This window comes from Trinickia mobilis (genome assembly GCF_017315705.1).
Classification (GTDB): domain Bacteria; phylum Pseudomonadota; class Gammaproteobacteria; order Burkholderiales; family Burkholderiaceae; genus Trinickia_A; species Trinickia_A mobilis.
Genome location: NZ_JAFLRF010000003.1, coordinates 163,142 through 220,812 on the forward strand (window position 1 = coordinate 163,142; position 57,671 = coordinate 220,812).

Here is a 57,671-nt window from a genome sequence, read left to right on the forward strand (position 1 = left end):
ATCCACGTGCTCGGCATGCCGCGCCGCGAAGCCGAGGAGCGCGCGCGCCAGTATCTGGAGAAGGTGGGTCTCGCGCCGCGCGTCGAGAAGCAGTATCCGTCGCATTTGTCGGGCGGCCAGCAGCAGCGCGTCGCGATTGCGCGCGCGCTCGCGATGAACCCCGACGTGATGCTGTTCGACGAGCCGACTTCGGCACTCGATCCGGAGCTCGTCGGCGAAGTGCTCAAGGTGATGCAGAAGCTCGCCGAGGAGGGCCGCACGATGATCGTCGTGACGCACGAGATGGGCTTCGCGCGCAATGTGTCGAACCACGTGATGTTCCTGCACCAAGGGCGCACCGAGGAACAGGGCGATCCGAAGATCGTGCTCACGCAGCCTACCAGCGAGCGCCTGAAGCAGTTCCTCTCGGGCAGCCTGAAGTAGGCGGCGTGCCCGTTCGCACGGCCGCAGCCGTTCTTCTGCCGTCCAACTGATGGTTCGGCCCGCCAGCCCCGCACACGCGACGCAAGTGGCGATCGTCGCGTTGCCGCCTGTGTCGATGTCGGGTGTGGGGCCGATCGTCGATGCGCTCACGCTCGCCAACGAGATCGACGGGCGCCTCTTGTACCGCTGGCAAGTCTGTTCGTGGGACGGGCGGCCCGTGTCGCTCTCGGGCGGCGCGCAATGGCCCGCCGACACCGCGTTCAACGACGGCATCGCCTGCGACTGGCTGATCCTCGTCTCCGAGCGCTTCCAGCAGTTCGCCGACTACCGCCTCTTTCTCGCCAGCCTCGCGCGCGTGGGGCAGCGCACGCCGCTCGTCACCGGCATCCATCACGGCGTCTGGTGGCTCGCGATGGCGGGGCAGCTCTCCGGCTATCGCGTGAGCGTCAACTGGGAAACCTATCAGCAGTTCGCCGAGCAGTTCGAGCGCTCGATCGTCACGCAGCAGATCTTCGAAATCGACCGCGATCGCGCAACCTGCGCGGGCGGCCAGGCGACCGTCGACTTCATGCTCGCGATGATCGGCCGCGATCACGGGCCGGAGCTGGCGGAGCGGATCGCCGATGCGCTCGGCGTCGGCGTGTTGCGGGCCGGCGAAGAGCGCCAGCGCATTCCGTTCGTCACCGCGCCGGGCGAGCGGCATCCGCGCCTGAACGATGCGCTGCTCCTCATGGAAGCGAACATCGAAGATCCGCTGACGACCGATGAAATCGCGGGGCTGGTCGGCGTGTCGCGCCGCCAGCTCGAACGCCTGTTTCGCCAATACCTCGGTTCGATGCCGTCGAAGTACTACCTCGGATTGCGTCTTCTGAAAGCGCGCACGCAACTGCAGCGCACGAGCAAATCGGTCGTGCAGGTCAGCTTGGCGTGCGGGTTTTCGTCGGCGGCGCATTTCTCGAACGCCTATCGCGAGCGCTTCGGCGTGACGCCGCGCGAGGACCGCCGCAACTGGATCGAAAAGCAGCACGGCGGCGAGGGCGCCGGCGCCGCGAAAGGACACGCGGGCGAGCCGCGCGCGGGCGCGATGATCGAGCGCCCGGATGAACCATGAATCGTGTGACTTGAACCCCGATAGTTTGCGTCGCGTATGCGCAAGACGCGCTACGCATCGTTTCCTACACTACTGACATTGCCCAACGAGGATTAGCCATGAACGACCTGACTGTGAACCGCCAGACCTTCGACGAAGTCATGGTGCCGGTGTTTTCGCCCGCCGCCTTCGTGCCGGACCGCGGCGAGGGCTCGCGCGTCTGGGACACGCAGGGCCGCGACTATATCGACTTCACCGGCGGCATCGCGGTGACGGCGCTCGGGCACTCGCATCCGGAACTGCTGCGCGTGCTGCGCGAGCAGGGCGAGAAGGTGTGGCACGTCAGCAATGCGTACACGAACGAGCCGGTGCTGCGCCTCGCCAAGCGCCTCGAAGCCCTGACGTTCGCGGACCGCGCGTTCTTCGCGAACTCCGGCGCCGAAGCGAACGAAGCGGCGCTCAAGCTCGCGCGCCGCGTGGCGGTCGAGCGTCACGGCGAGGACAAGTACGAGATCGTGTCGTTCACGCAGTCGTTCCACGGGCGCACCTTCTTCACGGTCAGCGTGGGCGGCCAGCCGAAATACGCGGAAGGCTTCGGCCCGCAGCCGGCCGGCATCCTCCACCTGCCGTACAACGACGTCGAAGCGGCCAGGCAGGCCATCGGCCCGAAGACCTGCGCGGTCATCGTCGAGCCGATCCAGGGCGAAGGCGGCGTGATTCCGGCCGATCCCGCGTTCCTGCGCGCGCTGCGCGAAGCGTGCGACGCGCACGGCGCGCTGCTGATTTTCGACGAGGTGCAAACGGGCGTCGGCCGCACGGGTCATTTCTACGCCTACATGGATACGGGCGTGACGCCGGACATCCTCACCACGGCCAAGTCGCTCGGCAACGGCTTCCCGATCGGCGCGATGCTGACGACGAAGGAAATCGCCGCGCACTTCAAGGTCGGCGTGCACGGCACGACGTACGGCGGCAATCCGTTGGGTGCTGCGATCGCCGACAAGGTCGTCGAGCTGGTCAGCGCACCGGCGCTGCTTGAAGGCGTGCAAACGAAAAGCGCGGCGATCAAGGCGAAGCTCGCCGAGCTGAACCAGCGCTTCGGCATCTTCACGGAAGTGCGCGGCAAGGGTCTCCTGATAGGCGCCGAGCTGACGAGCGCATACGAAGGCCGCGCGAAGGACTTCGTGAACGCGGCCGCCAAGCACGGCGCGATGCTGTTGATCGCCGGCCCGAACGTGCTGCGCTTCGCGCCGTCGCTGATCATCCCGCAGGCCGACATCGACGAAGGCTTCGCGCGTCTTGCGAAGGCGATCGAGGAAGTGGTCGGCGCGACGAGCGAAGCGCACGCCAAGTAACGGATTCGATGGCGCGCCCCATGCAACGCGCGATCCACTCAAACACTGGAACGATGATGCTCTACGTACGCCCGGGAAGACTGTCCGATCTCGATGCGCTCGAACACATGGCGCGCACCGCGCAGCCCGTGCTGCACTCGCTGCCGCATGACAGGAAGGCGCTGGAGGCGCGCGTCGCGCTGTCCGAGGACTCGTTTCGCGCGGAAGTCGATTTTCCGGGCGAGGAGTTTTATCTCTTCGTGCTCGAGGACGGTGCGAGCGGCAAGCTGTTCGGCACGGCGAGCATCGTCGCCGCGGCGGGCTACTCGGAGCCGTTCTACGCGTTTCGTAACGACGCGCTGATCCACGCGTCGCGCGAGCTGCACGTGAACCGCAAGATTCACGCGCTGACGATGTCGCACGAGCTGACCGGCATGAGCCGCCTCGCGGGCTTCTATATCGACCCGTCGCTGCGCGGCGATGCGGCCGCGCACCTGATGTCGCGCGCGCGGATGATGTATATCGCCGCGAACCGCAAGCGCTTCACGCCGGAAGTGTTTTCGCTGCTGCTCGGCGTGACCGACGAGAACGGCGTATCGCCGTTCTGGGAGGCGGTCGGGCGCAAGTTCTTCGGCCGCAACTTCGCGGATGTCGACGTCGCCTCGGGCGGACGCAGCCGCACGTTCATCGCCGAGGTGATGCCGAGCTATCCGCTCTACGTGCCGCTCTTGCCTGAAGCGGCGCAGCGCGTGCTCGGCGAGCCGGACGAGCACGCGCTCCTCGCTTACGACATTCAGCTCGAAGAAGGCTTCGAGCCGGATCGCTACGTCGATATCTTCGATGCCGGCCCGGTGTTGACGGCGCAGGTCGATCGCAGCGCGTGCGTCGCGCGCAACGAAGCGCGCGTCGTGCACGAGATCGCGGCGGCGGACGCTCGGTCGGCCACTGCGTCGGCCACGACCTACCTCGTTTCGAGCAACCGTGCGGGCGACTTCCGCTGCGTGCTGGCCGAGCTGCCGCACGAACGTGCAGCGGGCGCGCCGCTCGCGAGCGCGGCGCGCGCCGCGCTCGGCGTGCAGGACGGCGACACGGTGCGCTGCGTGCGGCTGCATCAGCGTGAGCTCGACGTCGACAGCGAAACCGGCACGGATAACCCTCAAGGAGTTGGACCATGATCGTCGTTCGCGTCGTCAAGCCGAGCGATGTGGACGCGCTCGTCTCGCTCGCGCAGGAGACCGGCCCGGGTCTCACCACGTTCAAACCCGATCGCGACGCGCTCGCCGCGCGCATCGCACGCTCGCAAAAGACGATGGACGGGCGTGCTGCGCCTCACGAGGCGGGCTACTTCTTCGTGATGGAAGACACGGCGACGGGCGATGTCGCGGGCGTCTGCGGCATCGAGACGCAAGTCGGCCTCGAGCAGCCGTTCTACAACTACCGCGTGAGCACGGTCGTGCACGCGAGCCAGGATCTCGGCGTGTGGACCAAGATGTCGGCGCTCAACATTTCGCACGACCTCACCGGTTACGCCGAGGCGTGCTCGCTGTTCCTGAGCCCGCGCTATCGGACGGGCGGCGTCGGCGGCTTGCTTTCGCGCTCGCGCTTCATGTTCATCGCGCAGTTCCGCGACCGCTTTCCGGAGCGCATCTGCGCCGAGTTGCGCGGGCATTTCGACGAGGACGGCACGTCGCCGTTCTGGCGCGCGGTCGGCTCGCACTTCTATCAGATCGATTTCAACGCGGCCGATTATCTGAGCGCGCACGGCCGCAAGTCGTTTCTCGCGGAACTGATGCCGCGCTATCCGGTGTACGTCGACTTGCTGCCGCAGGAGGCGCAGGACTGCGTCGGCGTCACGCATCGCGACACGGCGCCGGCACGCAAGATGCTCGAAGCCGAAGGGCTGCGCTATCAGAACCACGTCGACATCTTCGACGCGGGCCCCGTCCTCGAATGCCATGTCTCGGACTTGCGCACGGTGCGCGAGAGCGCCGTGGTGCCGGTCGAGATCGGCGCCGCGCCCGCCGGCGACGACGCGCCGCGCTCGCTCGTGTCGAATACGTCGCTTGGCGGCTTCCGTGTCGGCGTTGCGGCAGGAATCGTGGATGACGGCGTGTTCCGTTTGACGGCTGAAGAAGCTGCCGCGCTCAACGTCAAAGCCGGCGACCCCGTGCGTGTGTTGCCGCTCTCAAGAGAACGCCGGGCCGCCCCAAGTTCTTCGCCCGACAGGAAGTCCCCTTGGGGGATTGACCCCCTCGGGGGGCCTGGCGCAAAGCGCCAGGGTGGGGGCGCATTCACATCTAAACAGCAGAGATGACCATGACTGAACTCTTTATCGACGGCGAATGGGCCGCCGCGAGCGGACCCGCTTTTTCGTCGCGCAATCCGGGCACGGGCGCGACCGTGTGGGAAGGCAAGAGCGCCTCGGCCGACGACGTCGACCGTGCGGTGAAGAGCGCACGCCGCGCATTCGCGAAGTGGTCCGCGACGAGCTTCGAAGCGCGCTGCGCCATCGCGCGCCGCTTCGCGGCTGTGCTGATCGAACGCAAGGAAGCGATCGCGCACGCGATCGGCCGCGAGACCGGCAAGCCGCTGTGGGAAGCGCGCACCGAAGTCGCCACGATGGCGGCCAAGGTCGAGATCTCGATCACGTCGTATCAGGAGCGCACCGGCGAGAAGCGCGCACCGATGGCCGATGGCGTAGCGGTACTGCGCCACCGTCCGCATGGCGTCGTCGCCGTGTTCGGGCCGTATAACTTCCCGGGACACTTGCCGAACGGGCACATCGTGCCGGCGCTGATCGCGGGCAACGCGGTCGTGTTCAAGCCGTCCGAGCTTGCGCCGGACGTTGCGCGCGCAACGGTCGAGGTGTGGCGCGATGCCGGCTTGCCCGCGGGCGTGCTCAATCTCGTGCAGGGCGAGAAGGACACGGGCATCGCGCTCGCGAATCACCGTCAGATCGACGGCCTCTTCTTCACGGGCAGCTCGGATACCGGCACGCTCCTGCACAAGCAGTTCGGCGGACGCCCGGAAATCGTGCTCGCGCTCGAGATGGGCGGCAACAATCCGCTCGTCGTCGCCGATGTCGCGGACATCGATGCGGCCGTGCATCACACGATTCAGTCGGCGTTCCTGTCGGCAGGACAGCGCTGCACGTGCGCGCGCCGCATCTTCGTGCCGGACAACGCATTCGGCGAGCGTTACCTGGCGCGCTTCACCGAAGTGAGTTCGCGGATCGCGTACGGCCTGTACGACGCCGATCCGCAGCCGTTCATGGGCGCGGTGGTGTCGGCGCGCGCGGCGTCGCGGCTGGTTCAGGCGCAAAGCCGTTTGATCGAGAGCGGTGCAAAGGCGCTCTTGAAGATGGAACAGCGCGACCCGCAGCTCGGCTTCGTGAGCCCGGCGATTCTGGATGTCACGGCGCTAAGCGAATTGCCCGATGAGGAGCACTTCGGGCCTTTGGCGCAAATCGTCCGCTACGCGAGCTTCGACGAAGCGATCGAGCGCGCGAACGACACGGTCTACGGCCTCTCGGCTGGCTTGCTCGCCGACGACGAAGCCGCCTGGACGCATTTCCAGCGCACGATCCGCGCCGGCATCGTCAACTGGAACCGGCCGACCAACGGAGCGTCGTCTGCCGCGCCGTTCGGCGGCACCGGACGCTCGGGCAACCATCGCCCAAGCGCCTACTATGCAGCCGATTACTGCGCGTACCCGATGGCCTCGGTCGAAAGCGCGCAACTGCAAATGCCCGCGAGCGTCTCGCCGGGCCTTCACTTCTAAGGACTGGCTATGGAAGCTCGGGAAGCCAATTTCGACGGACTCGTAGGTCCGACGCACAACTACGCAGGGCTCTCGTTCGGCAACGTGGCCTCGCAGAACAACGAGAAGTCGGTTGCCGATCCGAAGGCGGCGGCCAAGCAAGGCTTGCGCAAGATGAAGCAGCTTGCCGACCTCGGTTTCCTGCAAGGCGTGCTGCCGCCGCAGGAGCGTCCGTCGCTGCGCCTGTTGCGCGAGCTCGGGTTCTCGGGCAACGAGACGCGCGTGATCGAGCGCGCGGCGAAGGAAGCGCCGGAGCTGCTGGCGGCCGCGAGCTCGGCCTCGGCGATGTGGACGGCCAATGCGGCGACGGTGAGCCCGTCGGCCGATACGCACGACGGCCGCGTCCACTTCACGCCCGCCAATCTCACGAGCAAGCTGCATCGCGCGATCGAGCACGAAGCGACGCGCCGCACGCTGCGCGCGATCTTCGCCGACGAAGCGCGCTTCGCCGTGCACGACGCCCTGCCGGGCACGCCCGCGCTCGGCGACGAGGGCGCGGCGAACCACACGCGGTTTTGCGCGGAGTACGGCAAGCGCGGCGTCGAATGCTTCGTCTATGGACGCAGCGAGTACCGCCGCGGGCCGGAGCCCAAGCGCTATCCGGCGCGCCAGACGTTCGAAGCGAGCCGCGCGGTCGCGCAGCGGCACGGCCTCGACGACACGGCGACCGTCTACGCGCAGCAAAGCCCCGACGTGATCGACGCAGGCGTATTCCACAACGACGTGATCGCAGTCGGCAATCGCGAAACGCTCTTTTGCCACGAGCGCGCGTTCGTCGACCAGAGCGCCGTCTACGATCAGTTGCGCACGCAACTGTCGAAGCAGGGCGCCGCGTTCAACGTGATCGAGGTGCCGGACGCGCAGGTGAGCGTGGCCGATGCGGTGTCCTCGTATCTGTTCAACAGCCAGTTGCTGACGCGCCCGGACGGCAAGCAGGCGCTCGTCGTGCCGCAGGAGTGCCGCGAGAACCCGCGCGTGGCCGAGTATCTGGACCGGCTCATGAGCGGCTCGGGCCCGATCGACGATCTGCTCGTCTTCGATCTGCGCGAGAGCATGAAGAACGGCGGAGGCCCGGCGTGCCTGCGCCTGCGCGTGGTGTTGAACGAACCGGAGCGTGCGGCGGTGAAACCCGGTGTCTGGATCGACGACACGCTGTTCGGCCGGCTCGATGCCTGGATCGAAACGCACTACCGCGACCGCCTGACGCCGTCCGACCTGGCCGATCCGAGCCTGCTCGTTCAATCGCGCACCGCGCTCGACGAACTGACGCAAATCCTCGGCTTGGGCTCGCTCTATGACTTCCAGCGCTGAGCGCGGCACGCCGGGTCTCACCGCAGATTTCCTGGCGTTCACGCTCGCGGGCCGGCGGCCCGCTGCCGGGCAGGAAGCGCTGACGTGCGCGAACGGCGTGCGCGCCGCGTGGCTCGACGACGGCATCCTGCAACTGGAGCCGTCGGCCACCGATGAAAAGACGCGCAGCGTGCTCGTATCGGCGGGTATTCACGGTGACGAAACGGCGCCGATCGAACTGCTGTCGTTGATCGTGCGCGATATCGCGAGCGGGGCGCTGCCGCTCGCTTGCCGCTTGCTGATCGTGCTCGGCAACCTCGATGCGATGCGTACGTCGTGCCGCTATGTCGATGACGATCTAAACCGCCTGTTCAGCGGCAAGCATGCGCAATTGCCGCAAAGTCGCGAAGCGCCGCGCGCGGCGACGCTCGAGCAGGCGGCGCGTGATTTCTTTGCACGTGCCGCCAGCGCCGCCGACGCGCGCTGGCACATCGATATGCACACGGCCATTCGTGCGTCGGTGTTCGAGCAGTTTGCGCTGCTGCCGCATACGGGGGTGCCGCTGTCGCGGGCCATGTTCGAGTGGCTGCGCGATGCGCGAATTGCCGCTGTGCTGCTGCATACGGCCAAGGGCAATACGTACTCGCATTTCACCGGGCGAACGTGCGGCGCGCAGGCTTGCACGCTGGAGCTTGGGAAAGTGAGACCGTTCGGCCAGAACGACTTGACGCGGTTTGCCGGCGCGGATAGCGCGGTGCGGCAGATGGTGTCGGGGGCAGAGGACGCTCAGGATGCGCCGATGCCGCGCGTGTTTACGGTGATCGGTCAGATTACCAAGCAGAGCGATCAGCTCGAATTGCACGTGGCTGCCGACGTGCCGAACTTCACGGCGTTCGCCAAGGGCACGTTGCTCGCGCGGGATGGGGAATACCGTTATACGGTCTGGCACGATGAGGAGCGGATTGTGTTTCCGAATCCTTCGGTCAAACCTGGCCTGCGGGCGGGGTTGATGGTCGTGGAGACTACGCAGCAGACGCTTGCTGCGCTTGTGGGTTGATTGTTGTTGCGCTTGGCATGCCGCAAATCTGTCATTGCGACGATACGCCAGGCCCCAAGCCTTATCTATTCGACGCTGTCGAGCAACCGTCCAAGTCAGCACCTGCCCCACGCTCGCCATCGTATAATCACCCGCAAATTCGAGACGGAATCCGGCCGGGATTCCGACAAAAGACGCCTTAGTAAAAGATATCAAGCGTACGTGCGAGGGACATTCGAGATGGAAACCAGGGACGGGCCCACGCTGCATTCCGACGCCGGTCCTGCCGGGGCCGGCGCTCCATCCCGGGTTCCCGAAGGTTTTGCGCACCTGGGCAGGCAGCCGTTGCTCGATCGCGACGGAATGCTGCGCGGCTTCGAGCTGCTGTTTCGCGGCGATGTCCAAAATCACGCCAAAATCGAGGACGAGGACAACGCCACCGCCCAGGTCATCATCCGCACGATCGGCGAATTCGGCGTGCGCGCCGCGCTCGGCGGCCACAAGGGCTATCTGAACGCGAGCCGCGCGATGCTGCTCGCCGATGCGATCACGCTGATTCCGAACGAACGCTTCGTGTTCGAGCTGCCGCCCGATATCGAGGTGGACGCCGCGCTGCTCGGGCGGCTCGTCCAACTGCACGCGAAGCGCTACCGCTTCGTGCTCGACGAAGTCGTGCAGCCCGACGCGACGTTCGCGAAGCTTTTGCCCTACGCCGAATCCGTCAAGATCGATTTCAGCCGCTGCTCGCCCGAGCTGCTGCCGAAACTCGCGAAAGTGCTGAAGTCGGCGGGCAAGATCCTGATCGCGATGAAGGTCGAATCGCAGGACGCGTTCGAGGAGGCGAAGGCGCTCGGCTTCGATCTGTTCCAGGGGTATTTCTTCGCGCGGCCGCAAATGCTGACGGCCCGCCGCGCCAGCGCGCCGCGTCAGGCGCTGCTCAATCTGCTGCGACTGCTGTCGTCGGACCCGAGCGTCGCGCAGCTCGAAGCCGAATTGAAGCTCACGCCGGTGCTCGTCATGCATCTGATGCGGCTCGCGAATTCGGGCGAGTACAGCATCGGCCGCAAGGTGGCGACGCTGCGCGACGCGATCATCGCGACCGGCACCAACCGCATCACGCGCTGGACCCAAATGCTGCTGTACGCGGACGGCCGCAAGGTGCCGCTCGAAGACGATCCGCTGCTGCAGCTCGCGGCCACGCGCGCGCGTTTCATGGAGCTGGCCGTTGCGCGCCTGCCGAACGCGAACCGGCAGACGACGGATGCGGCGTTCCTGACGGGCGTCTTCTCGCTCGTCGACGCCGTGTTCGGCGACTCGCTCGAGCACACGCTCGAAGATCTCACGCTGTCGCGCCATATTCGCGCGGCGATCCTCGAGCGCGAAGGCGTGCTCGGCACGCTGCTTTCGGCCGTCGAAGCGCTGGAGCTCGGAGATTGGGCGGCGCTCGACCGCGCCTGCGAGACACTCGCGCCGCTCACCTCGGCCGAGCTGGCCGAGCTGGCGCTCAACGCCGCGGCATGGGCGGCCTCCGCCGATCACAGCGCGGATAGCCAAGGCTTGGAACGACTCGAGGATTGAACGCGGGGTCACGCGGCCAAGCGGCCGCCCCGTCGAATCAAAGCGTTTCGACCTCGCGCGTCGGCGCGTGCGCGAAGAAACGGCCCAGCTCGCGCGCGAGTTCGTTGAGCGCGCTCATCTCGCGCTGCGAGATCTTGCGCGGCTCCTGATCACGCGACCAGTCGCCGTACATGAGCGCCACAGTCGAATGATTGGCCGTCACCGGCAACAAGACGAACGAGCGCGCGTCGTCGAACGACTGCTTGAACCAGGCCGGCAGGCGCGCGACCATCTTCGGGTCGTGCGCGTTTTCGATGAAGATGCCGACAGAATTGGCGATCGCGAGATGGAACACGTCGGGCTCGAACGCCTCGGGGAAATGCAGCGACTGCAGCAGGGTATCGACGTCGCGCCCGAAGCCCATGCGCGCCTTGAAGACACCCGGTGCCTGCCGCACGAACACGACCGTCCGGCAGAAATTGAGGCTCGCGAGCACGGTTTCCGACGCGAGCGCGAGCACCGGCGCGAGCGCATTCTCCGACGGCAGCGCGCGCAAGTCTTCGAGCCCTTCGCCGATGCGCGCCTCCGGCGTGACGGCCGCGCGCGCGATCGCATCGGCGTTCGCGCGCAGCTCGACGATCTCGCGCATCACGCCGTCGCCGGTTTCCTCGTGCGCGAGCGCGACGCTCATCTGCGCGAGCGTGTCGGCATCGGTCGCGAGCGGGCGGCTGTAGCGATGCGCGAGCTCGGCGATGCGCGACTCGCGCACGTGGTCGGGCACGTCGGCGGCCGTCAGCGCGTCGGCGACTTCAGTCGAATAGTTCGTGATCGCGCGCAGCCAGTGCACCTCGCGCGATTCGTTCGCGTCGGGCTCGTACGTGGCCATGCCTGCGCGGATCATGTCCGGCAGCCGCCAGCGCTTGGCCGCTTCGAGCCCGAGCTCTGCGAAGCTCACGCCGAGCACGGCGACGCAAGCGGCCGCTTCGCCGATGCCTTCGGCCCTGGCCTTGCGGCGGATCTGGTCCCACTCGCCTTCGAGGTAGAACACGACGAGGAGCTTGCCGACCTGCCGCATCAGCGTGCAGACGACCGCCTCTTCGCTCGCGCGCAGATCGCCCCACTCGGTGAGCTTGCGCGCGACGCAGCCCGAGAGCATCGTGCGGTTCAGCTCGAGCTTCGCGTCGATGCGGCGCGGCGCGCTGTGATGAAAGTGATCGACGAGCTTGAGCCCCACGACGAGGTGCCCCACGGCATCCATGCCGAGCACCATCAGGGCCCGCGTGACGGTCGTGATGTTGCCGCCGAAGGCCATGTACATCGCCGAATTCGCGAGACGCAGCACCTTTTGCGTCAGCGCGAAGTCCGACAGCACGACTTGCACGAGCGCCGTGAAGTCCAGATCGTCGTTGTTCATCGCCGCCATCGTGGTGCGCAGCGATTGCGAAAGCATCGGAAAGTCCCCGCGCTCGCTCATCCGCGCCCACAGCTTGTCGAGCAGCGCCGCCTTTACCATGTCAGCATCCGCCGGGCCGCCCCAAGGACGCTGAGCGCCCCCACGAGGGGCAGCGAGCGAAGTGAGGCAGGGGGCTGTTTCAATTTCAATTCCGTACCCATACGCATTTCAGTGTGTGCCGTGCCGCCGGTCAGCAGACGCTAGTCGTGAATGAGCGCATCAGGCATCGGTGCTCTCATGCAGGACGAGGGTCCGCGCTTCGAAGCGCCGGGCCAGCTCCTCGGACGGCAGCGCCTTGCAGACGAGCCAGCCCTGGATGTGGTCGCAGCCCATTTCGGCGAGCAGCTCGCGCTGCGCTTCGGTTTCTACGCCTTCCGCGACGAGTTCGAGATCGAGCGTCTGCGCGAGCCCGACCACCGCGGAAACGATTGCTTGATCGTTGCGGGAGGTTAGCAGGTTCTCGACAAAGCTGCGGTCGATTTTCAATTTAGCGAGCGGGAAGCGTTGCAGGTACGCAAGGCTCGAGTAGCCGGTGCCGAAATCGTCGACGGCAAAGCGGATGCCGATGCTCGTCAACTCCTCCAGCAGCACCTTCGCGTGCGCGGGGTCGTGCATCAAGAGGCTCTCGGTGATCTCGAACACGAGGCGGTGCGGATCGAGCCCGGTCAGCTCGATCGCGTCGCGCACGCTCTGCGTGAAGCGCGGGTCGCGGAACTGCTGCGCCGACACGTTGACCGCCACGTATTGCAGCGGGATGCCTCGGGCGTCCCATTGGACCACCTGCATGCAAGCGATCTTCAGCACCCAGTTGCCGAGGTAGTTGATGAGCCCGATCGACTCCGCAAGCGGAATGAAAGTCGACGGCGGCACGAGCCCGTGCACGGGGTGGTGCCAGCGGATCAGCGCCTCCACGCCGACGACGCCGCGCGTCGCGCTGGTCGTGATCGGCTGGAAGTGCAGCGAGAACTCGCCGTTGCGCACGCCGTCGTAGAGGTCGGCTTCGAGCTTGAGCCGCTCGGCGTCGGCCGGGTCGGACTCCGGCGTATGGAACGTCAGCATGTTGCCGCCCGCCGCCTTCGCCTGCGCGAGCGCGTGATCGGCGCAGCGCAGCAACTGGCCGTGGTGCGCGTGCTCGGTGCCATGGCCGTGGCCCTGGTGGCTCTCGTCGGGATAGAGCGCGATGCCGATGCTCGCCGACAAATGCACCGGCTGCCCGTTGAAGGTGTAGGGCTGCTGGACCGCGGTCATGAGGCGCCGGCCGAGCGCTTCGACGGCGGCCGTGGCGTCGTCTTTGTTCGGCGCGGTGAGCAGGACCGCGAACTCGTCGCTCGCGACGCGCGCGAGCGTCTCGCCTTGCGAAGCGGTCGTCTGCAGGCGCCGCGCGGTCTCGCGCAGCATGTCGTCGCCCGCGTCGTAGCCGAGCGCGCGGTTCACGCGCTGGTAGTCGTCGAGGTCGAGCAAAAGCAGCGCCGCGCAGGTGCCGCGCCTGTCTGCGTCGTCCTGCGCGCGCGTGAGCGCGGGAACGAGCCCGGAGAGATTGGCGAGGCCTGTCATGCGGTCGTGGTGCAGCTCGTAGGTGAGCCGCTCTTCGGCCGCGCGCCAAGCCGAGATGTCGAAGCCGGCGATCGCGAAGCCCGCCACGCCCGCGTGGCTGCTCTTGACGACGCGCAGCTCGACGGCGAGCGGGTAGGTCAGCGACTTGACGAGGTGCAGCGTCGCCTTCTCGACGCCGCCGGAGAGCTCCGCGCGGGCGAGCAGCGCTTCGAGCGCGGCCGCTTCGCCGGCCGGCACGAGATCGTGCAGCGTGATGGTCTGCAGGTACTCGCGCCGGTAGCCGATGAAGCGCAGGCTCGCGTCGGACACGTAGAGGAAGCGCTGGGCGAGGTCGATGTGCGCGAGGAAGTCGACGGCGCCGACGGTCTCTTCGAGCCGAGCCTGCAAGGCGGCGCCTGCCGCTTTCGTGTCGCCGGCGGCGTCGCCCGGCGTGCCGGCGGGCTCGCTCGAGCGGCCGCGCAACTTGTCGATGGCGGCGCGCCAGGAGGGCCGGCGGGGCGCGGGGGTCCGATTCGCTTCCATGTATTTGTTGGCGACGCGAAGTCTCTTTGCGGCCGGCCAGGGGCCTTGCCCCAAGGCCGGCGGGGGGTTCGCGAGAGGCCGGGCTGGCTGCCGCCGGTTGGGCAGTCCGTGTTGCCTCTCATCAGATCAAGATATCGGCGGTGCCCTGGATTTCTTTAGTGCCGCAAACCCACTTTCGCGTTGAGGTTTTGGTTCGTCTGCAGAATCGATAATTTTTGAGAGACAATGCGGGGCTGCGCGGCGCCGCGACGAGCCGCCGAGGCAGCTTACCCAGCCTTACCTGCCGAATTGACTGAATTCCTTGAGACCGACTCATGGCCGAAAACCCGCCCGTACGCACGACGCAGGCATCCGAATGCGTGTACCTGGGGCGCCAGCCGATTATCGAGCGCAACGGCGCGCTCAAGGCGTACGAGCTGCTGTTTCGTTCGAGCACTCAAAATTTCGCGCTCGTGACGAGCGACGCGCAGGCGACCGCGCAAGTCGTCGCGCGCACGATCGGCGGCATCGGGGTGTCGGCCGCGCTCGGCACGCATCGCGGCTATGTGAACATCAGCCGCGAGCTGATCTTCGACGACATCATCCACGTGATGTCGCCCGAGCGCTTCGTGCTCGAGGTGCTGGAAACCGTGTCGTTCGACGCGCCGCTGATCGCGCGGGTCAACAAGTTGCGCCGCGCGGGCTATGCGGTTGCGCTCGACGACGTGTGCGAGCTGTCCGGCGGGTTGCTTTCGACCCTTCAGCACGTCGACATCGTCAAGGTCGATTTTCTGCAGACGCCGCGGCCGAAGCTCGCGGCGCTCGCCGAGGCGGTCCGCGCGCGCGGCAAGACGCTGATTGCCGAGAAGGTCGAAACGCAGGAGGACTTCGCGCTTGCGCGGCAGCTCGGCTTCGACATGTTCCAAGGCTATTACTTCGCGCGTCCGCAGGTGCTGACCGCGCGCCGCACGGATCCCTCGCGGCGCTCGCTGTTGCGCATGCTCGCGCTCCTCGCGAGCGACGCGAAGCTGACCGAGCTCGAAGCGGAGCTGAAGCTCAATCCGGAAGTCGTCGTGCAATTGCTGCGACTCGTCAATTCGAGCGGGTTCGGGCTCGGGCGCCGCATCGCGTCGCTGCGTGAGGCGATCATCGCGGCCGGCACGCGCCAGATCGCGCGCTGGGCGCAGTTGCTGCTGTATGCCGACAGCGGCGATCTGCCGTGGCGCGCCGATCCGCTCGTGCAATTGGCCGGCGCCCGCTCGCGCTTCATGGAGTTGGCCGCGAGCCGCGTGCGTCCGGACGACGAGCGCTTCGTCGATGCCGCGTTCATGACCGGCATCTTTTCGCTCGTGCACGTGGTGCTCGGCGTGGCGTCGCCGGCCGAGGCGCTCGACAAGCTCGGCCTCGTGTCGGAGATTCGCGATGCGATCGTCTACGGCGTCGGTCCGCTGGGCGCGCTGCTCGCGATCGCACAGGCCGCGGACGAGGGCGGCGCCGAGCGGCTGACGTCTGCGGCGCAGCTCACGCACGACCCGTTCGCGGCCCTCACGCCCGAGGTGCTCGCCGAGTTGAATCTGGCGGCGGCCGCGTGGTTCGGCCTGCACGGCCGCGACGCATAAGTCGCAGTGAGCGAAACTCGAGTGCCGCCGTTATCGGCTCACTGACGGGAACGGCAAAGTTAAGCGATTTCCGAATTCCGCGCCGCGGGCTTTCCCTGTGCTCCTGAGACGGCGTTGCTCGCATAGCGTGATTTGCAGGACCTGTGGACACCGGCGCCGCATGAAAGCTTTTCGTCGGTAATGCTCGCATACAAACATATCGTTGAACGTAACGAATGTAGAAAGCAAAAAGGGGCATCCTAACCAGCGATACCATGCGCCACGAGCGCATCGGCCGGCTTCGGTTCGTTGCAGTCTGCGAAGGGGTTTCCTTTGGACGACGCGCGTGTCAGAAGAATGTCGAGAATCTTCTCGGCAGCGGGCATCGTTTTGCTGCTGCTGACCGGCGTGCTCGTTTTCCGCTTTTTCTACGATGCGTCGCACAAAAAAGCGCCGCCGCCGCCGGCGACGCCGGTCAGCGCGGTGACCGTCACGCTCGCCGACGTGCCCGTCTATATCGATGCGCTCGCAACCGTCGTGCCGACGCGCTCGATCACCGTCATCACCCAGGTCAACGGCATTCTGAGCTCGGTCGATTTCGTCGAAGGGCAGCACGTGCGGCGCGGGCAGGTGATCGCGCGCATCGATTCACGCTCGCTCGAGGCGCAGCTCGAACAAGCGAAGGGCACGCTCGCGCACGACCGCGCCGCGCTCGCCAATGCGAAGCTCGATCTGGCGCGCTATCGCGTGCTGATCAAAGCGGGCTCGATCACGCAGCAAACGCTCGATACGCAGGTCGCGACCGTCGCGATGGACGAGGGCACGGTGCAGTCCGACGCGGGCAACGTCGCGAATCTGGCAGTGCAGGTCGGCTATTGCACGATCACGTCGCCGGTCGACGGCGTGGTGGGCTTGCGGCTCGTCGACCCCGGCAACTACGTGAGCTCGACGAGCACCACCGGCATCGCGGTCATCACCGCGCTGGAACCGGCGACGCTCGTCTATGCGGTGCCCGAGGACTATCTCGGCGAGATCCATCAGGCGATGGGGCGCGGCGCGGTGCCGGTCTACGCGTACGACCGCAACAAGAAGACGCTGCTTGCGACGGGCAAGCTGCTCGCGCTCGACAATCAAGTCGACACGACGACCGGCACCGTCAAGGTCAAGGCGATCTTCGAACACGGCGGCGACGTGCTGTTTCCGAATCAGTTCGTCAACGCGCGGATGCAGGCCGACACGCTCGAGCAGGTGCCCGTCGTGCCGACCGCGGCGATCCAGCACGGCGCGGCGGGCGACTTCGTGTTCGTCGTCGGCGCGGGCAACAAGGTTGCGCTGCGCAACGTGAAGGCGGGGCCGGCGACGGGCGACGACACCGCGATCCTCGATCACGGCTTGAAGGCGGGCGAGCGCGTCGTCACCGACGGCGCCGACAAGCTCGACAACGGCTCCGTCGTCAAGGTCGTGAGCGCGGGGACGCGCTAACCGAAGCGCAAATGGGGCCATCATGAACTACCCCCACGCTCACTACCGTTCGCCGTCGACCGGAGTTAGCGCTTTAGCGCTTACTCCGGTCCCATGCAAAGCTCCCCCCGAGGGGGGCGATGCCGTCCACGGCCGGCTTTGCAAAGCCGGCCGGCTGCGCAGGCGCGGAGCGATGCTCCGCGAATTCCCTGCTACGCCCCTTGGGGCGGCCCAGCGGGAGGCATCATGAACATCTCGCGTCCCTTCATCGAACGGCCGATCGCGACCACGCTCCTGATGGTGGCCGTGCTGCTCGTCGGCTTGCTCGCGTATCACTTGCTGCCGGTGTCGGCGCTGCCCGAAGTCGACTACCCGACGATCCAGGTCTACACGCAGTATCCCGGCGCGAGCCCGGACGTGATCAGCTCGTCGATCACGTCGCCGCTCGAGCGCCAGTTCGGCGAGATGCCGGGCCTGAAGACCCTGCACTCGACGAGTTCGAACGGCGTGTCGGTCGTCACGCTCGAGTTCGATCTGTCGCTCTCGCTCGATGTCGCCGAGCAGGAGGTGCAGGCGGCGATCAATGCGGCGGCGAGCTTTCTGCCCGCGAACCTGCCGTATCCGCCGGTCTACAGCAAGGTCAATCCGGCCGATGCGCCGGTGCTGACGCTCTCGCTCACGTCCGATCTGCTGCCGCTCACGAGGATCGAGGATCTCGCCGATACGCGCCTTGCGCAGAAAATCTCGCAGGTGTCGGGCGTGGGGCTCGTGACGATCGGCGGCGGCCAGCGGCCGTCGGTGCGCATCGAGACCAACGACGGTGCGTTGAACGCGCTCGGCCTCTCGCTCGACGACGTGCGCACGGCGCTCGGCGACGCCAACGTGAACCAGGCGAAGGGCAACCTCGACGGCAACTATCAGGCGTACTCGATCGGCGCGAACGACCAATTGCGCTCCGCGAGCGAGTACCGCGACCTCATCATCGCGTACAAGAACGGCGCGCCGATCGAGCTCGCGCAGATCGCGCGCTCGATCGAGGGCCCGGAAAACCCGCAGCAGGCCGCCTGGACCGGCAAGACGCCGTCGATCCTGCTCTCGATCCAGCGGCAGCCGGGCGCGAACGTGATCGAAGTCGTCGACCGCATCCAGCGCCTCCTGCCGCAATTGCGCGCGTCGCTGCCGGGCACGCTGCACGTGAGCGCGCTGACCGACCGCACGCAGACGATCCGCGCCTCGGTGCGCGACGTGCAGTACGAACTCGCCACGGCCGTCGCGCTCGTCGTGATGGTGATCTTCGTCTTTCTGCGCAATGTGCCCGCCACCGTGATTCCGGCGGTCACGGTGCCGCTTTCGCTGATCGGCACGCTCGCGCTCGCCTATGCGTTCGGTTTCTCGCTGAACAACCTGACGCTGATGTCGCTGACGGTCGCGACCGGCTTCGTCGTCGACGACGCGATCGTGATGATCGAGAACATCGCGCGCCACATCGAGGGCGGCGAGGCGCCGTTTTCAGCGGCGCTCAAGGGGGCGAAGCAGATCGGCTTCACGATCGTGTCGCTGTCGGTTGCGCTGATCGCGGTGATGATTCCGCTGCTTTTCATGGGCGATATCGTCGGACGGCTGTTCCGCGAGTTCGCGATGACGCTTGCCGTGGCGATCGTGATCTCGGCGCTGATTTCGCTCACGCTCACGCCGATGATGTGCTCGCGCATGCTCGAGGAACACGACGAGGGCAAGCGCGCCGACTTCTTCGACCGCGTGAACCGCCGCTATCTGCGTGCGCTCGACTGGGTGCTCGAGCGCCGCACGATGACGCTGCTTTCCGTGCTGCTGACCGCGGCGCTCACGTTCGCCTGCCTGTACGTGATGCCGAAGGGATTCTTTCCCGAGCAGGACACGGGGATCGTCGAAGGGATTTCGCAGGCGGCGCCGACGGTCTCGTTCAAGAAGATGGTCGTCAAGCAACAGCAGCTCGTCGCGCAGATCCTGAAGGACCCGGCGGTGACGAGCCTGTCGTCGTTCGTCGGCATCGATCAGACGAGCCCGACGATCAACCAGGGCACCATCCTCATCAACTTGAAGGACAAGGGCGAGCGCGCGAGCAGCGCGGCCGTGATCCGGCGCCTGTCCGACATCAACGCGGGCAGCGCGGGCATGCATCTGTTCCTGCACCCGGTGCAGGACCTCACGCTCGACGACACGATTTCCACGACCGCGTACCGGCTCGGCCTCGTGGCGGTCGATCCGGGTGTCGTCGATGCCTGGGCCGCGAAGATGGTCGCCGCGATGAAAGCGGACCCCGCGTTCGCCGACGTGCAAAGCCAGGCGCTGCAGCAGGGCAACGAGGTGATGCTGAGCTTCGACCGCTCGAGCGCGTCGCGCCTCGGCATCACGCCGCAGCAGATCGACGACGTGCTCTACGACGCGTTCGGCCAGCGCCAGGTGTCGACGATCTACACCGAGCTGAACCAGTACCACGTGGTGCTGATCGCGGACAAGAAGGAAGACAGCCTCGCGGATTTGTTGAGCGGCCTCTATGTGAATACGCCGAATGCGGGCGTCGCGCCGCTCGCGTCGATGGCGACGATGAAGATCGTGCACGCGCCCGTGACGATCAACCGGCAGGGGCAATTCCCGTACGCGGACCTCTCGTTCAATCTCGCGCCGGGCTACACGCTCGGCACGGCGGTGTCGCATCTGCGCGATATCGAGGCGCGCGTCGCGCTGCCGGCGTCCGTCCAAGTGAATCTGGAGGGCGCGGCGGCGACGTTCGCGGCGTCGCTCGCGAACGAAGCGTTTCTCGTCACCGCCGCGATCATCGTCGTCTACCTGATGCTCGGCATCCTGTACGAGAGCTTCATCCATCCGGTGACGATCCTCTCGACGCTGCCTTCGGCCGCGTTCGGCGCGCTCTTGGCGTTGCTCGTCACCGGCACGCAGTTCGACATCATCGGCCTGATCGGCATCGTGCTCTTGATAGGCATCGTGATGAAGAACGCGATCATGATGATCGACTTCGCGCTCGAGGCAGAGAGGAGCGAGCGGCTCGCCCCGCTCGATGCGATTCGCCGCGCGGCCGAGCTTCGCTTCAGGCCGATCCTGATGACGACGATGGCCTCCATGTTCGGCGCGTTCCCGCTCGCGTTCGGCACCGGCATGGGCTCGGAGCTGCGGCATCCGCTCGGTATCGCGATCATCGGCGGGCTTGTCGTGAGCCAGATGCTGACGCTCTTTTCGACGCCGGTGATCTATCTCGCGATGCATCGCGTCGAGGCCTTCTTCACGCCGGCCTCGAACGGCGCGCAAGTGCCGGGTAACTCGGTACGCGCCGAGCTGGACGGCGGCAGCAAGGACGGCGGAGGCGAATCATGAACCCCCACGCTCACTACCGTTCGCTGTCGACCGGAGTTAGCGCTTTAGCGCTTACTCCGGTCCCATGCAAAGCTCCCCCCGAGGGGGCCGATGCCTCCCTTGGGGCGGCCCGGCGGGAGGCATCATGAACCTCTCCGAGCCCTTCATCCGCCGGCCGATCGCGACGACGCTGATCGCGGTCGCGATCGCGCTGTTCGGCATGCTCGCGTTCAAGCTGCTGCCGGTGGCGCCGTTGCCCGAGATCGACTTCCCGACGATCAACGTGATCGCGAACCTGCCGGGCGCCGATCCGGACACGGTCGCGACCTCGGTCGCGACGCCGCTCGAGCGGCAGTTCGGGCAGATCGCGGGCGTCACGCAGATGACCTCGGTCAGCTCGCAAGGCGCGACGCGCATCACCTTGCAGTTCGACCTGAACCGCAATATCGACGGCGCCGCGCGCGACGTGCAGGCCGCGATCAACGCGGCGCGCACGAACCTGCCGGCGGATCTCGACGGCAACCCCACCTACCGCAAGGCGAACCCGGCCGACGCGCCGATCCTCATCATCAGCCTCACGTCGGATTCGGCGTCGCGCGGGCAGCTGTACGACGCGGCCTCGACGGTGCTCCAGCAAAAGCTCCTGCAAACGCCGGGCGTCGGCGACGTGACGGTGGGCGGCGGCGCGCTGCCGGCGGTGAGAATCGAATTGAACCCCGACCGGCTCAGTCACTACGGCATCAGCCTCGAACAGGTTCGCGCGGCGATTGCGAGCCAGAACGTGAATCTCGCCAAAGGCTGGACGTCGGCGGCCGGCGAGACCTTCAACATCGGTGCGAACGACATGCTCTATCAGCCGGCCGATTACACGTCGCTCGTCGTCAAGCAGAACAACGGCGACCTGGTGCGGATCTCCGATCTCGGCTACGTGCGCGAGGCGGTCGAAAACCTGCGCAACTACGGGCTTTCGGACGGCAAGGTCGCGGTGCTCCTGATCGTCTACAAGCAACCGGGCGCGAACGTGATCGAGACCGTCGACCACGTGAAAGCGGCGCTCCCGTTCCTGCAGGCGTCGATCCTGTCGTCGATCAAGCTGCACATCCTGATGGACCGCACGACGACGATCCGCGCGTCGCTGATCGAAGTGGAGATCACGCTCTTGATCTCGATCGTGCTCGTCACCGCCGTGACGTTCCTGTTCTTCCGCACCTGGCGCGCGACGCTCGTGCCGGCCATCGTCGTGCCGCTGTCGCTGCTCGCCACCTTCAGCGTGATGGTCTTCCTGCACTTCAGCTTGAACAATCTCTCGCTGATGGCGCTGACGATCTCGACAGGCTTCGTCGTCGACGATGCGATCGTCGTCGTCGAGAACATCATGCGGCATCTCGAGCGCGGCGAGCCGCCGATCGAGGCGGCGCTCATGGGCGCGCGCGAAGTCGGCTTCACCGTGCTGTCGATCAGCATCTCGCTCGTCGCCGTCTTCATTCCGCTGCTGTTGATGGGCGGGCTCGTCGGGCGGCTGTTTCGCGAGTTCTCGGTGTCGTTGTCGGTGGCGATTCTCATGTCGATGCTGATTTCGCTGACGGTCACCCCGATGCTCGCGAGCGTCACGCTGCGGGGCAAGCCCCAGCAAGCCGACGAGTTCGAAGTGCGGACCGGGCATCCCGACTCGGTGTTTCACCGCTTCTACGAACGCACGCTCAACTGGGTCATCCACCGGCGCGTGACGATGGGTCTCGTCACGCTCGGTGTGCTCGCGCTGAACGTGTTCCTGTACATCGTGATACCGAAGGGCTTCTTCCCGCAGCAGGACACGGGGCGCCTGATCGGGCTCGTGCAGGCGTCGCAGAGCATTTCGTACCACGCGATGCAGCAGAAATTCCAGCACATGAACGAGCTGGTGCTGCAGAACCCGAACGTGGCGACGGTGGGCGGCTTCGTGGGCGGCACGAATCCCATCAATACCGCGTTCATCTTCGTGTCCTTGAAGCCGCTCGGCGAGCGCAAGGTGAGCGCCGACGAGGTGATCGGGCAGATCCGCCACACGCTGGCCGAGATTCCCGGCGCGCGGCTCTATCTGCAATCGGCGCAGGACATCACGGTGGGCGGCCGCATCAGCGGCGCGCAATACCAGTACACGCTGACCGCCGACGATCAGGGCGACGTCGACAAATGGGTGCCGCAAGTGGTGGCGGCGATGGAGAAAATCCCGCTCGTCGCCGACGTGAACACCGACCAGCAGGACAACAGCATGCAGGTGAGCGTCAACGTGAACCGCGCGACGGCGGCGCGCCTGAACGTGAACTTCGCGTCGATCGACGCGGGGCTCTACGATGCGTTCGGGCAGCGCCAGGTCTCCACGATCTACAAGGCGGCGAATCAGTATCACGTGGTGATGGAACTCGCGCCGGAGTACTGGATGCGGCCTTCTGCGCTGCAAAGCATCTATGTGCCGGCGGGCCCGGCGGCGCCGTCGAACCTCGCGCAAGCGCTGTCGCGCGCGAGCCGGACCGAAGCGGCGAGCATTGCGGCGCCGGGGCCTGCCGCGGCGTCCGCCGCATCGGCGGCGCAGACGAGCGTGGCCGTCGGCTCGCCGGGCTATGGGGTGTCGGCGGCGACGCCGTCGGCCGCCGCGCTTGCGAACGGCAACGCGCTCGTGCCGCTCTCGGCGCTGGCGACGTACTCGATCGGCCGCACCGCGATCTCGATCAACCACCAGGGCACGTTCCCGGCCGTCACGGCGTCGTTCAACCTGCGGCCGGGCGCCTCGATCGGCGACGCGACGCGCGCGGTCGATGCCGCCGTCGCCGAGCTGCGGATGCCGGCCAGCGTCGTCGGCCGCTTCGCGGGCACCGCGCAGGTGTTCCAGGAAGCGGTCGCGAGCGAGCCGCTGCTCGTCGTGGCGGCGCTGCTGTCGGTCTACATCGTGCTCGGCGTGCTCTACGAAAACCTGCGGCACCCGCTGACGATCCTCTCGACGCTGCCTTCGGCCGGCGTCGGCGCGCTGATCGCGCTGCTCGCGACCCACACCGAGCTGTCGATCATCGCGCTCGTCGGCGTGATTCTTCTGATCGGCATCGTCAAGAAGAACGCGATCATGATGATCGACTTCGCGCTCTCCGAGCAGCGCCGCAACCGCGTGAGCGCCGAGGAGGCGATTCTGCGCGCTTGCCTCGTGCGCTTTCGGCCGATCATGATGACGACGATGGCCGCGATGCTCGGCGCGGTGCCGCTCGTCGTGATCTCGGGCTACGGCACCGAGTTTCGCAGGCCGCTGGGGATTTCGATCATCGGCGGCTTGCTGTTCAGCCAGTTGCTGACGTTGTATACGACGCCCGTGATTTACCTGTGGCTCGACCGCGCGCCGGGAAAGCCGCGCGGCAAGCGGGGCGCCGATGGAGGAGCGCGGTCATGAATACGCTGTCGGCGTTGCGCGCGAGCGCGGCGCGTCTTGCGCTCGCGGGTCTCGCAGGGTGCATGGCCGGGCCCGACTACCACCGCCCGCCGGTCGAACTGCCGACGCACTTCAAGGAGGGCGCCGACTGGCAGCGCGCGGACGCGAATCCGCAAGGCGCGCTGTCGAGCCGCTGGTGGGAAGCGTTCGGCGACGCGCAGTTGAACGACCTGGTCGACCGCTCGCTCAAGGCCAATCAGTCGATCATCGCCGCCGAGGCCGCGTACCGGCTCGCGCAGGCCGAGGTGGCGGCGAGCACCGCGAGTCTTTTTCCGGTGGTGACGGCGAACGCGGCGGCCTCGCGCAGCCTCATCAATTCGGCGAGCGTGAGCCGCACATCGTCGACGAGCGGCGCGTCGGCACCGAGCGCCTTGCGCAACTCAGTCACCGCCACGGCGACGGTCAGTTGGGAGCCCGACCTGTGGGGCCAGATTCGCCGCGAGATCGAATCGAGCAAAGAGAACGCGCAGGCCACCGACGCGCAACTGGCGGGCGAGCGCTTGTCGATCGCGGCGAGCGTCGCGGCAGACTATCTGCTGTTGCGCCAGCTCGATCTCGATATCGCGTCGCTGGAGGCGCAGCAGCGTATCGACCAGCGGCTGCTCGACATGACGCACGCGGCGTATGCGCAAGGCACGGCGTCGAACGACAGCTTGCTCGTCGCCGAAGACACGCTCGAAGCGGTGATCGCCGCACTGCAGACCTCGAAGATTTCGCGCGAGCAGGACGAGCACGCGCTCGCGGTGCTCGTCGGCGTGCCGCCGGCGAACTTCAGCGTCGCGCCGGCGCCGCACTATGCGTTCGCGCAGCCGCCCGTGCCGCTCGCCTTGCCGTCGACGCTGCTCGAGCGGCGTCCCGACATCGTCGCGGCCGAGCGTGAGGCCGCCGCGGCGAACGCGAAGATCGGGGTCGCGAAGGCGGCGTTTTTTCCGGCGCTCACGCTGTCGGCCGAAGGCGGCTTTGCGAGCAGCAGGCTCGCGCATCTGTTCTCGCTGCCGAACCGGATCTGGACGCTCGGCCCCGCGCTTGCCGAAACGATCTTCGACGCGGGCGCGCGCACGGCCGCCGTGCAAGAAGCCGAGGCGACCTACGACGGCGCGGTCGCGACGTATCGCGGCACGGTGCTGTCCGCGTTTCAAAGCGTCGAAGACAGCCTCTCGTCGGTCAATCACCTGAACGAGGAGGCGCGCGCGTTCGAGAGCGTCTACCGGCGCAACGTGCAGCTTTATGCGAGCGTGGGCGCGCAATTGAAGGCGGGCACCGCGAGCGAGCAGAGCTTGCTCACGCAGCAGTTGACGCTGCTCACCGCCGAACAAGGCGCGCGCGACGCCAAGGCGCAGGCCGCGCAGAGCACCGTCACGCTGATCAAGAATCTAGGCGGCGGATGGGAAGAAGCGGATAGGGAGCGGGACGTGCGCGATAACGGCACAGGTGGACCCTATTGAGGTTGACTCACTCCACGACAACCGATTCTCTGCTGATCGGATTGCTCCTACGTTTGCGGCAAGTTGCGGGTCCCGCGCCGGGGTCCGAGGCTGGAAATCGAACCGCAAACCGTCGAACTCGAACGCCGCAGACGGAAACGCGAGCCCCCGGCCGTGGATTTCGAATGTTTGAAGGCGGGACGCGAGCCCCAAACCGACGCATTCGACTGTTGGAGGGCCGAAATCGGAGCCTCAGACCGGCGACTTCGACTCTTCGAGGGCGGAACGCGAGCCTCAGACCGAGGACTTCGGATGTTTGAGGGCGGAACGTGGGCCTCAGACCGTGGAGTTGTCCACGCTTTGAGGGCGGAACGCGAGCCTCAGACCTCGGAGTTCGAATGTTTGAGAGTGGAACGCGAGCCTCGGACTTCGGAGTTCGACTGTTTGAGCGTGACGCTCGCGCTTCACACCGCGGAATTCCGCTCAATCGATCAATATCCCGGCGGCGGAGGAGGGATATACGCACCCGGCGGCGGAGGCGGCGGCGCGTAGTAATACGCGCCCGGAGGCGGCGCATTGCTCATCACGCGGCCGGACACCGGCACCTTGTCGCCCGACGCGTACATGCACTGGATGTACGCGTGATCGTAACGGCGCTGCGCGCCGTAGCCCGACGCCTGGGCGTTGCCCGCGCCGACCACGCTGCCCGCCAGCAGGCCGACGCCCGCACCGACGGCAGCACCCTGCCCGCCGTTGAACGCCGCGCCCGCGGCTGCGCCGAGCGCCGTGCCGACGACGGCGCTGCCGAGCGCCGCGTTCGTCGCCGCTTGATTCGCGGTGACGCCGCCTACTTGCTGATTAGCGAAGTTCCGGCACGAGGCGTCGTCGGCGCGGAACTGGTCGAAAGACTTGCCGGTGCCCGGGAGCGCCATCACGGTCGGTCCGGTGGGCATCACGGTGCAGGCGCTCAGCCCGGCAAGAGCGGCGAGCGCGAGCCATTGTGCGTGTGTCATGGTGAAGCTCTTCATTTCATTGATTCGGCGCCGGCGGATTCGCCGGCACGGCGCGCCAGCCGCCCGCGCATTGCTTGATGTACGGGTAGTAGGCCTGCGCGGCGTCGCAGTAGAACCAGGTGCCGGCTTGCTGCGGGTCGGCATCGGCCGCCGCCTGACCCTGCTCGACATAGACCGGCGGATCGGCGGGGACGGCTACGACCGGCGCGGGGTAGTAATACGGGACCGGAGCGACCGGGTAGTAGGGATAGGCCGGCACGCCGATGCCGACCCCGACGAATACGCGCGCTTGCGCGGTACCGCAGACCCCGATCGCAGCCAGCGCGCAGACAGCGACGGAAGTTTTCAGCCACTTCACGATCGACTCCTGATTCAAATAGTTTGTGTAAATGCGTTTTGAGTACGCGATTGAAGGCTAGGGCATCCGCGTTCTCAATACAATCACACGAGGTCTCACAGTTGTTTCAGTTGCTTACACGTGAAACGAATCATCAAAAATGAGCGGGACGTAGACCCTTTTCCGATGACGCGGCGAGAAAAATGAAGCGCCGGAAATTGGTAGTCCGATTCAAATGACAGGCGGCAAAACGGCAATAAAAGGGGCGGACGACTTTGGGTCGCGCACTTTATACGAATCGTAACAACGCGGCTGCGCAGCCCCTTGAACACAGGTTGCGCCGTCCGGCCCTAGTAACGAAGTAACGACTTGAAACAAGACTGTAGCGGTTTTGCCTTCTCGGGCGGTTAGGATGGTTCGGACGACCTGAATGCAACTCAAGTCGAATGGAGAAGCGGATGCTCAGTCCTCACGAAATATCCACGCTGCTGCTGGTGCAGCGTGCCCCGTATCAAGTGGAAGTCCAGCGGCTCGATTTTGTGATGCTGGAGAAAAAGGCGCTCGTCGAGATCGAACGGCGCGCAAGCGGTGCGAAGATCGCCAGATTGACGCCGCGCGGATCGGCATTGCTGCGCAAGCTCGACGGGTTTGCCGAGGATGACGAAGTCTGATGCGGCGAACCCGCCGCGTATGAGACGAAGGCCGCCGCCCGAAGCGGGGCGGCAGCCTCCAAGCCCTTAGGCTTGTCCCCCAGGCGCAAGACGACGCGCCTTGCGGTTTTCCCACCGCACCCGAATGCGGTCCATGTACAAATACACGACGGGCGTCGTATAGAGCGTCAGCAACTGGCTGACGATCAGCCCGCCGACGATCGAGATCCCCAGCGGCGCCCTCAGCTCGGCGCCTTCGCCGTTGCCGAACGCGAGCGGCAGCGCGCCGAGAAGGGCCGCCATGGTCGTCATCATGATCGGCCGGAAGCGCAAGAGACACGCCTGGCGAATCGCGTCGAACGACGACATCCCTTGCCGCGACGCCTCGATCGCGAAGTCGACCATCATGATCGCGTTCTTCTTCACGATCCCGATCAAGAGAATCACGCCGATCAGCGAAATGAGGCTGAACTCGGTCTTGAAGAGCAGCAGCGCGAGCAGCGCGCCGACGCCCGCCGACGGCAGCGTCGACAGGATCGTGATCGGATGGATGTAGCTCTCGTAGAGCATCCCGAGCACGATGTAGACGGCCGCGAGTGCCGCAAGAATCAAGAGCGGCTGATCCGACATCGACTGCTGGAACGCTTGCGCGGTGCCGGAGAAGCTGCCGTGGATCGTCTCCGGCATGCCGATTTCGACCATCGTCTCGTAGATCGCGTTGGTGGCGTCCGAGAGCGACTTGCCGGGCGGCAGGTTGAACGAGATCGTCGAGGCGACGAACTGCCCCTGGTGGTTCACCGACAGCGGCGCATTGCCGGGACCGAACGACGCGATTGCCGAGAGCGGAATCATCGCCTCCTTCGAAGTCGACACCGACGCCCCCGTCGATGCGCTCGACTTGCCGCTTGCCGCAATCGCGTTGTTCGCGAGATTGCGGGCGGAATCGGCCGCCACGCTCGCCGCGCTCGACGACGAGGTGCCGGACGTGCTGCGCGTCGCCGGCGCGGTGACGGTGCCGGCCACCGCGTTGGTCGTCTGCGCGCCGCTCGGCGTGCCGCCCGCCGTGCTGATGTAGATCTGGTTCAGCATGTCGGGGCTCTGCCAGTAGCGCGGCGCGACCTCCATCACCACGTGATACTGGTTCAGCGGGTTGTAGATCGTCGATACCTGGCGTTGGCCGAACGCGTCATAGAGCGTGTTGTCGATCTGCGACGGCGTGATGCCGAGGCGCGAGGCCGTCGCGCGGTTGAAGGTCACCATCGATTCGAGGCCGCCTTGCTGCTGGTCGGAGTTCACGTCGGCGAGTTCGGGGCGCAGCTTGAGGGCATCGGTGAGCTTCGGCCCCCACTTGTAGAGATCGGGCGTCGAATCGGCGAGCAGCGTGAACTGGTATTGCGCATTCGATTGCCGGCCGCCCACGCGAATATCCTGCACGGCCTGCAGGAACGTCTGCGCGCCGGCGACGTGCGAGAGCGGCCCGCGCAGCTCGGCGATCACCTTGTCCGCGGATTTCTTGCGCTCGCTCTTGGGCTTGAGCGACACGAACATGAAGCCCGAGTTGGTCTGCCGTCCGCCGGTGAAGCCGACGACGCTGTCCACCGCCGGGTTGCTCTGCACGATGTGCATCATCTCCGAGAACTTGACCTTCATCGACTGGAACGAGGTGGACTGGTCGGCCATGATGCCGCCCACGAGGCGCCCCGTGTCCTGCTGCGGGAAGAAGCCCTTCGGGATGACGATATAGAGGAACACGTTCAGCGCGACGGTCGCGAGCAGGATCGTCACGATGAGAAGCGGCCGGGCCAGCGCCCAGGTGAGCGTGCGCTCGTAGCCGCCCTGCATCTTCATGAAGCCGCTTTCGAGCCAGCGCGCGAAGCGGCCTTCCTCGCCCTTGTCATGCGCCTCGCGCAAGAGGCGCGAGCACATCATCGGCGTCACGGTCAGCGAGACGAGCAGCGACACGCCGATCGCGAGCGACAGCGTCAGCGCGAACTCGCGAAAGAGCCGCCCGACGATGCCGCCCATCAGCAGGATCGGCAGGAACACCGCGACGAGCGAGATGCTGATCGACATCACCGTGAAGCCCACTTCGCGCGCGCCGAGGTAGGCCGCCCGCATGCGCGGCACGCCGGCCTCGACGTGCCGCGCGATGTTTTCCAGCACGACGATCGCGTCGTCGACGACGAAGCCGGTCGCGACGATGAGCGCCATCAGCGACAGGTTGTCGATCGAGAACCCCATCAGGTACATCGCGGCGAACGTGCCGATGATCGAGATCGGCACCGCGACGCTCGGAATCAAGGCCGCGCGCCAGTTGCGCAGGAACAGGAAGACGACCATCACGACGAGCCCGACCGCGATCAGGAGCGTGTGCTCGGTGTCTTTCAGCGAGGCGCGGATCGTGATCGAGCGGTCGGAGGTGGGGGTCACGTCGACGGCGGCCGGCAGCGACGCCTTCAACTGCGGAATCATCGCCTTCACGCGGTCGACGGTTTCGATGATGTTCGCGCCCGGCTGCCGGTACAGGATCACGAGCACCGAGCGCTTGCCGTTCATCAGGCCGAGGTTGCGCAGGTCTTCGACCGAATCGACCACTTCGGCGACATCCGACAGCTTCACCGCCGCGCCGTTGCGGTAGGCGATCACGAGGTCCTTGTACTGCTGGGCCTTGCTCGCCTGATCGTTGGTGTAGAGCTGGATGTGGTCCGGGCCGAACTCGATCGCGCCCTTCGGGCTGTTCGCGTTCGCCGACGCGAGCGCCGCGCGCACGTCCTCCAGCCCGATGCCGTAGTGAAAGAGCGCCTGCGGTTCGAGCTCGACGCGCACGGCCGGGTTCGCCGACCCGCTCACGTCGACTTCGCCGACCCCGTCGACTTGCGAGAGCGCCTGCTGCAGGACGGTGGCCGCCGAGTCGTACAGCTGGCCGGCCGTCATCGTCGGCGAGGTGAGCGCGAGAATCAGGATCGGCGCGTCGGCGGGGTTGACCTTGTGGTAGGTCGGGTTGCTTTTCAGGCTCGCGGGCAAGTCGGCGCGGGCCGCGTTGATCGCGGCCTGGACGTCGCGCGCGGCGCCGTCGATGTCGCGGTTCAGGCCGAACTGCAGCGTGATGCGCGTCTGGCCGACCGAGCTTTGCGACGTCATCTCGGCGACGTCCGCGATCGTGCCGAGATGCCGCTCGAGCGGGCTCGCGACGCTGGTCGCGACCGTCTCCGGGCTCGCGCCGGGCAACTGGGCCTGCACCGAGATGGTCGGGAAGTCGACTTGCGGCAAGGGCGCCACCGGCAGCTTCACGAAGGCGAAGACGCCGGCGAGCGCGACGCCGACCGCCAGGAGCGTCGTGGCGACGGGGCGGGCGATGAAGGGGCGGGACAGGTTCATCGTTGACTCATCTTCATCATGTCCGCGCATCGGCCGCAGGCTTGGCGCCGCCCTGAAAGCGTCCGCGCAGCCGCCGCGCGAGTGCATCGAAGCCGAGATAGATCACCGGCGTCGTGAAGAGCGTCAGCAACTGGCTCACGACGAGGCCGCCCGCAATCGCGATGCCGAGCGGACGCCGCAGCTCCGAGCCCGCGCCGCTGCCGAGCATCAGCGGCAGCGCGCCGAGGAGCGCCGCCATCGTCGTCATCAGAATCGGCCGGAAACGCAAGAGACACGCTTGGTAGATCGCCTCGCGCGGCGGCTTGCCTTGCACGCGCTCCGCCTCGAGCGCGAAGTCGATCATCATGATCGCGTTCTTCTTCACGATGCCGATCAAGAGCACGATGCCGATGATCCCGATGATGTCGAGGTCGTGGCCGGAGACGATCAGCGCGAGCAGCGCGCCGACCCCGGCTGACGGCAGCGTCGAGAGGATCGTGATCGGATGGATGAAGCTCTCGTACAGCACGCCGAGCACGATGTACATCGTGACGATCGCCGCGAGGATCAGGAACAGCTCGTTCGCGAGCGACGCCTGGAACGCGAGCGCGGCGCCCTGGAAGCGGGTCTGGAACGAGGCGGGCAAGCCGATGTCCTTCTCGGCCTGACCGATCGCCTTGACCGCCGCGCCGAGCGACGCGCCGGGCGCAAGGTTGAACGACACGGTCGTGGCCGGAAACTGGCCGAGGTGCGTGACGAGGAGCGGCGCCGGGCGCTCGATGAACTTCGCGATCGAGGACAGCGGCACCTGTCCGCCGGAGGCCGTCGAAGACGGCAGATAGATCGACTTCAACGAATCGATGTAGTGCTGCTGCGTGGGCTCGGCCTCGAGAATCACGCGGTACTGATTCGACTGCGTGAAGATCGTGGAGACGATGCGCTGGCCGAACGCGTCGTACAGCGCGTTGTCGACGGTCGCGGGCGTGATGCCGAAGCGCGCGGCGGTCGCGCGGTCGATTTCCACGTAGACCGACTGGCCGTTTTCCTGCAAGTCCGTGGCGACGTCGGCGAGTTCCGGCGCTTCTTTCAAGCGCTCGACGAGCTTCGGCACCCAGCTCGAGAATTCGTCCGGGTTCGGGTCGGTCAGCATGAACTGGTACTGCGTCGGGCTCACCGTGGAGTCGATCGTCAGGTCCTGCACCGGCTGCATGTAGAGCGACGCGCCGGGCACGTGCGCGACATCGGCCTGGATATCGCGGATGATCTCGCTCGCGGTCTTGCCGCGGTCGTCGCGCGGCTTCAGGTTGATCAGCATGCGGCCGCTGTTGAGCGTGATGTTGCTGCCGTCCACGCCGATGAACGACGTCAGGCTCTCGACGTCCGGGTTCTTGAGGATCGCCTCGGCCAGCGCCTGCTGCCGCTCGGCCATCGACGCATACGACACGGACTGCGGCGCCTGCGTGATCGCCTGGATCACACCCGTATCCTGCACGGGGAAGAAGCCCTTCGGAATCGCGACGTAAAGCACGCCGGTCAGGACGAGCGTGAGGATCGCGACGAACAGCGTCGAACGACGGCGATCGAGCACCCACGTGAGCGCGACCGCGTAGCGCGCGATCACGTAATCGATGAACGCGTGCGCCTTCGCTTCGAAGCGGCGGCTTTCCTTCGGCGGCGTGTGGCGCAGGAGCTTCGCGCACATCATCGGCACGAGCGTGAGCGACACGACCGCCGAAATCACGATCGTCACGGCGAGCGTGATCGCGAACTCGTGGAACAGGCGCCCGACCACGTCGCCCATGAAGAGCAGCGGAATCAGCACCGCGATCAGCGAAACCGTCAGCGAGATGATCGTGAAGCCGATCTGCCTCGAGCCCTTTAGCGCCGCATCGAGCGGCGTGTCGCCTGCTTCGACGTAGCGCGCGATGTTCTCGATCATCACGATCGCGTCGTCGACGACGAAGCCGGTCGCGATCGTGAGCGCCATCAGCGAGAGGTTGTCGAGCGAGAAACCGAACAGGTACATCACGGCGAGCGTGCCGATCAGCGACAGCGGCACCGACAAGCTCGGGATGATCGTCGCGTAGAGGTTCGCGAGGAACAGGTACATCACGAGCACGACGAGCACGACCGACATCGCGAGCTCGAACTGCACATCGCGCACGGATGCGCGGATCGTCGTCGTGCGGTCGGTGATGACCGAGACGTCGATCGACGCCGGCAGCGACGCCTGCAGTTGCGGCAACAGCGCCTTGATGCCGTCGACGACCTGGATCACGTTCGCGCCCGGCTGGCGCTGCACGTTGACGATGATCGCGGGCTTGACGGAGGGCGCGGCCCCCGACGCACCGGCGCCCGCCGAATCCGCGCTTTGCGTGCCGACCCACGCGCCGAGCTTCGTGTTCTCCGAGCCGTCGATGATCTTCGCGACGTCGGTGAGCATCACCGGCCGGCCGTTCTTGTAGGCGATGACGGCGCTTTGGTACGCGTCGGCGTCGGTCAGCTGGTCGTTCGCGTTGATCGTGTAGTTGCGCGTCGGCCCGTCGAAATTGCCCTTCGGCGTGTTGACGTTCAGGTTCGAGATCGTCGTGCGCAGGTCGTCGAGATTGAGGCCGTACGACGCGAGCGCGAGCGGGTTCGCCTGAATCCGCACCGCGGGCCGCTTGCCGCCGCTGACGCTCACGAGACCCACGCCCGCCACCTGCGAGATCTTTTGCGCGAGACGCGTGTCGGCCAAGTCCTGCACCTGGGTGAGCGGCATCGTGTCCGACGTGATGGCGAGCGTGAGGATCGGCGCATCGGCCGGATTCACTTTCGCGTAGATCGGCGGCGCGGGCAGGTCGGAGGGCAGCAGGTTGCCGGCCGCGTTGATCGCGGCCTGCACTTCCTGCTCGGCGATGTCGAGCGGCAGATCGAGGCTGAACTGCAGCGTGATCACCGACGAGCCCGCCGAGCTTTGCGACGACATCTGGTTGAGCGAGGGCATCTGCCCGAACTGCCGCTCCAGCGGCGCGGTGACCGACGAGGTCATCACGTCGGGGCTCGCGCCGGGGTAGAACGTTTGGACCTGGATCGTCGGATAGTCGACCTCCGGCAGCGCGGAGATCGGCAAGAAACGCAGGGCGACGAGCCCGACCAGCAGGATGGCCGCCATCAGAAGGGCGGTGCCGACCGGGCGCAGGATAAAAGCTCGGGATGGATTCATGCGGTATCAGCCAGTGTCAGCCTGTGTCTACGTTGAAGCGGTGCGTGATCGGCTGTCGCCGCTCGAGGCCGCGGACGCGCCTTGCGCACGCTCGGCCGGGATCGTGATCTTCGCGCCTTCCTTCAGGCGGTCCGAGCCGTCGGTGACGACGCGTTCGCCCACTTCCAGCCCGGACGCGACGCTCGTGCGCTCGCCGTCGACCGGCCCGGTCTTGATCTGCCGCACAGTCACGGTATGGTCCGGCTTGACGACGTAGACGAACGGCCCCTTCGCGCCGTTGAGCACCGCCGAGGTCGGCACGATCACCGCGCCGTGAATCGTATTCACGAGCAGGCGCGCGTTGACGAACTGATTCGGGAACAGCATCAGTTCCTTGTTATCGAACATCGCGCGCAGCTTGACGGTGCCCGTCGTCGTATCGATCTGGTTGTCGAACGTATCGAGGCGGCCGGTTTCGAGCGGCGTCGTGTTGTTGCGGTCGTAGGCGGTGGTCGAGAGCTTCGCGCCGCTCTTCGTCTCTTTGACGATCGGCGGCAGGTTGTCTTCCGAAGTCGTGAAAATCACGCTGATCGGCTGCAGCTGCGTGATGACGACGATGCCGTTGGCGTCGCTTGGCGTCACGTAGTTGCCGGCGTCGACCTGGCGCAGGCCGACGCGGCCCGACACCGGCGCCGTGATGCGCGCGTAGGTGAGGTCGAGCTTGTAGGTATCGATGTTCGCCTGGTCGGACTTGACCTGGCCTTCGTACTGCTTGACCAGCGACGCTTGCGTGTCGACTTGCTGGCTCGCGATCGAGTCCTGCGCGAGCAGCGTCTGGTAGCGCTTCAAATCGATGCGCGCCGTCTGCAGGAGCGCCTGGTCCTTGAGGAGCGCGCCTTGCGCGTTGTCGAGCGAGATCTGGTACGGGCGCGGGTCGATTTGCGCGAGCACGTCGCCCTTCTTGACCATCTGGCCTTCCTGGAACTCGACCGACTGGAGCGTACCCGAGAGCTGCGTCTTGACGGTGACGGTGGCAAGCGGCGTGACCGTGCCGAGCGCATTGAGGACGATCGGCATGTCGCCTTGCGTGGCGGCCGCCACCTGCACCGGCTGCACCGGGTTCGCGAACCCGCCGCGGCCGCCGCGGCCGGCCTGCGGCGCACCCGTGGCGCCGGGACCCTGCGGGCTCGTGCGGCTCCACGGATGCCACCAGGCGATCACGCCCGCCGCGATCAGCACGGCGGCGACGAGCGTGCCGAGCCTGCGGCGCGGCTGCCGCCCGCGGGCGACCGCGGGATCGGCACCGGGCGTGGCCTTCACGGGCGAGAGGGGGCGTTGCGATTCAGTGACGTTTTCTTGTTCGGCCATCGTTTCGATGAGTAGCGTGCGTGGAATGGTGGAAACTCGCGCGATGCGGCCGCGCTCGTCGCCGGAAGCGCTCGCGCGGCGCGCGCAGCAGACACACTGGCTGACTGAATTCGCGATGCGATGCGAAGAACCTGAACAGACGCGGATCGCGGGGCGTTCGCCCGCTGTGCGATGGTCCTGGCGGCGTGCCGGGCGCGCGGTGCGCTTAGGGCGTTTCGACGAAGCAAAGAGCGGCGGCGCGCGGCGCCGGTCCATGGCGTGTGCTGCCGCCGCGCGGAAAGCATGATCCTACGATGGGGCCTCCGGTCCAGTCCAGCGGCGTATTTTTCAAGGAGTTACGGGCGTTACAGAGTGCATCGGCGCGGCGCCGGAAGTGGACCGGGCGTCTACCCGGCAAGGCGTCCAAGCCGGCTCAGCGCTTAAACGCGAGTTTCAGGCGCACCTCGGATCCTCAGACGTCGAGCCGGTAGCCCGGCGAGCCGCCGATCTCGCGCATGATCTTCCCGATGCACTCGATGAGCGCGGGCGCGGCGTGCTCGATCAGCCATTCGCGCGGACACATGTGCGCGGCGCCGCCGCAGCTCACCGCGTAGCGCGTGCCGGACGGCCCGACGAAGCCGGCCGCGATCGCGTTCAGCCCTTCGTACCATTCGCTCGTGGCGATCGCAAAACCGTTCGCGCGGGTTTCGGCCAGGGCCTTCGTGAGGCGCCCGTGCGTGTGCGGCCAATCATCGCCCGAAGCCACTTGCAGGCCCATCAGCAAGGTCTCGAGCTCGGCCGGCGCGAGCGCCGCCATGTAGGCGCGGCCGACGGCGGTGCGGGTGAGGTCCATCCGCGAGCCGACTTCGAGGCGCGAGACCAGGATCGCCGAGCGCGGCCGGATCGCGTCGATCACGACCATCTCGAGCCGGTCGCGCACCGCGAGATGCACGGACAGCGACGTCCGCTCGGCCAGTTCGATCAGGAACGGCCGCGAGCGCGAGCGGATGTCGAAGTTGCGCAGAAACCCGTTCGAAAGCTCGAGCACCGACGCGGTCAGCACGAAGCGCTCGCTGTCCGGCAACTGGAATAGAAAGCCCGCATTGACGAGCGTCGCCGTGATGCGCGACACGGTGGGCTTGGGAATGCCGGTGAGTTCGGTCAGCTCGCGGTTGCTGACCGGCGCGTCGGCTGCGGCAATGCGGCGCAGCACGGTGAGGCCGCGCGCCAATGCAGTGACTTCGTCGCCTGAGCCTTCTTTTTCGCGGGGCTCGTTCGCTGCGCCCGCTTTGCGTGGGAGTGTGGACATGGTCGTCATGCGCTGATTTTTCTGAAACTTTATTTCATTTTTAGGATTAGTTTGCATCCCGCGGCAAGTCTTATTGCGTTTGGTGCCGTTCCGTACAGGTTCGGACACGTTTCAGTTTCCTATTATGAAATCCTCGGGCACCGTGTAGTGCAGGCTGAACAAATCAGCCGAGAATTTTCTTGACTTAGTCAGCATAACCATAAAAAATGGAACCCGATTTTGATTTGAGGTCTCAGCAGACGCACGCGCGGCGTGTCCCCGAGCTGCTTTTCAAGGCCTTCCTCGCCATCGGCGAATTTCGAATCCCGTCTCTCAGGTTCTAGCACGGCCCTCGGAATGGCTAGAACTTTTTGATGGCGCCACGGTTTCGTGGCGCCATTTTTTTCGCGCTGGCGCGGTACAACAAAGTCTCGAACTGTCCGACGGCCGGGAAGTTCGTTTGCCGTTGCGTTTGTTTCCTGTGCTCGAAGCGGCCACTGCCGCCGAACGCGAACACTTCGCGATATCTATCGACCAACAACAGTTGCTCTGGCCTGAGCTTAGCGAGGAGATGAGCGTCGCAGCCCTGATGCGCACGGTACCGGCGTCCCGGCACTAGCCGCATGTTGCCGCCGGGGGGGCGTCGTATCCGGTAATAAAGACTCGGGAAGTTCGTGATTCGGTCAGTTTTGCTTATCATTTAGCGCAAGCGAAATGTCTCGCTTATCTGCGGTGATACGCGAAGAAGACGAAGTATGACAGCGATATGTGGTGTCACATGGCGTAAACTCCCATGTTTTGCAGCCGTCTTTCCGTGTTAAAAAACATCCTCTCGCATTCGTCGCCGTTTCGGCGACGTGTAGTCAATGGAACGATTGTTTTAAAACGCAGAACATGGCAACAGGTAAAGTAAAGTGGTTTAACGATGCAAAGGGTTTTGGGTTCATTACGCCGGACGACGGCGGCGAGGACCTCTTTGCGCACTTCTCCGAAATTCAGGCAAACGGCTTCAAGTCCTTGCAGGAAAACCAACGGGTGACCTTCGACGTCAAGCAGGGACCGAAGGGTAAGCAAGCAGCCAATATCCAGCCGCAGTAATCCATCGCCAGTCATCGCTCTTGTTCAAAGACAAATGGCTTTTCACGAGCCATTTGATAGGCTCGCCGTCGGGTCGAGGCCTATTCGTGCGTAATCACATTACGCCTAGCGGAGCTGCGAACCGCCCGCCATCGTGCATGACTTGGCGACTGGCTACGTTTTAGCGATAGCGACGTGTGCTCCGTTGCTGTAAATCCGCATGTCGGGACTTGAAATTGCCAAAATGGCTGGCTAGCGTTAGCAGGTGCGCCCGTAAGACGGCGGCAACTACAAAAGCATTTCTGAGAGATATCAAACACCATGAATCGACGCGCTCAAACCATCGAGCACCTCGAGCGTAGCGGCAAGGACAGTGGCCTGAGGCGCGCGCTTGCTGCTCGGCTTGACACTGCCTTGAAACGGGCCGGTGTCAGCTCGGCTCGGGCCGCCAAATGGCTCAATGTGAGCGAGAGCGATGTGCAATTTTGGCGCCAGGGAATCACGGTTCCGCCGCTCAATGTTTTCACGCGGATTGCTGCTTTTCTCAATCTTGACGTCTACTGGCTTTGCACGGGTCAGACACCGGGCGCGCCGGCTGCCTTCGACGGAGCTGCATGAACGGGCCGAGTTCGGTGACTTCTAGTCCTATGCTGGAATACGCCGGCTGGTCGACGCGACACGCTTGAACTGACGGCCCTTGTAGTAGTCTGACGGACGAGCATGAAGCTGTACCACGAACCAAAGGTTGAAAGGTAGTACTGCTACGGAATGGTGCGAATAACGTGACGTCACCATGGAAATGGCACGAAAATCTTGGACGCAAACCCTAACCGAGGAGTAAGAGACATGACGAAGCGGATTGCATACGTGACCGGAGGGATGGGCGGAATCGGAACAGCGATATGTCAGCGTCTGCACCAGGATGGACTCACGGTGGTGGCGGCCTGCGGAGCCAATTCCCCGCGACGGGAACGCTGGCTGGCTGAGCAAGCCGAACTGGGTTTCTCCTTTATCGCATCGGAAGGCAACGTCGCGGACTGGGACTCGACTGAGGCGGCCGTCGCGAAGGTGAAGAAGGAAGTCGGTGACATCGACGTGCTCGTGAACAATGCAGGCATCACGCGAGACGGCGTGTTTCGCAAGATGTCACGGGAGAATTGGAACGACGTCATTGCCACGAACCTCACCAGCCTGTTCAACGTGACCAAACAGGTCATCGAGGGGATGGTCAGCAGGGAGTGGGGCCGAATTATCAACATCTCGTCCGTGAACGGACAAAAAGGGCAATTTGGCCAGACCAACTACTCGACAGCGAAGGCGGGTATTCACGGCTTTACGATGTCGCTTGCCCAGGAGGTCGCGACTAAGGGCATCACCGTGAATACGGTTTCCCCCGGATATATCGGGACCGATATGGTTCGCGCAGTGCGTCCGGAAATATTGGATGCCATCGTGCAGAGCATTCCGGTTCGCCGTCTCGGAGAGGCCTCTGAGATAGCGTCGATTGTCTCTTGGCTGGCTACCGACGATGCGGCTTTCGCGACGGGAGCTGACTTCTCTTTGAATGGCGGCCTGTACATGTGTTAGCCATCGCCGGCGCCTGAACAGCGGCGCCGAGACGGTGAACTGGCTTTGGCCGAAAACCCTGCCGGCCCGCGAATCTTCCCGCGAGGACGCGAGCATACGGTTCGCGAAAGAATCGAACGTCATGAAATGCTGCGCGAGCGTCGGGGCGCCGGCCGCGACTGTCTCGCGCGCGAGCTCGTTTCGGTTGACCATCAGACAAATGGCGCGCGACGCCTTGCATCGCTTTTCGTTGAGGTTTTTATCGGGTCTCCAGTACGATGTGGGGAGCGCACCAATCAATTTGACGAGTCGTGACCGTGGAAGCCATTGAACCCGCGCCGAGCGTAGCAGCCGACAGCCGATACGTGATTTTTATACTCTCGATTCAAGGACGTGAAGTCGAGTGTTCCATCTCACGTGAGGCGCTTGAACAGCACTTCTGGGTGCAACCGGGAGCCAGCGATACACGCATTCTCACGGCGTTCGCAGATGGCCGCAAACGCATCATGGCCGTCGCGGAGAGGAAGATACTTGCGCACTCCGGCGAACGGATTGTGTTGACCGCCGCTGATTTCGAGGTGCGGATGTAGCGCGCCGCAGCGGTCGGGCTGCGCGCGTGCAGAAAGCGAAGTGACGACGGTGATGTCCAAATCTGAAAGCCATTTCCACGGTTAAGCAACCGACGTTTGAGACGTCCACACTCGCAGTGTTTAGGGACGCGATTAGGCGTAGACTTCCAAGCTCTTGCTGACAATGAGTATGGCTACAATCGCGGGACGAAACACATCATGACGAAGCCTGAATTTAGCGATGCGGCCAGCGCGCGCCCGGACCTACTGTGTTTCCTGGTTGCAACCGCGGCGGCTTCGTACGCGCTGACGCAAGAATGGCGCGTCGACCACGTCGTCGAGGGCTGCCGTCAGTGGCTGGCAAAAAACAGCGTGACCATGTGTTGGCTCGACCGAGTTCGAATCGGCCAGCTCGCCCTGAAGATTGCGAATCGCGACCTTCTGGACGCAGGTGTTGCAGTCCGGTTGTCAAGCGTCAATGCGCTCTTCACGAACGAGTGGGAATTGAACGAGGCGTCGACAATGGTCCAACGGATGATGGCGTTATGCCAAGAAGCCCTCTGAACACTCGTCGGTCATCAGAGGTGAGCTACGCGACCCGGCGTTCCGCGGTCAACTTCCGACTGTCGGCGGCAGGGGGAAACACCCACCAGGTGCCGTCATGGTGCCGAAAGAAGAACAGTACGCGCATGCCGCCGTGTGATGATGTCTCGACGCAGACATAACGTGTTCCGCCCCAACGCGTCCGGCCGAATTCGGTCACGTGAACGGGTGCTGCGGGAGCGGGTGCGAGCCATTTTTCGACCTGACAGCGAAGCGACCTGTCACACGTAGTCTTCATGTTCCGCTCCAGCAAATCCAGGAACGACACCCATAGGGCAAGATGCGGCGGGCCATGAGTGGGCTCGACAGCGTCGTTCGATAGAGGCAAGTGTAGCGTCAGGGGAAGTGATGTGATTCGGCGAATCGAAGCCGACTTGCGGTGTTGTTCAACGAATTGCATTCGGCCCGCCGCTCGCACCGTGTCATTTCGCAATATTGGAAAGCGGCCCCCCCCATTCGGACTGCAGGTCCGCGCGCCGCGATGCATCTTCGAGGGCAGCGCCAAGCTCGCGGCAGTCATACATCGGAACGTGGTCGCTTGTTTCAGTGGCGAGCCGCAGACTGCGGTTATCTGGCCGGGCCTGAAGTGCAGAGACGAATTCCCGGAGCGAACAGTCCTGCTCCCGGTACCAATGGCGTACCCGAGCGTCGCGACGCGATTCAAGCGTTCTGGTGTCTCCGTCTGTTGTGTGTCATGGCGTGAAGAGCGCATGGCGAAGTTTCAGGTGCCGCGCTTCATTGTCCGCTGCGGTTGTTAGAACGACGTGCTGACCGAATATCCGGAGGCATTCGACCGGTCGTGGCTGACGCAGGAGCGGTAGCGCGCGCGGAACTGCGCACGTCACGGACTCGGCTTGACTTTCGCCATGTCGTCCGCGCGTAGCATGCCCGGCAACGCCTCGACGAAGAAATCGGCCTGCAACGCCGCGCCCGGCTGGACGTCGTATTGAGAGAAGTCACGGACCCCCGCCGCCAACAGCACTTCGTCGTCTAGAAAGAAATTTCCCGAACACGCTTTGGATGGGCGCGTCAAGATATAGTGAGCCGCGTCGGCGACTATCTCTGGCTTGCGACACGCGGCAATCATGGCCGCGCCGCCAATTTCGTTTTTCACGGCAGCCGTGGCGATCGCGGTTCTTGGCCACAGCGAATTCACAGCGACGCCACGGTCCTTGAATTCGCCAGCCAGCGCCAATGTGAACAGGCTCATCGTATATTTAGCGATGGTGTATGCGGGAAAATCCTTGAACCACTTCGGGTCCGTGACCAGCGGTGGCGACAGCGTAAGGATGTGTGGATTCGGCGAATTGAGAAGGTGAGGCAGGCAGGCCTGTGCGCAGACAAACGTGCCTCTGCCGTTGACCCCGTGCATCAGGTCGTATCGCTTGACGGGCGTATCCAGCGTTCCGGTCAATCGAATGGCGCTGGCATTGTTCACGAGTATGTCGAGACCGCCGAACACCTCTACGGTTTTGGCCACGGCATCCTTTACGCGTTCCTCGTCGCGAATGTCGACCACAAGCGGAAGTGCCTTGCCGCCAGCCGCTTCCACGGCAGCGGCCGCCGTATGGATCGTACCTTCAAGCCGCGGGTCCGGGTCGGCCGTCTTCGCTGCAATCACGACGTTCGCGCCGTCGCGTGCCGCTCTTAAAGCAATGGCAAGTCCGATACCGCGACTGCCGCCAGACATGAATATCGTCTTGCCGGTTAGGCTCATGGTCGTCTCCTAGTAACGCGCATCAGCATACGCTTTTGCGGCAAACGAGGCGGGTCGGGTCGATCTGCTGATATCCGGAATCTCTCGAAGAGAAAAGTCGGCGCTATCGACGTTTATCGATTGGGCCGTTGTTTTTAAGCGTTCGCCTTCAGCCGAACCTTAGACATCGCACATTTTAAACGTCGTGAACAATGAAAATGCTGTGGTGTACCCCTGCGTCGACAGGCATTCTATTTAGTATGGTCGTCATTGTGATGAGCCGGCTTTCACACTGAAGATTTACGCGCGTGGCGCAGTGCATATGGCATAGTGCGGATATTCATCAACCACACAGGGAGTCCATATGGCAACACTAGAACAGATTCAGGCAAAGTTGAAACAACTGCAAGCCCAAGCCGATGCTCTGATTTCAAAGAAGGCTAAGGCGGCGGTCGACCAAATCCGAGCGCTGATGCTTAAACATGGTTTGACCACGGAAGATATAGAAGCCAAAGCGAAGGCAAAGCGGGCGGCGAAGGGCATGTCCGCCGGCGTCGCTGCTGGAAAGACGAAAGCGGCCTCTGACGGCACGGGTAAGGTCGCGCCGAAGTACCTGCATCCGAAGACCGGAGCAACGTGGACTGGCCGCGGCCGCGCACCCGCCTGGATTGCCGGCGCCAAAGACCGTAGCAGGTTCCTGATTGCAGGCGGCTCTGGAGCAACTGTGGCGGTGACCGCAGGTACGGTGAACAAGGCAAAGACTGCGGTCAAGAAGACATCGGCGGCAGCCGGCGCGGCGGCTCACAAGGGCCAGCGCAAAGGACCGCAGCCGGCGAAATATATCGACCCGAAGACGGGCGCGACATGGAGCGGACGTGGTCGCGCACCAGCGTGGCTCGCTGCAGCAAAGGACAGGACCAGGTTCTTGATTGATGCGGCCGACGCGGCCGACGCAGGTGTTGCGAGCAAGACGAAGCAAGCGGCCAAAAAGGCCACTCCAATTGCGAAGAGGGCCTCCGCCAAAACGGTGAAGGCGACCACGGCTCCGGCGGTGAAGAAAGCTGTCGCCAAGAAGGCGGTCAGTGCGAAGGCTGCCGCGCCCAAAAGCGCGGCAGCCAAGAAAGCCGCCGGCAAGAGAGCCGTACCGACTCTAAAGAAGGCTGCGGCCAAGAAGGCACCGGCGACGAAGGCTGTTGTTGCCAATGACGTGGTCGCGAGAACGGATGTAGTCGCAGCGCCGGAAGGTCTGGCGGCTCCAGCGACCGCATAAAGGAACCAAGAGAAGTTGATGAGCAGTTCCATCGGTTCTAGTCAGCAGGACACAGTTGTTCTGCTGGACTCTGTTCCCAGTCCGACCGGTGACGTTCCCGAGCCGTTTGTGGTCGCGAATGAGAGACGGGTGGTCGTCGCGTATCGAATCGCCGAGGCTGACTTCGAGCGTTTCGGCCCCTTTGATGAGGGTGACGACCCGTTCTGTGTCGTGGTGTTTTCGGAGGCAGATTTTCATCAGTTCGGCCCGCCCAACGCTGAGGACCTCTACGGTCACCCCTTGGCCTCGCGAGGGTTGCGCGGATATTGCGCTCATGAAATTGTGAACTCCTCGCTGGTCGCAGATTCCTGGGGCCGCGCTTCTTCGAATGATAGGCGGCACTTCGTGCTGACGTTTCAGTACAGCACGTTCGAATGCGTGGCAGCAGACTGCACGGTTGCGGGCATATACGGGACTGGCGATATCGCGAGCAGGGAGGCTTATTCGCTGTGTGGGTAAGGGGTCTTTGGCATGTTCACACTTGTGCTATTTCTCTTGCTTCTTGGTGTCGGCAGCTACGCGCTGAGCCTCCGGTCGGAGTTTCGTCGTCTGTCCGGCCTGCTAGCACAGCTGCAAGCTCGCGTCGCGAAGCTAGAGGCGTCGCGAACCCCATCGGCCACGGAGACACTTGGCGCAGACGTCGCGCTGCCTGCAAAGGCAAGTGGAAACGCTGAGCCCTTGGCAGCGAGCCCACTAGGCGCCACCCATACGCCGGAGATTCAATCCGTTGCAAAGAACGGCGAAGCTCGGGCCAACGCTGCACGGCCCGAGCCTGCGCTGTCGCCAATGCAGACATTGGAGCCCTTCGCTTTGCCGCCCATTGCCGGCAAGTTGTGGACGGTGCTCAAGCAAAACTCGTTTGCGGCCGTGGGCGTGGCGCTCGTATTGCTCGGCTGTTCGTTCCTCTTCCCCATGCTGGCGTTGCACGGGCTGTTTCCACCGGCGCTGCGGCTCGCACTCGCTGCATCGCTGGGCGGCGGCCTGTTGACGGCCGGGCTGCGACTGTCGAATCGCAAGGCCGACTACGCTCACGTATTGCAGGGCGGCGGCGTGGGCGTGCTTTATTTGACCACTTATGCCGCGATGGCCTTCTACGAGCTCATCGGGGCGTGGCCGGCGTTCGCCATCTTCGCGATGTTTTCTGCGGTAGTGGTCGCACTGAGTCTTCGGCAGGCCGCCAAGCCGCTCGCTTTCCTCGGCTTCGCGGGCGCTTACTTGGCACCGGTTCTAACGGTCCGAGGCACGGTTCATCTCGATGTCGTCCTCGCCTACGGCCTGCTCGTCAACGGCGCCAGCCTGTATGTCGGCCTGCGGCAGCGCTGGATAGAAATGAGTCTCCAGGCCTTCATCTGGTCGTTGCTGCTCGGATTCGGGGTCTACACGGGCCACACACAGGCGCTGCCGCTCTGGATGCAGCACGCGTTTCTCGCTGCGTATTTCGCGCTCTTCGCGTGCCATCCGTTGCTGTACGTGAACTGGGGGGAATCGACGCGGACGGACACCTTCAGCTTGCAGACGATGACCGGCCTGCTGACGCCAGTCGTACTCGGCCTGGAATACTGGCTAGGGGGCAAGGCAGGTTTGACGGTCGCAGCGTCGCTCGCGGCCGTGATTCACTTTGGACTGTACTTCGTGCCTTGGACAGACGCCCCAGGGTTTTATGCCGTCCACATCGCATTGGCGATTCTGTCCGCCATGGCGGCCATTCTGGCTCCAGGTCTCAGTTCAGCACTGACTGCATGTCTAGCCGGTGCGGTGGCAGTGTGTGCCTATCTGAGCCTGCCGGGTCGCCTGCGATTGCTGAGCGCCGTGCCAGGCGCGGCGGCCCTGAGCATCGGTCTCTCGCCGCTCCACGCACCGGCCGCATGGGCGGCGACCGCCCTCGCTTTGGTCATGGGTTACGTTGCGGTGATGCGTCGGAATGCAGCGGATGCATGGGTCATCCACATGCTGTCGGCTGTGCTCTCGTTGGTCTCCGGCTATGCCCTGTTTCGCGATGAGCCGGGCGGGTCCATGTTCGCGTATACGTTGCCGGGCACGCTTGCCTTGGCGACCGGGCTTGGCTGGGGGTATCGGCGCGCCGGCAATTTCAGCGCACTTGTGTGCCACTCGGCGGCCACTGCGGCGGTGATGATTTTGTCCTTGCTCGTTCCCACCGTTGGCGTCACGGCAGAGATCGTGCAGGCGGCTGGCGTCATTGCAACATGTGCGCTGGCTGGTGTCCTGGTGCACGTCTATGCGACTGAGCTGGGTGCACATAGCCGTCTTGTCTTTGTCGTCATGGTGCCCGTGATTCTGGGCGCGCTGGCGCATCAGCATGTGCCCATGGCGGACTCGTTCACCAATCAGTCCGCGCTGGCCGGCTGGGTCGTACTCGCGATCGCTGCGGCCCTCAACGCGTCCCCGTTGCAGCCGTGGATTCCGGACGCGCCGGCGCTTTGGCGGGTCCGCAACATCGTCACCCGGTTCGTTCTTCCCTTGGCATTTGCCATTCAATGGGTCCGTTCAGTGATATTCCAGGCGTATCCCGGCTGGACCGCGTTGCAAGCGTTGTGGATGACATGCGCTCTCGTGCTGGTCGCGCGTGCCGCCGCGCGGCCGTTTGTCGGGGCGGCCATTGCCGGCGGCATCGCGTTGATGCTTGCCTATCTTCTGGCACTCGTCGACCTGCGTGCGGCTATCACGCTGGCGTGGGCAGTCACTGCGCTGGCTGCGCTCGTGGTCGGCTCGCGGGCGAGCGACCGAGCCCTCTGGGTTGTCGGAGCCACGATTAGCGCACTGGTCGTGGTCAAGCTGATTCTGCTGGATATGAGTGCTGCGAGCCCTATCTGGCGCGTACTCTCCTTTATCGGCAGCGGTTTGCTATTGGTGTTGGCCGGCTACTTGGCTCCGGCGCCGGCGAGGCGTGGCGGCGAGGCCGGAGCGAATGGAAAGTGAGGCCTCCTGCCGGCATGCTGCATTGCCGCACCGGTCAGTCTGACACTTTTTTGCACATTGGCGCAGAAAGCCCGGCGGGCCGGTTTCATTCACATTCTGCGTGCGCTTTTCGCAAGCCCAGTTCCGGCGATTTTTGCCGGCTTCTGCTATCGTCGCGTCCATGCAACCGATCCTCTCCATTTCCAACCTTTCCAAAACTTACGCGTCGGGCTTTCGAGCGCTCAAACGCGTGAACCTGGAAATTCATCGCGGCGAAATCTTTGCGCTCCTCGGGCCGAACGGCGCCGGCAAGACCACGCTGATCGGCACGGTCTGCGGCATCGTCAACGCTACCGAAGGGCGCGTCGTCGTCGCCGGCCACGACATCGTCCGCGACTACCGGGCGGCGCGCTCGATGATCGGCCTCGTGCCGCAGGAGCTCACGACCAACGCGTTCGAATCGGTCTGGGCGACGGTCTCGTTCAGCCGCGGCCTGTTCGGCAAGCCGGCCAATCCCGCGCACATCGAGAAAGTGCTGAAGGCGCTGTCGCTGTGGGACAAGAAGGACAGCAAGATCATCACGCTTTCGGGCGGCATGAAGCGGCGCGTGCTGATCGCGAAGGCGCTCGCGCACGAGCCTGACATCCTGTTTCTCGACGAGCCGACCGCGGGCGTGGACGTCGAGCTGCGCCGCGACATGTGGCAGCTCGTGCGCTCGCTGAAGGAAAACGGCGCGACGATCATCCTCACGACGCACTACATCGAAGAGGCCGAGGAGATGGCCGACCGCATCGGCGTGATCAGCAAGGGCGAGATCATCCTGGTCGAGGAAAAGGCGCAGCTCTTGAAGAAGCTCGGCAAGAAGCAGCTCACGCTGCAGCTCGAGCGCGCGCTCGCGAGCGTGCCGGCCGAGCTGGCCGCGTACCGGCTCGATCTGTCGAAGGACGGCAGCGAATTGACCTACACCTACGACGACACGCACGGCGAGCGCGCGGGCATCATCGGGCTCTTGAAGGATCTCGACGACGCGCAAATTCGATTCAAGGATCTGCAGACGAGCCAAAGCTCGCTCGAAGACATTTTCGTGGGCCTCGTGCGAGAAGCTTCTTAACTATGAATATTTACGCAATCCGCGCGATCTACCTGTTCGAAATGGCGCGCACCTGGCGCACGCTGATGCAAAGCATCATCTCGCCCGTCATTTCGACGTCGCTCTATTTCATCGTGTTCGGCGCCGCGATCGGTTCGCGCATCCGCGAGATCGACGGCATCAGCTACGGCGCCTTCATCGTGCCCGGCCTCGTGATGCTCTCGCTCCTCACGCAGAGCATTTCGAACGCGTCGTTCGGCATCTACTTTCCGAAGTTCACGGGGACGATCTTCGAGCTGCTGTCGGCGCCCGTGTCGTACCTCGAACTGGTGCTCGCGTTCGTCGGCGCGGCGGCGACCAAGTCGATCGTGCTCGGGCTCATCATCATGGCGACCGCGGCGCTGTTCGTGCCGCTCAGGATCGAGCACCCGGCCTGGATGCTGCTCTTTCTGGTGCTGACGGCGCTCACGTTCAGCCTGTTCGGCTTCATCATCGGCATCTGGGCCGACGGCTTCGAGAAGCTGCAGGTCATTCCGCTCTTGATCGTCACGCCGCTCACGTTCCTCGGCGGCAGCTTCTATTCGATCCATATCCTGCCGCCGTTCTGGCAGACGGTCGCGCTCTGCAACCCGGTCGTCTATCTGATCAGCGGCTTCCGTTGGAGCTTCTACGGCAACGCCGACGTGCACGTCGGCGTGAGCCTCGGCATGACGGTTCTGTTCCTCGCGGTCTTCATGGCGATCGTCGCGTGGATCTTCAAGACCGGATACCGGCTGAAGAACTGACCGGGGCGCCGCGCCCTTCGAAGCGCGCCCATTTTCGAAGCGCCGTCCCGAAGCATGGCGGCGCTTCTTACATTTTCATTTCAGCGCGTCGCGTCCGCGGCGCGTCCTGCGTCGATTCGTTCGCGCCGCGCGCCTTTTCCTGCGTGCATCCTTTGTCATTCACACGAAACGCTCACATAATGTTCCGTCGCCCGCGACCCGCGGGCCGGCATCCGACTATTCACAGCGCGAATGAGACTGACGACGAAAGGGCTGCTGCTGATCGCGATTCCGACGGTGTTCGAATTGGCGCTTCTGGCCGGGCTCGTCAAGGCGCAGGCAGAGGCCGAGCAGGCCGAGGCGTGGGCGCTGCACAGCAAGGACGTGCTGAGCCGCACGAGCGCGATCCTCGAGCCGGTGCTCGTCGAGTCCGTGCGCGTGCGGGGCGCCGTCATCGAAGGCGACCGCAATTATTCGACGCCGATCTCGCTCTGGCTCGACCTCGACCGCGATATCGACCACCTCGTCGAACTCGTCGCCGATAACCCGCTGCAAGTCGAGCGGGCGGGTCAGATCCGCCAGACCGTGCAGGAATACCGCCAGTGGTCGGACCGCGCGCAGGATCTGCTCGCCACCGGGCGCCGCGCCGACGTGCTCGAACGCTTTCGCGACCAGGCGACGACCGACGTCGTCGATCGCTTCCGCAGCCAGGTTGCCGCGTTCCAGACAGCCGAGCTGCGCGTCGACGCGCAGCGCTCGGAGGTTGCCGAGACGGCGCGCGCGCAGCAGCAGTTGCTGACGGTCGCGGCGGTGGTCGGCTCGCTGTTGGTCACGGCGTGTGCCGTCTTCATGTTCACGCGCGGCGTGCGCGGGCGGCTCGCGCTGCTGTCGGACAACGCGCGGCGGCTCGCCGACAACGAGCCGCTTAGCCCCGTGCCCGCGGGCAACGACGAAATCACGCAGCTCGACGAGATGCTGCGCGTTACGAGCCGGCGCTTGCTCGAATCGGAGCGTCTGCAGGCGCGCTTTCAGAGCGACCTGGCGCGCCGCGCCGACGAGCTCGCGCACATCAACGAGACGCTGCACCAGCAGACGCAGGAAAACGAGATGTTCATCTACAGCGTGTCGCACGATCTGCGCGCGCCGCTCGTGAACCTGCAGGGGTTTTCGAAGGAACTCACGCATGCTTGCGACGACTTGCGCCAGGCCGTGCGCAGTTCGGCGCTAGGCGAAGCGGAACGCGCGCATGTCGAGCGCCTGATCGACGAAGACATCGGCGAAGCGCTGCGCTTCTTGCAAAGCGCCGTGCTGCGCGCGGCGCACATCATCGATTCGCTGTTGCGGCTTTCGCGCGTCGGCCGCGTCGAGTACCGCCGCCAGGAGGTCTATGCCGGCGTGCTCGTGCAGCACGTCGTCGAGGCGATGCAGGCGTCGATTCGCGGCGCCGGCGCGCAGATCGTCGTGCACGAGCTGCCCGCGGTCTGGGGCGACCCGACCGCGCTCGAGCAGGTCTTCGCCAACCTGATCGGCAATGCGGTCAACTACCTGAGCCCCGAGCGGCCGGGGCGCATCGAAATCGGCACGATTCCGGCGCCGCCGGGCGTGCGCTCGCTGCGCATCTTCTATGTGAAGGACAACGGCCTCGGTATTCCGGCAGGCGCATTGCCGCGCCTTTTCAATGCTTTTCAGCGCCTGCACGGCAACGTCGCGACGGGCGAGGGGATCGGCCTTGCGCTCGTGCGGCGCATGGTCGAGCGCCATGGCGGCCGCGTCTGGGCCGAATCGACCGAAGGCGCCGGAACCACGTTTTACGTATCGCTACCCGAGGCGACCGCACCGGTCGCCGCATGAGGATGGACATGACACAGCTTGAGACTGCCGGCCAATCGGTCAGCATCATCCTGATCGAAGACGACGACGGCCACGCGACGCTGATTCAGCGCAACCTGCGCCGCGCGGGGCTGACCAACGGCTTTATCCGGCTCGCCGACGGTCAGGAGGCGATCGACTATTTCTTCGGCCCCGATGCACGCTTCGAGCACGACTCGCCGACGGCGCCCGTGATCCTGCTCGATCTGAAGATGCCGCGCATCGACGGACTCGAAGTGCTGCGGCGCTTGAAGACGGATCCGCGCACGGCGTCCCTGCCGGTCATCATGCTGACGACGACCGACGACCCGCGCGAGATCGAACGCTGCTACGAGCTCGGCTGCAACGTCTACGTGACGAAGCCCGTCGAGAGCGAGGCGTTCATCGAGGCGGTGCGCCGGCTCGGCTTCTTCCTGCAAGTGGTCAAGCTGCCGACGGGCGGCCGATGACTGCCCACGTGCTCTTCGTCGACGACGACGAGGGCCTCCTGCGGCTCGCGACGCGCGCGCTCACGCGCGTCGGCTACCGCGTGTCGACGGCGGCGGGCGCACGCGACGCGCGCGCGGCGATGGCGTCGCAATTGCCCGAGGTGATCGTCGTCGACTACACGCTCGGCACGGCCGAGACCGGCCTCGACTTCCTGCGCGCGCTGCGTGCGGCAGGCATCGTGCTGCCGGCGATCCTCTGCACCGGCTTCGCCGACGAGGCGCGCGTGATCGAGGCGCTGCGCTCGGGCGTCGCCGACATCGTGCCGAAGAGCGACGGCTACCTCGACTATCTGCCCGAAGCGATCGAGCGCGTGCTGCGCGAGACGCGCGTGCAGCGCGAACTCGCCGAAGCGCAGCGCCTCTCCGAACGCGAGGCGCACTTTCGCACGCTCGCCGAAGAGCGCGAGCGGCTGCTCGCCTCCGAACGCGCGGCGCGCACCGAAGCGGAACGCGCGTCGCGCGTGAAGGACGAGTTCGTGGCGACGCTTTCGCACGAGTTGCGCACGCCGCTCAATGCGATCGTCGGCTGGACGCAGATCCTGATGCGCGACGCGACCGAGCCCGAGCGCGTCAAGAAGGGCCTCGAAGTGATCGAGCGCAATGCGCGCGCGCAGGCGCAGATGGTCGACGATCTGCTCGATGTGTCGCGCATCATGGCGGGCAAGCTGCGGCTCGATCTCGAACGGCTCGATCTCGAAGACATCGTCGAGTACGTGATCCGCTCGGTGCAGCCCGCGGCCGACGCGAAGGAGATCCGCGTCACACCGATCCTGGAAGCTGCGGGGCCGGTGCAGGGCGACCCGGCGCGCTTGCAGCAAGTCGTCTGGAACCTGATGAGCAACGCGATCAAGTTCACGGGCAAGCGCGGCACGGTGGAGGTGCTGTTGCGCGGCGTCGAAGGCGAAGTGGAATTGACGGTCAGCGATACCGGGCAGGGCATCAAGCCCGAGTTTCTCGCGCACGTGTTCGAGCGCTTTCGCCAGGAGGACACGGGCACGACACGCCAGCACAGCGGCCTCGGGCTGGGCTTGTCGATCGCGAAACAACTGGTCGAGATGCACGGCGGCCGCATCGAGGCGATGAGCGACGGCGAAGGACGCGGCGCGACGTTCGTCGTCCGCTTGCCGACTGCGAATATCGAGCCGGTGCGTGCCGCGGGCTCGCGTGCGCAGCCCCTGGAGACGCCGCCCGCGCTTGCCGGGCTGCACGTGCTGATCATCGAGGACGAGCCGGATGCGCGCGAGCTCGTCGAGCGCTTGCTGCAGGAGCGCGGCGCGACGACCACGGCGCTCGACAATGCCGCCGATGCGCTCGCCGCTTACGAAGCGACGCTGCCCGACGTGGTGGTGAGCGACATCGGCATGCCGGGCGAGGACGGCTACGAATTCATCCGCAAGCTGCGCGCGCTGGAGCTTGCGGCGAGCGAGCGGAGCGGGCAAAGCCGGACGACGCCCGCCGCCGCGCTGAGCGCGTTCGCCCGCAGCGAAGACCGGCGGCGCGCGCTGCTTGCGGGTTTTCAGACGCATATCGCGAAGCCGGTGGACCCTTTGGAATTGGTCGTCGTGGTCGCGTCGCTCGCGGGGCGCACGAGTGCGTTGAGCGATTAGCGCCGGGTGCAGGCGAAGCCTGCTGGAAAACAAGGCCCTCGGTACGGGGGATGAATGCGAGTGACACCATGAAACATCTCAACGGGTTGTCGCGCGCCGCGTTGGCGGCGCTTGTGCTGAGCGCGCTTGCTGCGTGTCAAAAGCATGATGAAGCGGCACAGCAAGCGGCGCAGCAGTCGGCGCAGGAGCACGCTGCGAAACTCGGCGACGCGGCCGTTCAGGCGGCGCAGCAAGCCGCCAAGACCCTCGATCAGGCCGCGAGCTTCGTCGGCCAGCAGGTCGAGGCGGCGCGGCAGACCGCGCAGGCGCAAGTCGATGCGGCGGCGTCGGCGCCGTCGATCAAGCTGAGCGCGAGCGGCGTGTCTGCTACGACGCAGGCTCATCTGCAAGGCGCGGCGAGCGCGGCCGACGCCGTGCTCGGGCAGGCTGCCTCCGCGGCGGGCTATGGCCTCGAAACCGCAGGCCGCAAGCTGCAAGACTGGGCGAGCCAGAGCACCGCGTCCGGCGGCGCGACGGGGGCGGCGGCCGCGCGCGGTGCTGCGAAACCCGGCGGCGACTGAATCCGAACTTGCCAACTCGAATTAATGTAATTATTAGCGAGCGGCAACAGCGCGATTTCTGCTGAGGATTATGCGATGGCGTTCGTCGACCAAATCGAACAAGCCCGTTTCGTGCGCCAGATCGCGACCGTCGCGTACTAGGGCCCTTTATCAGCGTGAACAGGACCTAATAAGGGAGCGAGCCTGGAGCTGCGCGCCGCAAGGCTCGGCGCGCGGTGCGCAGTGCCTGGCTAACATTCGGTTACGGCTTCGATAGGGCAGCGCGGCTACACTGCGCTGTCCCGAACTGCGACCGAATGCCATGAAACCAAGCCGTGAGCGGCGCAATGCCGGCGGCGGGGCGTATCGCGCCGCGCCGCCGGTCGTTCGTACCGCTACTCTCTTCATTGCGTGGGTCCTGCCCTCGTTTTTCTGCCGGTTGTTCCTGGCACTGAATGTTTCGTCGCGCGATGCCGTCGGACGCGCGACGCGGCGCGCCGCACCGTGCGCGTGGTTTGCCGCTGCCGCTTTGCTCGCCGGCACCGCTGCCGCGCCGCCCGCCCAGGCCGCGACGGTGGTCGCCGCGCCGTCGCTGCAGAGCTTCATCAACGCGGTTTCGAATCCGGCGTCGGCACCGTCGCCGGCTTCCGCGGCGTCTGCAGCCGAGGCCGCGTCGGCGCCGTCGCCCGCGAGCCAGGCCGAGATCGCCCGCTCGCTCGATAACGTCATCTCCACGCTCGACAACGACCGTCAGCGCACCGCGCTCGTCGCGCAACTAAAGAAGCTGCGCGATGCGACGCGCAATCTCGCGCCGGCCGCGGCGTCAGGTGCGCAGGCCGCGCAGCAGACCCCGGGACTCCTGGGCGCGATCGCGTCGGGGATCGCCTCAGTCGAGACGCAGGTGCGCCATGGCGATACGCCGCTGCGCTACTGGGCGAGCCGCCTGAGCGCAGCCGCCCTCGATCTGTACGCGATTGCGACCGGGCAGGGCGCCAACTCGCCGGGCCGCGTGCTGATGGACTTGTCCGCGATGCTCGGCGCCTGGGGCGTCTGCGCCGGCGCGCTGGTCTATCTGCAGCGCCGGCTGCATGCGCGTTACGGAATCGATGCCGGGCTGCAGCCGAATCCGTCGACGAGCCAACTGATCATCTTTGCGCTGCGCCGCGTGAGCCCCTGGGTGCTCGCGTTCGTCGTCGTCCTGTCGATTTCCCATTCGCTTGCCGATTCGCTCGGCCGCACGCTCGCGATGGTGATCGCCTATGCGATCGTCGCAGGCGCGGTGTTCTCGGCGATCTGCCTCATCATGTTCTCGCTCTTCGGCTCGGGACACCGGCGCGTCGCCGTGCACGTGCTGCTGCACCACGCGCGGCGCCTGTTGTTCGTGATCGGCATTTGCGGCGCGCTCGGCGACGCCGCCGTGAACTATCAGGTGGCGGGCCAGATCGGCAACAATCTTTCGTCGTTGATCTCGACGGTCGCAAACATGGCGGCCGCCGTGCTGACCGGCTACTTCGCGCTCGCGTTCCGCCGTCCGGTCGCGCACTTGATCCGCAACCGCAGCTACGAAAAGCGTGTGCGCCGCAAGGCTGCGACCGAAGCGCTCGAGGTGCTCGCGTCGCTCTGGCAATGGCCGATGCTGCTGCTCGCGGGTGCGTCGGTCGTCGCGACGCTTGCAGGCATGGACAGTTCCGAAAACGTGCTGCAGATTTCGGTCGTCACGGCGCTTTTGCTCGTGCTGGCCTTTTTCCTCTGCGCGGTCGTGATGCGCCTCACGCGCGCAGACGAAGTGCGCGTCCGCCGGCGGCGCTCGGCGTACGTGACGCGTCTATTGCGCTTTATCGGCACGCTGATCACGCTCTTCATCTGGCTCGCGTTCTTCGAGTTCGCCTCGCGGCTGTGGGGCTTTTCGCTCGCACAGATGGTCGAGGACAGCGTCACCGCGCGCGGCATCGCGCACGCGGTGACGGCGATCCTGATGACGGTGTTCATCGCATGGCTCGTGTGGATCGCGATCGATACGGCAATACTCGAAGCGCTGAATCCGAGCGGGCCGCGCAGCAAGTCGCGCGCGCCGGGCACGCGCGCGCGCACGATGCTGCCGCTCGTGCGCAACGCGGTGCTCGTGACGATCCTCACGATCGCCGCGATCGTCACCGCCGCGAACCTCGGCATCAACGTGACGCCGCTGCTCGCAGGCGCCGGCGTGATCGGCCTTGCGGTCGGCTTCGGCGCCCAGTCGCTCGTCTCCGATCTGATCACCGGGCTTTTCATCATCATCGAAGACACGATCTCGGTCGGCGACTGGATCGATCTCGACGGCGGCCACGCGGGCACCGTCGAGCACTTGACGATCCGCACGGTGCGCCTGCGCGACGGACAGGGCGCGATCCACGCGATCCCGTTTTCGCAGATCAAGATGGTGAAGAACCTGTCGCGCGATTTCGCGTACGCGGTGTTCGAGGTGCGCGTGCCGTTTTCGGCGGACGTCGATTACGTCACGCGCCTGATTCGCGAAGTCGGGTCCGATCTGATGGCGGATAGCCGCTACCGCCGCGAAATGCTCGGGCCCGTCGAAGTGTGGGGACTCGACCGCTTCGAGCAGAACTGGATGATCGTCAAAGGGCAGATCAAGACGCGGCCGTTGCAGCAGTGGAGCGTCGCACGTGCATTCAACCTGCGCGTGAAGCGCAAGATGGATCAGGCGGGCATCGATATTCCGGTGCCGCAGATGGAGGTACATATAGCGGAGCGCGCAGCGCCGCCCGTGCATGAGGCAAGGGAGAGGGCGCCGCATCGGACGGTGCCGCCGGCGGGTTCGTCCGCGGCGTCCGCGGCGTCAGCGGCAGCGAAGACCGCCGCGGGGCCGCACGGCATGGCGGCATCGCACGACGTGTCGCATGAGCCGCGCCCGGCGCCGCCCGCCACCGATCAGACTGCACCAGTGATGCCGCAGATCTCCGCCACGGGCACAGCCGGCAAGGCGTGACGCTACCTCGCGAGCGCTTATTTCAGGCCAGCGCTTAGCGCAGCGCACTGGCTTCGACGCGCACGAGATCGTTGACGTGCGTCGCGATCTGCGTGCCCGGCACGCCGTAGAGATGCAGCGACACGGCAGGCGCCGCGCTGCAGTTGCCGAGCTTGTGGATGCCCGTCGTCCCGGCGCGCGTGTACGACACGGCGCCGGTCTCGCGCGGGTGCGTGCGCGCTTCGGTTGCGCAGCCGGCCGCCTCGTTCCAGTCGTAGACCGTTTCCGTGAGCGTGCCGTCGACCACCGCGTAGCCGCACCACGTGTGGTGGGCGTGCACGGGGCTGGCCTGTCCGGGCTGCCAGACGAGGGCGGCGAGCGCATAGCGCCCGTGCCGATCGGCGGCAAGCAGATGGCGGCGATAGCGGTCGGCGGCGCCTTCGCGTTGCGCCGGCGTGAGCAGGGTTTCGTCCGCCGCGGCAAGCGACAGCGCCGCGCGCACGCGGCGCGCGAATTCGGCGCTGTGCGACGGCTCGGCCGCATGCGCGGCGGCGCGGAACGCGGCGTCGAGCGCGCCGCACAAGCGCGCGAGCGCGGGGTTCGCCGGTGCCGCGAAACGGGGCTCGACAGCTTCTTCCAAAGGACACGATGTTGCCCATGCGACGGGCGCGTTCAGCATGGCGGCATCCTTGCCGGAGGCGCTCGAAGCGCGGACGAGCGGGCTGAATTCGGCATCGGGGTTCATGGGGACTCCATCAAGAATTGGTGTTGTTCGATGCGATATTTATACCGGTTTGCACGGAGAAAGAGTTTTCATATAATTCCCCGCATAAACTAAAAAGTAGAAAATTTTTCTAGGGAGCCGCGCAAATGGGAATGGACCTGATCGATAGGAAGCTTCTCGAATTGCTTCAGGAAGACGCGACGATGCCGGTCGCGGAGTTGGCGCAGCGAGTCAACCTGTCCCAGACGCCTTGCTGGAAGCGCGTGCAGCGGCTCAAGGAGGCGGGAGTGATCCGGGCGCAGGTGGCGCTGTGCGATGCGCGCAAGCTCGGGGTTGGAACGACGGTGTTCGTCGCCGTGCGGACGAACCAGCACACCGAGGAATGGGCGCAGAATTTCACGCAGGCCGTGCAGGACATTCCGGAAGTGGTCGAGGTGTACCGGATGAGCGGCGAGACGGACTATCTGCTGCGCGTCGTGGTGTCGGATATCGACGACTACGACCGCGTCTACAAGCTCCTGATTCGCGCCGTGCCGCTCTTTGACGTGAGCTCCAGTTTTGCGATGGAGCAGATCAAATATTCGACGGCGCTGCCGGTGCGGGGGCCGGTGATGGATCACGGGCGTTGATTTTCGCGGCCTTGGCCGGCCGTTGAAAATCGCCGGGTTTGTCTCGACGCCCAGTGCGAGGAGGGCGATATCTTGCAGATCGCTGCAAGGCTTTAGCAAGCCGCATGCGCGTAGAATGCCCGCTTCGTCATGTTTTAAGCAAACGCAAAGTCCGCACCATGAGCGATCCGCGCAGCAGCAAGAATTCCACCTTTCGCATCGGCATTTTCATTGTGGTCGTCGTGCTGCTTGTGATCGCGACGCTGCTTTATAACGCTATTTCGGGGAAGCGCGAGTACGACCGCGAGAACGCGCCGGCCAGCGACACGCCGGCGGCAGTGGCCGCCAGCACGGCGACAGCGGCTTCGGCTGGCCGGGCGTCGCAGTAAGTCGGGGGCGTCCCGCGCGGATAGAACCCCTCGAGGCCGGGAGGCGGCGCGACCGGCCCCGGCGCCGCCCGCCTTTTAGCGCCGGCTTTCACTCCTGCGGCAGTCGGATCACCCCCGCATCCTTGCGGATCAGAAACGACGCCGCCAGCATCTGCTTGCACTGGTGCGCGAGCAGCTTCACTTCCTGCGTGAATTCCGGCGAAAAAACGTCGGACTTCTCGGCTTCCACGGCCATCAAATCCAGTTCGCGCATGAGCTGCTTCGTGATGTCCGCCTGATCGGCGGGCGGCGGCTCGCCGGCGAGCGCCTGCGACAGATTCTCGCGAACGGCCGACAGCGCGCGCTGCAGGGCCTGAAACCCGCTGCCTTCG

Annotated in this window: 43 protein-coding genes and 2 pseudogenes (1 of these 45 cut by a window edge); 34 read left to right on the forward strand and 11 right to left on the reverse strand. The window is 65.3% G+C overall.

What is annotated here, in order from left to right; all coding sequences use genetic code 11:
- The 9 genes and pseudogenes from J3489_RS37415 to J3489_RS05820 all read left to right on the forward strand — a co-directional run.
- On the forward strand, positions 1 to 423 hold a 423-nt coding region (locus J3489_RS37415; RefSeq protein WP_242539804.1), incomplete at its 5' end, for an ATP-binding cassette domain-containing protein.
- Positions 424 to 472: 49 nt separating this feature from the next.
- Positions 473 to 1,534, forward strand: coding sequence for a GlxA family transcriptional regulator (locus J3489_RS05785; protein WP_206996754.1), 1,062 nt, complete (start codon positions 473 to 475; stop codon positions 1,532 to 1,534).
- A gap of 98 nt (positions 1,535 to 1,632) precedes the next feature.
- The gene (locus J3489_RS05790; RefSeq protein WP_206996755.1) at positions 1,633 to 2,868 is read left to right on the forward strand and encodes an aspartate aminotransferase family protein; all 1,236 of its coding nucleotides are present in this window, start codon (positions 1,633 to 1,635) and stop codon (positions 2,866 to 2,868) included.
- Positions 2,869 to 2,924: 56 nt separating this feature from the next.
- Positions 2,925 to 4,022 (forward strand): arginine/ornithine succinyltransferase subunit alpha, encoded by a 1,098-nt coding sequence (aruF, locus tag J3489_RS05795; RefSeq protein WP_206996948.1) that lies wholly within the window; start codon positions 2,925 to 2,927, stop codon positions 4,020 to 4,022.
- Positions 4,019 to 5,032 (forward strand): annotated as a pseudogene (astA, locus tag J3489_RS05800) (arginine N-succinyltransferase); the annotation flags it as partial. The gene aruF and the pseudogene astA, both read left to right, overlap by 4 nt.
- Before the next feature lie 131 nt (positions 5,033 to 5,163).
- Positions 5,164 to 6,627 carry a succinylglutamate-semialdehyde dehydrogenase gene (gene astD, locus J3489_RS05805; protein ID WP_206996757.1) on the forward strand — a complete coding sequence of 488 codons (1,464 nt, stop codon included), beginning with the start codon at positions 5,164 to 5,166 and terminating at the stop codon, positions 6,625 to 6,627.
- A gap of 9 nt (positions 6,628 to 6,636) precedes the next feature.
- Entirely contained in the window at positions 6,637 to 7,977 is a 1,341-nt protein-coding gene (astB, locus tag J3489_RS05810) for an N-succinylarginine dihydrolase (RefSeq protein ID WP_206996758.1), read from the forward strand.
- The gene (astE, locus tag J3489_RS05815) at positions 7,961 to 9,013 is read left to right on the forward strand and encodes a succinylglutamate desuccinylase (RefSeq protein ID WP_206996759.1); all 1,053 of its coding nucleotides are present in this window, start codon (positions 7,961 to 7,963) and stop codon (positions 9,011 to 9,013) included. The genes astB and astE overlap by 17 nt, the downstream gene beginning before the upstream one ends.
- Before the next feature lie 219 nt (positions 9,014 to 9,232).
- Positions 9,233 to 10,570 carry an EAL and HDOD domain-containing protein gene (locus tag J3489_RS05820; protein WP_206996760.1) on the forward strand — a complete coding sequence of 446 codons (1,338 nt, stop codon included), beginning with the start codon at positions 9,233 to 9,235 and terminating at the stop codon, positions 10,568 to 10,570.
- 37 nt (positions 10,571 to 10,607) lie between these two features.
- Here the strand turns inward: J3489_RS05820 and J3489_RS05825 are convergent, their stop codons facing one another.
- Entirely contained in the window at positions 10,608 to 12,062 is a 1,455-nt protein-coding gene (locus J3489_RS05825) for an HDOD domain-containing protein (protein WP_206996761.1), read from the reverse strand.
- 159 nt (positions 12,063 to 12,221) lie between these two features.
- Positions 12,222 to 14,078, reverse strand: a complete 1,857-nt coding sequence (locus J3489_RS05830) for a putative bifunctional diguanylate cyclase/phosphodiesterase (protein WP_206996762.1) — start codon at positions 14,076 to 14,078, stop codon at positions 12,222 to 12,224.
- A gap of 314 nt (positions 14,079 to 14,392) precedes the next feature.
- Between J3489_RS05830 and J3489_RS05835 the strand changes: the two genes are divergently transcribed.
- The 5 genes from J3489_RS05835 (at position 14,393) to J3489_RS05855 (ending at position 25,366) form a co-directional block, all read left to right on the forward strand.
- Positions 14,393 to 15,676 carry an EAL and HDOD domain-containing protein gene (locus tag J3489_RS05835; RefSeq protein ID WP_206996763.1) on the forward strand — a complete coding sequence of 428 codons (1,284 nt, stop codon included), beginning with the start codon at positions 14,393 to 14,395 and terminating at the stop codon, positions 15,674 to 15,676.
- Positions 15,677 to 16,012: 336 nt separating this feature from the next.
- The gene (locus J3489_RS05840; RefSeq protein ID WP_206996764.1) at positions 16,013 to 17,137 is read left to right on the forward strand and encodes an efflux RND transporter periplasmic adaptor subunit; all 1,125 of its coding nucleotides are present in this window, start codon (positions 16,013 to 16,015) and stop codon (positions 17,135 to 17,137) included.
- Between the two features lie 225 nt (positions 17,138 to 17,362).
- On the forward strand, positions 17,363 to 20,488 hold the full coding sequence (locus tag J3489_RS05845) for an efflux RND transporter permease subunit (RefSeq protein ID WP_206996765.1): 3,126 nt from the start codon (positions 17,363 to 17,365) through the stop codon (positions 20,486 to 20,488).
- A gap of 124 nt (positions 20,489 to 20,612) precedes the next feature.
- A complete protein-coding gene (locus tag J3489_RS05850; RefSeq protein ID WP_206996766.1) occupies positions 20,613 to 23,882 on the forward strand; it encodes an efflux RND transporter permease subunit in 3,270 nt (1,089 codons plus the stop codon).
- Positions 23,879 to 25,366: an efflux transporter outer membrane subunit gene (locus J3489_RS05855; RefSeq protein ID WP_206996767.1), complete on the forward strand. Its 1,488-nt coding sequence runs from the start codon at positions 23,879 to 23,881 to the stop codon at positions 25,364 to 25,366. The genes J3489_RS05850 and J3489_RS05855 overlap by 4 nt, the downstream gene beginning before the upstream one ends.
- Positions 25,367 to 25,836: 470 nt before the next feature.
- Here the strand turns inward: J3489_RS05855 and J3489_RS05860 are convergent, their stop codons facing one another.
- Entirely contained in the window at positions 25,837 to 26,358 is a 522-nt protein-coding gene (locus J3489_RS05860) for a glycine zipper family protein (RefSeq protein WP_206996768.1), read from the reverse strand.
- Between the two features lie 16 nt (positions 26,359 to 26,374).
- Positions 26,375 to 26,716 (reverse strand): hypothetical protein, encoded by a 342-nt coding sequence (locus J3489_RS05865; RefSeq protein WP_206996769.1) that lies wholly within the window; start codon positions 26,714 to 26,716, stop codon positions 26,375 to 26,377.
- A gap of 437 nt (positions 26,717 to 27,153) precedes the next feature.
- Between J3489_RS05865 and J3489_RS05870 the strand changes: the two genes are divergently transcribed.
- Positions 27,154 to 27,366: a hypothetical protein gene (locus tag J3489_RS05870; RefSeq protein WP_206996770.1), complete on the forward strand. Its 213-nt coding sequence runs from the start codon at positions 27,154 to 27,156 to the stop codon at positions 27,364 to 27,366.
- A 66-nt stretch (positions 27,367 to 27,432) separates the two neighbouring features.
- Here J3489_RS05870 and J3489_RS05875 read toward each other — a convergent pair whose 3' ends face one another.
- The 4 genes from J3489_RS05875 to J3489_RS05890 all read right to left on the reverse strand — a co-directional run bounded on the left by J3489_RS05875 (position 27,433) and on the right by J3489_RS05890 (position 36,542).
- Positions 27,433 to 30,723 carry an efflux RND transporter permease subunit gene (locus tag J3489_RS05875; RefSeq protein ID WP_206996771.1) on the reverse strand — a complete coding sequence of 1,097 codons (3,291 nt, stop codon included), beginning with the start codon at positions 30,721 to 30,723 and terminating at the stop codon, positions 27,433 to 27,435.
- Between the two features lie 16 nt (positions 30,724 to 30,739).
- Positions 30,740 to 33,907 (reverse strand): MdtB/MuxB family multidrug efflux RND transporter permease subunit, encoded by a 3,168-nt coding sequence (locus J3489_RS05880; RefSeq protein ID WP_206996772.1) that lies wholly within the window; start codon positions 33,905 to 33,907, stop codon positions 30,740 to 30,742.
- A gap of 27 nt (positions 33,908 to 33,934) precedes the next feature.
- Positions 33,935 to 35,254 carry an MdtA/MuxA family multidrug efflux RND transporter periplasmic adaptor subunit gene (locus J3489_RS05885; RefSeq protein ID WP_206996773.1) on the reverse strand — a complete coding sequence of 440 codons (1,320 nt, stop codon included), beginning with the start codon at positions 35,252 to 35,254 and terminating at the stop codon, positions 33,935 to 33,937.
- 451 nt (positions 35,255 to 35,705) lie between these two features.
- Complete coding sequence (locus tag J3489_RS05890) at positions 35,706 to 36,542, reverse strand: IclR family transcriptional regulator (RefSeq protein WP_206996774.1); 837 nt, start codon at positions 36,540 to 36,542, stop codon at positions 35,706 to 35,708.
- Positions 36,543 to 37,002: 460 nt separating this feature from the next.
- On the opposite strand from J3489_RS05890, the gene J3489_RS37420 reads away from it, so the two are divergent.
- The 6 genes from J3489_RS37420 (at position 37,003) to J3489_RS05920 (ending at position 40,297) form a co-directional block, all read left to right on the forward strand.
- Positions 37,003 to 37,140 carry a hypothetical protein gene (locus J3489_RS37420; RefSeq protein ID WP_374193430.1) on the forward strand — a complete coding sequence of 46 codons (138 nt, stop codon included), beginning with the start codon at positions 37,003 to 37,005 and terminating at the stop codon, positions 37,138 to 37,140.
- A gap of 275 nt (positions 37,141 to 37,415) precedes the next feature.
- Positions 37,416 to 37,619 (forward strand): cold-shock protein, encoded by a 204-nt coding sequence (locus tag J3489_RS05900; RefSeq protein WP_206996775.1) that lies wholly within the window; start codon positions 37,416 to 37,418, stop codon positions 37,617 to 37,619.
- A gap of 300 nt (positions 37,620 to 37,919) precedes the next feature.
- Positions 37,920 to 38,216: a helix-turn-helix domain-containing protein gene (locus tag J3489_RS05905; RefSeq protein WP_206996776.1), complete on the forward strand. Its 297-nt coding sequence runs from the start codon at positions 37,920 to 37,922 to the stop codon at positions 38,214 to 38,216.
- Positions 38,217 to 38,444: 228 nt separating this feature from the next.
- On the forward strand, positions 38,445 to 39,185 hold the full coding sequence (gene phbB / locus J3489_RS05910) for an acetoacetyl-CoA reductase (protein WP_206996777.1): 741 nt from the start codon (positions 38,445 to 38,447) through the stop codon (positions 39,183 to 39,185).
- A gap of 296 nt (positions 39,186 to 39,481) precedes the next feature.
- Positions 39,482 to 39,754: a DUF1488 family protein gene (locus tag J3489_RS05915; RefSeq protein WP_206996778.1), complete on the forward strand. Its 273-nt coding sequence runs from the start codon at positions 39,482 to 39,484 to the stop codon at positions 39,752 to 39,754.
- A 198-nt stretch (positions 39,755 to 39,952) separates the two neighbouring features.
- Positions 39,953 to 40,297, forward strand: coding sequence for a hypothetical protein (locus tag J3489_RS05920; protein WP_206996779.1), 345 nt, complete (start codon positions 39,953 to 39,955; stop codon positions 40,295 to 40,297).
- 880 nt (positions 40,298 to 41,177) lie between these two features.
- On the opposite strand, the gene J3489_RS05925 is transcribed toward J3489_RS05920, so the two are convergent.
- Positions 41,178 to 42,053 (reverse strand): SDR family oxidoreductase, encoded by an 876-nt coding sequence (locus J3489_RS05925; protein WP_206996780.1) that lies wholly within the window; start codon positions 42,051 to 42,053, stop codon positions 41,178 to 41,180.
- Positions 42,054 to 42,396: 343 nt separating this feature from the next.
- On the opposite strand from J3489_RS05925, the gene J3489_RS05930 reads away from it, so the two are divergent.
- The 11 genes and pseudogenes from J3489_RS05930 (at position 42,397) to J3489_RS05975 (ending at position 55,600) form a co-directional block, all read left to right on the forward strand.
- On the forward strand, positions 42,397 to 43,302 hold the full coding sequence (locus J3489_RS05930; RefSeq protein ID WP_206996781.1) for an H-NS family nucleoid-associated regulatory protein: 906 nt from the start codon (positions 42,397 to 42,399) through the stop codon (positions 43,300 to 43,302).
- Between the two features lie 18 nt (positions 43,303 to 43,320).
- A complete protein-coding gene (locus J3489_RS05935) occupies positions 43,321 to 43,800 on the forward strand; it encodes a hypothetical protein (RefSeq protein WP_206996782.1) in 480 nt (159 codons plus the stop codon).
- Between the two features lie 327 nt (positions 43,801 to 44,127).
- Positions 44,128 to 46,278 carry a DUF2339 domain-containing protein gene (locus J3489_RS05940; protein ID WP_242539831.1) on the forward strand — a complete coding sequence of 717 codons (2,151 nt, stop codon included), beginning with the start codon at positions 44,128 to 44,130 and terminating at the stop codon, positions 46,276 to 46,278.
- A 160-nt stretch (positions 46,279 to 46,438) separates the two neighbouring features.
- Positions 46,439 to 47,368 carry an ABC transporter ATP-binding protein gene (locus tag J3489_RS05945; protein WP_206996784.1) on the forward strand — a complete coding sequence of 310 codons (930 nt, stop codon included), beginning with the start codon at positions 46,439 to 46,441 and terminating at the stop codon, positions 47,366 to 47,368.
- Positions 47,369 to 47,370: 2 nt separating this feature from the next.
- Positions 47,371 to 48,132, forward strand: coding sequence for an ABC transporter permease (locus J3489_RS05950; RefSeq protein WP_206996785.1), 762 nt, complete (start codon positions 47,371 to 47,373; stop codon positions 48,130 to 48,132).
- A 231-nt stretch (positions 48,133 to 48,363) separates the two neighbouring features.
- A complete protein-coding gene (locus tag J3489_RS05955; protein WP_206996786.1) occupies positions 48,364 to 49,962 on the forward strand; it encodes a sensor histidine kinase in 1,599 nt (532 codons plus the stop codon).
- 8 nt (positions 49,963 to 49,970) lie between these two features.
- Positions 49,971 to 50,429 carry a response regulator gene (locus J3489_RS05960; RefSeq protein WP_206996787.1) on the forward strand — a complete coding sequence of 153 codons (459 nt, stop codon included), beginning with the start codon at positions 49,971 to 49,973 and terminating at the stop codon, positions 50,427 to 50,429.
- Complete coding sequence (locus J3489_RS05965; RefSeq protein WP_206996788.1) at positions 50,426 to 52,075, forward strand: ATP-binding response regulator; 1,650 nt, start codon at positions 50,426 to 50,428, stop codon at positions 52,073 to 52,075. Before J3489_RS05960 ends, J3489_RS05965 begins: the two co-directional genes overlap by 4 nt.
- 68 nt (positions 52,076 to 52,143) lie before the next feature.
- The gene (locus tag J3489_RS05970; RefSeq protein ID WP_206996789.1) at positions 52,144 to 52,635 is read left to right on the forward strand and encodes a BCAL1086 family glycoprotein; all 492 of its coding nucleotides are present in this window, start codon (positions 52,144 to 52,146) and stop codon (positions 52,633 to 52,635) included.
- Positions 52,636 to 52,671: 36 nt separating this feature from the next.
- Positions 52,672 to 52,776: pseudogene (locus J3489_RS38750) on the forward strand (NAD(P)-dependent oxidoreductase); the annotation flags it as partial.
- Between the two features lie 160 nt (positions 52,777 to 52,936).
- Positions 52,937 to 55,600, forward strand: a complete 2,664-nt coding sequence (locus J3489_RS05975; protein WP_206996790.1) for a mechanosensitive ion channel family protein — start codon at positions 52,937 to 52,939, stop codon at positions 55,598 to 55,600.
- A gap of 34 nt (positions 55,601 to 55,634) precedes the next feature.
- Here the strand turns inward: J3489_RS05975 and J3489_RS05980 are convergent, their stop codons facing one another.
- Entirely contained in the window at positions 55,635 to 56,324 is a 690-nt protein-coding gene (locus tag J3489_RS05980; protein WP_242539805.1) for a cysteine dioxygenase family protein, read from the reverse strand.
- A gap of 125 nt (positions 56,325 to 56,449) precedes the next feature.
- Between J3489_RS05980 and J3489_RS05985 the strand changes: the two genes are divergently transcribed.
- Positions 56,450 to 56,932 (forward strand): Lrp/AsnC family transcriptional regulator, encoded by a 483-nt coding sequence (locus J3489_RS05985; protein ID WP_206996791.1) that lies wholly within the window; start codon positions 56,450 to 56,452, stop codon positions 56,930 to 56,932.
- Between the two features lie 158 nt (positions 56,933 to 57,090).
- Positions 57,091 to 57,300 (forward strand): hypothetical protein, encoded by a 210-nt coding sequence (locus J3489_RS05990; RefSeq protein WP_206996792.1) that lies wholly within the window; start codon positions 57,091 to 57,093, stop codon positions 57,298 to 57,300.
- An 88-nt stretch (positions 57,301 to 57,388) separates the two neighbouring features.
- Here the strand turns inward: J3489_RS05990 and J3489_RS05995 are convergent, their stop codons facing one another.
- Positions 57,389 to 57,671 carry the 3' end of an FUSC family protein gene (locus tag J3489_RS05995; protein WP_206996793.1) on the reverse strand. It continues 2,237 nt past the right edge of the window, so only the last 283 of its 2,520 coding nucleotides appear in the window; its start codon lies beyond the right edge, outside the window; its stop codon occupies positions 57,389 to 57,391.

What these genes read in the sequence shown, in the direction of transcription:
- phbB (WP_206996777.1), top strand. Translation starts at nt 38,445, where the DNA reads ATGACGAAGCGGATTGCATACGTGACCGGAGGGATGGGCGGAATCGGA.
- J3489_RS05945 (WP_206996784.1), top strand. Translation starts at nt 46,439, where the DNA reads ATGCAACCGATCCTCTCCATTTCCAACCTTTCCAAAACTTACGCGTCG.
- J3489_RS05940 (WP_242539831.1), top strand. Translation starts at nt 44,128, where the DNA reads ATGCAGACATTGGAGCCCTTCGCTTTGCCGCCCATTGCCGGCAAGTTG.
- J3489_RS05855 (WP_206996767.1), top strand. Translation starts at nt 23,879, where the DNA reads ATGAATACGCTGTCGGCGTTGCGCGCGAGCGCGGCGCGTCTTGCGCTC.
- J3489_RS05990 (WP_206996792.1), top strand. Translation starts at nt 57,091, where the DNA reads ATGAGCGATCCGCGCAGCAGCAAGAATTCCACCTTTCGCATCGGCATT.
- J3489_RS05825 (WP_206996761.1), bottom strand. Translation starts at nt 12,062, where the DNA reads ATGGTAAAGGCGGCGCTGCTCGACAAGCTGTGGGCGCGGATGAGCGAG.
- J3489_RS05965 (WP_206996788.1), top strand. Translation starts at nt 50,426, where the DNA reads ATGACTGCCCACGTGCTCTTCGTCGACGACGACGAGGGCCTCCTGCGG.
- J3489_RS05885 (WP_206996773.1), bottom strand. Translation starts at nt 35,254, where the DNA reads ATGGCCGAACAAGAAAACGTCACTGAATCGCAACGCCCCCTCTCGCCC.
- J3489_RS05955 (WP_206996786.1), top strand. Translation starts at nt 48,364, where the DNA reads ATGAGACTGACGACGAAAGGGCTGCTGCTGATCGCGATTCCGACGGTG.
- J3489_RS05820 (WP_206996760.1), top strand. Translation starts at nt 9,233, where the DNA reads ATGGAAACCAGGGACGGGCCCACGCTGCATTCCGACGCCGGTCCTGCC.
- J3489_RS05870 (WP_206996770.1), top strand. Translation starts at nt 27,154, where the DNA reads ATGCTCAGTCCTCACGAAATATCCACGCTGCTGCTGGTGCAGCGTGCC.
- astE (WP_206996759.1), top strand. Translation starts at nt 7,961, where the DNA reads ATGACTTCCAGCGCTGAGCGCGGCACGCCGGGTCTCACCGCAGATTTC.
- astD (WP_206996757.1), top strand. Translation starts at nt 5,164, where the DNA reads ATGACTGAACTCTTTATCGACGGCGAATGGGCCGCCGCGAGCGGACCC.
- J3489_RS05905 (WP_206996776.1), top strand. Translation starts at nt 37,920, where the DNA reads ATGAATCGACGCGCTCAAACCATCGAGCACCTCGAGCGTAGCGGCAAG.
- J3489_RS05985 (WP_206996791.1), top strand. Translation starts at nt 56,450, where the DNA reads ATGGGAATGGACCTGATCGATAGGAAGCTTCTCGAATTGCTTCAGGAA.
- J3489_RS05850 (WP_206996766.1), top strand. Translation starts at nt 20,613, where the DNA reads ATGAACCTCTCCGAGCCCTTCATCCGCCGGCCGATCGCGACGACGCTG.
- J3489_RS05860 (WP_206996768.1), bottom strand. Translation starts at nt 26,358, where the DNA reads ATGACACACGCACAATGGCTCGCGCTCGCCGCTCTTGCCGGGCTGAGC.
- J3489_RS05980 (WP_242539805.1), bottom strand. Translation starts at nt 56,324, where the DNA reads ATGAACCCCGATGCCGAATTCAGCCCGCTCGTCCGCGCTTCGAGCGCC.
- J3489_RS05975 (WP_206996790.1), top strand. Translation starts at nt 52,937, where the DNA reads ATGAAACCAAGCCGTGAGCGGCGCAATGCCGGCGGCGGGGCGTATCGC.
- J3489_RS05790 (WP_206996755.1), top strand. Translation starts at nt 1,633, where the DNA reads ATGAACGACCTGACTGTGAACCGCCAGACCTTCGACGAAGTCATGGTG.
- J3489_RS05930 (WP_206996781.1), top strand. Translation starts at nt 42,397, where the DNA reads ATGGCAACACTAGAACAGATTCAGGCAAAGTTGAAACAACTGCAAGCC.
- J3489_RS05935 (WP_206996782.1), top strand. Translation starts at nt 43,321, where the DNA reads ATGAGCAGTTCCATCGGTTCTAGTCAGCAGGACACAGTTGTTCTGCTG.
- J3489_RS05900 (WP_206996775.1), top strand. Translation starts at nt 37,416, where the DNA reads ATGGCAACAGGTAAAGTAAAGTGGTTTAACGATGCAAAGGGTTTTGGG.
- J3489_RS05970 (WP_206996789.1), top strand. Translation starts at nt 52,144, where the DNA reads ATGAAACATCTCAACGGGTTGTCGCGCGCCGCGTTGGCGGCGCTTGTG.
- J3489_RS05920 (WP_206996779.1), top strand. Translation starts at nt 39,953, where the DNA reads ATGACGAAGCCTGAATTTAGCGATGCGGCCAGCGCGCGCCCGGACCTA.
- J3489_RS05835 (WP_206996763.1), top strand. Translation starts at nt 14,393, where the DNA reads ATGGCCGAAAACCCGCCCGTACGCACGACGCAGGCATCCGAATGCGTG.
- J3489_RS05830 (WP_206996762.1), bottom strand. Translation starts at nt 14,078, where the DNA reads ATGGAAGCGAATCGGACCCCCGCGCCCCGCCGGCCCTCCTGGCGCGCC.
- J3489_RS05785 (WP_206996754.1), top strand. Translation starts at nt 473, where the DNA reads ATGGTTCGGCCCGCCAGCCCCGCACACGCGACGCAAGTGGCGATCGTC.
- J3489_RS05950 (WP_206996785.1), top strand. Translation starts at nt 47,371, where the DNA reads ATGAATATTTACGCAATCCGCGCGATCTACCTGTTCGAAATGGCGCGC.
- J3489_RS05840 (WP_206996764.1), top strand. Translation starts at nt 16,013, where the DNA reads ATGTCGAGAATCTTCTCGGCAGCGGGCATCGTTTTGCTGCTGCTGACC.
- J3489_RS05845 (WP_206996765.1), top strand. Translation starts at nt 17,363, where the DNA reads ATGAACATCTCGCGTCCCTTCATCGAACGGCCGATCGCGACCACGCTC.
- J3489_RS05875 (WP_206996771.1), bottom strand. Translation starts at nt 30,723, where the DNA reads ATGAACCTGTCCCGCCCCTTCATCGCCCGCCCCGTCGCCACGACGCTC.
- J3489_RS05890 (WP_206996774.1), bottom strand. Translation starts at nt 36,542, where the DNA reads ATGTCCACACTCCCACGCAAAGCGGGCGCAGCGAACGAGCCCCGCGAA.
- astB (WP_206996758.1), top strand. Translation starts at nt 6,637, where the DNA reads ATGGAAGCTCGGGAAGCCAATTTCGACGGACTCGTAGGTCCGACGCAC.
- J3489_RS05925 (WP_206996780.1), bottom strand. Translation starts at nt 42,053, where the DNA reads ATGAGCCTAACCGGCAAGACGATATTCATGTCTGGCGGCAGTCGCGGT.
- aruF (WP_206996948.1), top strand. Translation starts at nt 2,925, where the DNA reads ATGCTCTACGTACGCCCGGGAAGACTGTCCGATCTCGATGCGCTCGAA.
- J3489_RS05880 (WP_206996772.1), bottom strand. Translation starts at nt 33,907, where the DNA reads ATGAATCCATCCCGAGCTTTTATCCTGCGCCCGGTCGGCACCGCCCTT.
- J3489_RS05960 (WP_206996787.1), top strand. Translation starts at nt 49,971, where the DNA reads ATGACACAGCTTGAGACTGCCGGCCAATCGGTCAGCATCATCCTGATC.